Origin of the sequence: Collinsella sp. AF15-51 (assembly GCF_003462845.1) — a bacterium.
Classification (GTDB): Bacteria; Actinomycetota; Coriobacteriia; order Coriobacteriales; family Coriobacteriaceae; genus Collinsella.
The window spans coordinates 1-54,507 of the sequence record NZ_QRYG01000015.1; the positions used below are offsets into that span (position 1 = coordinate 1).

At 59.4% G+C, this 54,507-nt stretch carries 46 protein-coding genes; 24 read left to right on the forward strand and 22 right to left on the reverse strand.

Annotated elements, in window-relative coordinates; genetic code table 11:
• Positions 1–47: 47 nt before the first annotated feature.
• The 3 genes from DWW51_RS07565 to pdxS all read right to left on the reverse strand — a co-directional run bounded on the left by DWW51_RS07565 (position 48) and on the right by pdxS (position 2,244).
• Complete coding sequence (locus DWW51_RS07565) at positions 48–371, reverse strand: hypothetical protein (protein WP_117774070.1); 324 nt, start codon at positions 369–371, stop codon at positions 48–50.
• A gap of 374 nt (positions 372–745) precedes the next feature.
• Positions 746–1,333 (reverse strand): pyridoxal 5'-phosphate synthase glutaminase subunit PdxT, encoded by a 588-nt coding sequence (gene pdxT, locus DWW51_RS07570; protein WP_117736778.1) that lies wholly within the window; start codon positions 1,331–1,333, stop codon positions 746–748.
• 20 nt (positions 1,334–1,353) lie between these two features.
• Positions 1,354–2,244, reverse strand: a complete 891-nt coding sequence (pdxS, locus tag DWW51_RS07575; protein WP_022094325.1) for a pyridoxal 5'-phosphate synthase lyase subunit PdxS — start codon at positions 2,242–2,244, stop codon at positions 1,354–1,356.
• 145 nt (positions 2,245–2,389) lie between these two features.
• On the opposite strand from pdxS, the gene DWW51_RS07580 reads away from it, so the two are divergent.
• A complete protein-coding gene (locus tag DWW51_RS07580) occupies positions 2,390–3,826 on the forward strand; it encodes a PLP-dependent aminotransferase family protein (RefSeq protein WP_117774071.1) in 1,437 nt (478 codons plus the stop codon).
• 543 nt (positions 3,827–4,369) lie between these two features.
• Positions 4,370–5,251, forward strand: a complete 882-nt coding sequence (locus tag DWW51_RS07585) for a hypothetical protein (RefSeq protein ID WP_117774072.1) — start codon at positions 4,370–4,372, stop codon at positions 5,249–5,251.
• Between the two features lie 242 nt (positions 5,252–5,493).
• On the opposite strand, the gene DWW51_RS07590 is transcribed toward DWW51_RS07585, so the two are convergent.
• Positions 5,494–6,057 carry a ferritin family protein gene (locus tag DWW51_RS07590; RefSeq protein WP_070097113.1) on the reverse strand — a complete coding sequence of 188 codons (564 nt, stop codon included), beginning with the start codon at positions 6,055–6,057 and terminating at the stop codon, positions 5,494–5,496.
• A 254-nt stretch (positions 6,058–6,311) separates the two neighbouring features.
• Between DWW51_RS07590 and DWW51_RS07595 the strand changes: the two genes are divergently transcribed.
• The 8 genes from DWW51_RS07595 (at position 6,312) to DWW51_RS07630 (ending at position 15,415) form a co-directional block, all read left to right on the forward strand.
• Entirely contained in the window at positions 6,312–7,532 is a 1,221-nt protein-coding gene (locus DWW51_RS07595) for an iron-containing alcohol dehydrogenase (protein WP_117774073.1), read from the forward strand.
• Between the two features lie 9 nt (positions 7,533–7,541).
• Positions 7,542–8,921, forward strand: a complete 1,380-nt coding sequence (locus DWW51_RS07600; RefSeq protein ID WP_117774074.1) for an aldehyde dehydrogenase — start codon at positions 7,542–7,544, stop codon at positions 8,919–8,921.
• Positions 8,922–9,185: 264 nt separating this feature from the next.
• Positions 9,186–9,365, forward strand: coding sequence for a hypothetical protein (locus DWW51_RS07605; RefSeq protein ID WP_117563521.1), 180 nt, complete (start codon positions 9,186–9,188; stop codon positions 9,363–9,365).
• Positions 9,366–9,431: 66 nt separating this feature from the next.
• Positions 9,432–9,977 carry a metallophosphoesterase gene (locus DWW51_RS07610; RefSeq protein WP_231500841.1) on the forward strand — a complete coding sequence of 182 codons (546 nt, stop codon included), beginning with the start codon at positions 9,432–9,434 and terminating at the stop codon, positions 9,975–9,977.
• 73 nt (positions 9,978–10,050) lie between these two features.
• On the forward strand, positions 10,051–10,887 hold the full coding sequence (locus DWW51_RS07615) for a PRD domain-containing protein (RefSeq protein ID WP_158548887.1): 837 nt from the start codon (positions 10,051–10,053) through the stop codon (positions 10,885–10,887).
• A 340-nt stretch (positions 10,888–11,227) separates the two neighbouring features.
• Positions 11,228–12,676, forward strand: a complete 1,449-nt coding sequence (locus tag DWW51_RS07620; protein ID WP_117774075.1) for a PTS transporter subunit EIIC — start codon at positions 11,228–11,230, stop codon at positions 12,674–12,676.
• A 77-nt stretch (positions 12,677–12,753) separates the two neighbouring features.
• Positions 12,754–13,518: a ChbG/HpnK family deacetylase gene (locus tag DWW51_RS07625; RefSeq protein WP_117563517.1), complete on the forward strand. Its 765-nt coding sequence runs from the start codon at positions 12,754–12,756 to the stop codon at positions 13,516–13,518.
• Between the two features lie 139 nt (positions 13,519–13,657).
• Positions 13,658–15,415, forward strand: coding sequence for a DUF2130 domain-containing protein (locus DWW51_RS07630; protein ID WP_117774076.1), 1,758 nt, complete (start codon positions 13,658–13,660; stop codon positions 15,413–15,415).
• Positions 15,416–15,495: 80 nt separating this feature from the next.
• Here DWW51_RS07630 and DWW51_RS07635 read toward each other — a convergent pair whose 3' ends face one another.
• The 3 genes from DWW51_RS07635 to DWW51_RS07645 all read right to left on the reverse strand — a co-directional run bounded on the left by DWW51_RS07635 (position 15,496) and on the right by DWW51_RS07645 (position 20,317).
• Positions 15,496–18,177 carry an RNA helicase gene (locus DWW51_RS07635; protein ID WP_117774077.1) on the reverse strand — a complete coding sequence of 894 codons (2,682 nt, stop codon included), beginning with the start codon at positions 18,175–18,177 and terminating at the stop codon, positions 15,496–15,498.
• 309 nt (positions 18,178–18,486) lie between these two features.
• Positions 18,487–19,326: a tRNA (guanosine(46)-N(7))-methyltransferase TrmB gene (locus DWW51_RS07640; protein ID WP_117647468.1), complete on the reverse strand. Its 840-nt coding sequence runs from the start codon at positions 19,324–19,326 to the stop codon at positions 18,487–18,489.
• A 118-nt stretch (positions 19,327–19,444) separates the two neighbouring features.
• Positions 19,445–20,317 (reverse strand): hypothetical protein, encoded by an 873-nt coding sequence (locus tag DWW51_RS07645; RefSeq protein WP_117563514.1) that lies wholly within the window; start codon positions 20,315–20,317, stop codon positions 19,445–19,447.
• Positions 20,318–20,584: 267 nt separating this feature from the next.
• Here DWW51_RS07645 and DWW51_RS07650 point away from each other — a divergent pair, with 267 nt between their 5' ends.
• The 4 genes from DWW51_RS07650 (at position 20,585) to DWW51_RS07665 (ending at position 25,075) form a co-directional block, all read left to right on the forward strand.
• Positions 20,585–21,298 carry a helix-turn-helix domain-containing protein gene (locus DWW51_RS07650; RefSeq protein WP_117774078.1) on the forward strand — a complete coding sequence of 238 codons (714 nt, stop codon included), beginning with the start codon at positions 20,585–20,587 and terminating at the stop codon, positions 21,296–21,298.
• Positions 21,298–22,194 carry a DUF4097 family beta strand repeat-containing protein gene (locus tag DWW51_RS07655; protein WP_197032215.1) on the forward strand — a complete coding sequence of 299 codons (897 nt, stop codon included), beginning with the start codon at positions 21,298–21,300 and terminating at the stop codon, positions 22,192–22,194. The genes DWW51_RS07650 and DWW51_RS07655 overlap by 1 nt, the downstream gene beginning before the upstream one ends.
• 97 nt (positions 22,195–22,291) lie before the next feature.
• A complete protein-coding gene (locus DWW51_RS07660; protein WP_117774080.1) occupies positions 22,292–24,199 on the forward strand; it encodes an elongator complex protein 3 in 1,908 nt (635 codons plus the stop codon).
• Entirely contained in the window at positions 24,200–25,075 is an 876-nt protein-coding gene (locus tag DWW51_RS07665; RefSeq protein WP_117774081.1) for a spermidine synthase, read from the forward strand.
• A gap of 100 nt (positions 25,076–25,175) precedes the next feature.
• Here the strand turns inward: DWW51_RS07665 and DWW51_RS07670 are convergent, their stop codons facing one another.
• From DWW51_RS07670 to DWW51_RS07710, 9 genes are all read right to left on the reverse strand, one after another.
• The gene (locus DWW51_RS07670; protein ID WP_117774082.1) at positions 25,176–27,620 is read right to left on the reverse strand and encodes a DEAD/DEAH box helicase; all 2,445 of its coding nucleotides are present in this window, start codon (positions 27,618–27,620) and stop codon (positions 25,176–25,178) included.
• 116 nt (positions 27,621–27,736) lie between these two features.
• Positions 27,737–29,041, reverse strand: coding sequence for an ATP-binding protein (locus DWW51_RS07675; RefSeq protein ID WP_117774083.1), 1,305 nt, complete (start codon positions 29,039–29,041; stop codon positions 27,737–27,739).
• Positions 29,034–30,779 (reverse strand): TerB N-terminal domain-containing protein, encoded by a 1,746-nt coding sequence (locus tag DWW51_RS07680; protein WP_231501607.1) that lies wholly within the window; start codon positions 30,777–30,779, stop codon positions 29,034–29,036. Before DWW51_RS07680 ends, DWW51_RS07675 begins: the two co-directional genes overlap by 8 nt.
• An 87-nt stretch (positions 30,780–30,866) precedes the next feature.
• Entirely contained in the window at positions 30,867–31,583 is a 717-nt protein-coding gene (locus DWW51_RS07685) for a DUF554 domain-containing protein (RefSeq protein WP_197032216.1), read from the reverse strand.
• 118 nt (positions 31,584–31,701) lie between these two features.
• Positions 31,702–33,132: a hypothetical protein gene (locus DWW51_RS07690; protein ID WP_117774084.1), complete on the reverse strand. Its 1,431-nt coding sequence runs from the start codon at positions 33,130–33,132 to the stop codon at positions 31,702–31,704.
• Positions 33,133–33,150: 18 nt separating this feature from the next.
• Positions 33,151–33,432 (reverse strand): hypothetical protein, encoded by a 282-nt coding sequence (locus DWW51_RS07695; RefSeq protein ID WP_117774085.1) that lies wholly within the window; start codon positions 33,430–33,432, stop codon positions 33,151–33,153.
• Positions 33,416–34,015 (reverse strand): hypothetical protein, encoded by a 600-nt coding sequence (locus DWW51_RS07700; protein WP_117774086.1) that lies wholly within the window; start codon positions 34,013–34,015, stop codon positions 33,416–33,418. The genes DWW51_RS07695 and DWW51_RS07700 overlap by 17 nt, the downstream gene beginning before the upstream one ends.
• A 90-nt stretch (positions 34,016–34,105) precedes the next feature.
• Positions 34,106–34,615 (reverse strand): hypothetical protein, encoded by a 510-nt coding sequence (locus DWW51_RS07705; protein WP_117582898.1) that lies wholly within the window; start codon positions 34,613–34,615, stop codon positions 34,106–34,108.
• Positions 34,612–34,908 carry a hypothetical protein gene (locus tag DWW51_RS07710; protein WP_089573322.1) on the reverse strand — a complete coding sequence of 99 codons (297 nt, stop codon included), beginning with the start codon at positions 34,906–34,908 and terminating at the stop codon, positions 34,612–34,614. The genes DWW51_RS07705 and DWW51_RS07710 overlap by 4 nt, the downstream gene beginning before the upstream one ends.
• Before the next feature lie 345 nt (positions 34,909–35,253).
• On the opposite strand from DWW51_RS07710, the gene DWW51_RS07715 reads away from it, so the two are divergent.
• The 3 genes from DWW51_RS07715 to DWW51_RS07725 are packed head-to-tail and all read left to right on the forward strand — an operon-like array spanning position 35,254 to position 38,879.
• Complete coding sequence (locus DWW51_RS07715; RefSeq protein ID WP_117774087.1) at positions 35,254–36,855, forward strand: FAD-binding oxidoreductase; 1,602 nt, start codon at positions 35,254–35,256, stop codon at positions 36,853–36,855.
• Between the two features lie 2 nt (positions 36,856–36,857).
• The gene (locus tag DWW51_RS07720; protein ID WP_117774088.1) at positions 36,858–37,673 is read left to right on the forward strand and encodes an electron transfer flavoprotein subunit beta/FixA family protein; all 816 of its coding nucleotides are present in this window, start codon (positions 36,858–36,860) and stop codon (positions 37,671–37,673) included.
• Entirely contained in the window at positions 37,674–38,879 is a 1,206-nt protein-coding gene (locus tag DWW51_RS07725) for an electron transfer flavoprotein subunit alpha (RefSeq protein WP_117774089.1), read from the forward strand.
• On the opposite strand, the gene DWW51_RS07730 is transcribed toward DWW51_RS07725, so the two are convergent.
• Complete coding sequence (locus tag DWW51_RS07730; RefSeq protein ID WP_117774090.1) at positions 38,876–39,688, reverse strand: HD domain-containing protein; 813 nt, start codon at positions 39,686–39,688, stop codon at positions 38,876–38,878. The genes DWW51_RS07725 and DWW51_RS07730 overlap by 4 nt on opposite strands.
• 162 nt (positions 39,689–39,850) lie before the next feature.
• On the opposite strand from DWW51_RS07730, the gene DWW51_RS07735 reads away from it, so the two are divergent.
• From DWW51_RS07735 to DWW51_RS07750, 5 genes are all read left to right on the forward strand, one after another.
• Positions 39,851–40,507 (forward strand): AzlC family ABC transporter permease, encoded by a 657-nt coding sequence (locus tag DWW51_RS07735; protein WP_255413090.1) that lies wholly within the window; start codon positions 39,851–39,853, stop codon positions 40,505–40,507.
• Complete coding sequence (locus DWW51_RS07740; protein WP_035137063.1) at positions 40,497–40,820, forward strand: AzlD domain-containing protein; 324 nt, start codon at positions 40,497–40,499, stop codon at positions 40,818–40,820. The genes DWW51_RS07735 and DWW51_RS07740 overlap by 11 nt, the downstream gene beginning before the upstream one ends.
• Positions 40,821–40,970: 150 nt before the next feature.
• On the forward strand, positions 40,971–41,285 hold the full coding sequence (locus tag DWW51_RS10435; protein WP_255413088.1) for a 2-keto-3-deoxygluconate permease: 315 nt from the start codon (positions 40,971–40,973) through the stop codon (positions 41,283–41,285).
• Entirely contained in the window at positions 41,269–41,994 is a 726-nt protein-coding gene (locus DWW51_RS07745; protein ID WP_255413089.1) for a 2-keto-3-deoxygluconate permease, read from the forward strand. The genes DWW51_RS10435 and DWW51_RS07745 overlap by 17 nt, the downstream gene beginning before the upstream one ends.
• 189 nt (positions 41,995–42,183) lie before the next feature.
• Complete coding sequence (locus DWW51_RS07750) at positions 42,184–43,326, forward strand: GGDEF domain-containing protein (RefSeq protein WP_117774092.1); 1,143 nt, start codon at positions 42,184–42,186, stop codon at positions 43,324–43,326.
• 98 nt (positions 43,327–43,424) lie between these two features.
• Here DWW51_RS07750 and DWW51_RS07755 read toward each other — a convergent pair whose 3' ends face one another.
• Together DWW51_RS07755 and DWW51_RS07760 are read right to left on the reverse strand one after the other, a co-directional pair.
• Positions 43,425–44,360: a DMT family transporter gene (locus DWW51_RS07755; protein WP_117774093.1), complete on the reverse strand. Its 936-nt coding sequence runs from the start codon at positions 44,358–44,360 to the stop codon at positions 43,425–43,427.
• Between the two features lie 99 nt (positions 44,361–44,459).
• On the reverse strand, positions 44,460–48,206 hold the full coding sequence (locus tag DWW51_RS07760) for a phosphoribosylformylglycinamidine synthase (RefSeq protein WP_117774094.1): 3,747 nt from the start codon (positions 48,204–48,206) through the stop codon (positions 44,460–44,462).
• Positions 48,207–48,390: 184 nt separating this feature from the next.
• Here DWW51_RS07760 and DWW51_RS07765 point away from each other — a divergent pair, with 184 nt between their 5' ends.
• Complete coding sequence (locus DWW51_RS07765; RefSeq protein ID WP_006234446.1) at positions 48,391–49,953, forward strand: cation:proton antiporter; 1,563 nt, start codon at positions 48,391–48,393, stop codon at positions 49,951–49,953.
• A gap of 420 nt (positions 49,954–50,373) precedes the next feature.
• Positions 50,374–51,615: a Fic family protein gene (locus DWW51_RS07770; RefSeq protein ID WP_117774095.1), complete on the forward strand. Its 1,242-nt coding sequence runs from the start codon at positions 50,374–50,376 to the stop codon at positions 51,613–51,615.
• Positions 51,616–51,742: 127 nt separating this feature from the next.
• Here DWW51_RS07770 and DWW51_RS07775 read toward each other — a convergent pair whose 3' ends face one another.
• The 3 genes from DWW51_RS07775 to DWW51_RS10305 all read right to left on the reverse strand — a co-directional run.
• Positions 51,743–53,143 (reverse strand): hypothetical protein, encoded by a 1,401-nt coding sequence (locus DWW51_RS07775; RefSeq protein WP_124786402.1) that lies wholly within the window; start codon positions 53,141–53,143, stop codon positions 51,743–51,745.
• 77 nt (positions 53,144–53,220) lie between these two features.
• On the reverse strand, positions 53,221–53,880 hold the full coding sequence (locus tag DWW51_RS07780) for a TIR domain-containing protein (protein ID WP_117774097.1): 660 nt from the start codon (positions 53,878–53,880) through the stop codon (positions 53,221–53,223).
• Positions 53,880–54,507: hypothetical protein (locus DWW51_RS10305; RefSeq protein WP_197032217.1), on the reverse strand; the 628-nt coding region annotated here is incomplete at its 5' end. The genes DWW51_RS10305 and DWW51_RS07780, both read right to left, overlap by 1 nt.

Genomic DNA, 54,507 nt, shown 5'->3' on the forward strand with positions numbered 1-54,507 from the left:
TGATTGGTTATTGAGCGTTGGTCAAAATGGTTGTTTTTACAGTAGCGCTAACACTTGGCCATCCTGGCGGCGTCGTTCCTGTCGTTCTTGGAGGCCGAGTCGGCGGCCGACCTGGGGATCTTCGAGACCGCGGCGACGACACACTCGACGCCGAGCCCGGCGAGCTCCCTCTGCGGGGCGAAGCCGGGGTAGCCGCTCTCGTAGGCCGCGAGCGACGGCCCGGGGAACCCACCCATCCACCCGGCGATCTCGCCCCAGGGGTTGCCGGGGAACCTCCTCGTCACGGCCTCGCCGGTGTCCGCGTCGAGGGCGTAGACGGTGGTCGACCTCAGGTGGACGTCCATCCCGAACGCGGTAGAATACTTTGGCATGGGAGCCTCCCAACCTCGTTGCGGCGCGGCTGCGCCTATGGCACTTCAACATCATTGTCGCAGCCCCGACCCGCGGTCACGAGCGGGGGCTCCTATCTTTTTAGTGCCCTCGGATTGGGTCATAGTGTCTGTCGGTACCAAGGCATCGGCGTTGCCTTGATCCAAACCTACCAAAAGGGGACAGGTTTATTTGGTCGGTTTTATCTGGACAAACGTGGTCGTCTATCGCAATATGGTCGTTGGGGACGTTCTTGTTTGACTAGTCGTTTAAGAACGTCCCCAACGACTACATAGCATGAGAGTGGATAATCTCCCGGTTTGAGTCTGCATTCAAGCTCAAAGTGGGAGATTATCCACTCTCGTTTTTGTTCTACCTACATTTGTAGGAACAGTTCGTGGAGGCGGGTGTCTTCATCGAGTTCGGGGTGGAAGGTTACGCCGAGCTGGTTGCCCTGGCGGGCGGCGACGATGCGGCCATCGACCTCTGCCAAGGCCTTGGCGTCGCCGTGGACCTCGACGATGCGGGGCGCGCGGATAAATGTCAGCGGCACTTCACCGTCGATGCCGTCTACCTGTCCCTTGGTGCGAAAACTGCCGAGCTGTCTGCCATAGGCATTGCGCTCAACGAGCACATCCATGGTTGCCAAACGCGGCGTGCCCTTATCGTCATGAGCGGCAAGGTCGTGAGCCAGCAGAATCAGGCCGGCGCAGGTGCCCAGGACGGGCATGCCTTCAGCGATACGGGTACGAAGCTCCTCGAGCATGCCCAACTCATCAAGCAGTTTCCCTTGAACGGTAGACTCGCCGCCGGGAAGTACCAGACGGTCAAAGTTCTGCTTCAAATCAGCCGCCTGCCTCAGCTCAATACAGCGTGCGCCCAGCTCAGATAGCCTTGCCTCATGCTCGGCAAAAGCGCCTTGGACCGCCAGCACGGCAACCGTTTGGTGTGCATAATCGCTCATGTGCGATCCTTTCTGCTGGACTAGCGCCCGCGCTCCTCCATGATGATCTCGATCTCGTCGGCGTTGATGCCCACCATGGCCTCGCCCAGGTCCTCCGAAAGCTCGGCGATGAGCTTGGCGTCGGTGAAGTTTGCCACGGCCTTGACGATGGCGGCGGCGCGCTTGGCGGGGTCGCCGCTCTTAAAGATGCCCGAGCCAACAAAGACGCCCTCGGCGCCCAGCTGCATCATCAGCGCGGCGTCGGCGGGGGTCGCGACTCCGCCGGCGGCAAAGTTTACGACGGGGAGCTTGCCCGTGGCATGGACCTCGCGCACCAGCTCGACCGGAACCTGCAGCTGCTTGGCTGCCTCAAAGAGCTCGTCGTCGCGCAGGGCAACAACGTCGCGGATCTGCTTTTGGATCTTGCGCATGTGGCGCACGGCCTGGACGACGTCGCCCGTGCCCGGCTCGCCCTTGGTGCGAATCATCGTGGCGCCCTCGGCAACACGGCGCAGCGCCTCGCCCAGATCGCGGGCGCCGCAGACAAATGGCACGTCAAACTGGGTCTTGTCGATGTGATAGACGTCATCGGCAGGGGAGAGGACCTCGGACTCATCGATGTAATCGATCTCGATGGCCTGCAGGACCTGCGCCTCGACAATGTGACCGATGCGACACTTGGCCATAACGGGGATGGAGACGGCCTCCTGGATGCCCTTGATCATCTTGGGATCACTCATGCGCGAGACGCCGCCTGCGGCGCGGATGTCGGCCGGGATACGCTCGAGCGCCATGACGGCGCAGGCGCCCGCCTCCTCGGCGATGCGTGCTTGCTCGGGCGTGGTGACGTCCATGATGACGCCGCCCTTGAGCATCTGCGCGAGTTCGCGATTGAGTTTGACGCGATCGGCCTTGCTGGTCTGTTCTGCCATGGTTGCTCCCTTGGTTGGCATGTACATTGCTTGACGGAACATCCTATCGGGGAGCTGGGTATGGCGAAATACTCAGTTTTCGAGATAATAACAAGGTCAGACTAATGCCAGATTGAATGATTCGATAAGGTCAGGTGATAGACCCATGCTTGACTACAATTTGGAAAATCGCGGCGAAGCATCGCTTTATGAGTATGTTTACCAGCAAATTCGCGATGATATTGTTGCTGGCCGTATTGCGGCGGGGGAGCATCTGCCGTCTAAGCGCGCCTTTGCGAGTCATTTGGGTATCAGTGTCATTACCATCGAGAATGCATATAGCCAGTTGCTTGCCGAGGGCTATATTTGCTCGATGCCGCGTCGTGGCTACTACGCGTGCGAGCTTCCGGATGCGCCGGTTTTGGCTTTTGCTGCGGGGGATATCGACCGAGATGCTGTCCCTGTTGGTCCCAGCGCGCATGATGCCATGGGGCAGGCAGAGCGATTCGACGCACTTTCTCCTTCCGCTTTGGAGGCGGCGCGGCTTTGGCAAAGTGCGCTACGGGCGACGCTGACGTCCGAAGACGAACGTGAAATCTTTTCGCCCGCACCGGCGCAGGGCACCGCTCGACTGCGACGTGCGATTGCGCACCATCTGCGCGGGGCAAGGGGCATGAATGTCGACCCCGACAACATCGTTATCGGTGCGGGCGCCCAGCTGCTCGATACCATGTTGGTTCAGTTGCTTGGCGCGGACAAGGTGTATGCCGTCGAGGATCCAGGCTATTTGCGCTTGACGCGCATCTATCAGGCCATGGGTTGCGAAGTGCGGCATATCCCGTTGGATGCTGAGGGCGTGGACTTGAGCGCGCTGCAGAAAACCGGGACCGATGTCCTTCACCTGATGCCGTCTCATCAGTATCCGACCGGTCTTGTGACGAGCATTGCACGTCGCTATGCGTTGCTGAGCTGGGCCGCCGAGCGGCCAGGTCGGTATCTCATCGAAGACGACTTTGATTGTGAGTTTCGCCTTGCCGGCAAGCCGATTCCCGCGCTCGCGTCGATCGATGCCGCCCAGTCGGTTATCTACACCAACACGTTTTCGAAGAGTCTTTCATCGGCGTTGCGTTTGGCGTACATGGTGCTGCCCGATGAACTAATGGAGAGGTTTAAACGCAACCTTGGTTTCTACGCCTCGTCGGTAAGTTCTGTTGATCAGGTTGCCTTGGCGCGTTTGCTGGAATCGGGTGATTACGAGCGACATGTGAACCGCGTGCGCGCTCGTGCTCGTGGGGCGCGTGATGGCCTGGCGGCGCTTGTACGGAAAACGTTTCCGGCAGGGGAAGTCTCGATCGAGTACGCGGACGCCGGCCTTTACTGCGTCGTGGCCGTGGAGTGTGACGCGGGCGGAAGCTCTTTTGCACGGGCCCTCACGCGCTCGAGCATCCCTTTTATCGATATCGGTGACTGTTTTTGGTGTGCCGATGGCGCATCTGTCCCTGAAAACTCAACTCAAATTCTTGTTCAGTATGACGATCTGAGTCCAAAAGTACTAACTACCTTGGAATTGCAGCTAATGGGGAGCACTCTGCAACCTAAGTGAGTAGACTTTTAGCACTTTGGCGACCAGACAGTTTTGTAACAAGCTATCTACCTGCGGTTTTGAAAAGCAGGATGACCGGCCTGCTCGGGATGTTCAAAAAAGTCTACTCACTTGCCGCGCAAAGCTCCTGCATGAGAAAAAAAATGGGGTTTTCAACAGGGCTCCGTCCAGCTCTCGGCAAGCTTTTGGCCAGTTGGGGAGGGCTGTTGAAAACTTGGCAGTCCGTTCGGCGCCATTTTTGGTGCGTTCGCGCCAATGCGTGACTGACTGGGTTGAAATTCGTGTTTTCCTGTGCCTATGAAGGATCTACTTTGTGACATATCAGCTTTTAGGTACTGGCGTTTGCCTCCTCAAGTCCGCGCTTTGTGTCCGCCGCTTCCACGACCGGAAGAAGACCGGCAGCGATATGATCTCGCCCGCAACCCGACGGCTGCGGTCGCGCTCGGTTTTCCGTTGTATACATTGGTTCGGACGAGAAACAAACGGACTTGTCCTGCCAGCATTAGGCAGCGGCTGTTTCTTGGTGAGCTTCCCAGGGAATCCGTGCTGGAAACGGAGCATGGGGTTTTGATTACGTCTCCTCTACTGACGGCATTCATCATGTTGCGGCATCTGACGGATCTTCAGCTTCTTTTGGTATTGGCGGAGATGTGTGGCTTGTTTGCGGTGTGTGCCCTGCCGGCGGCACTTGAGGCGGAGCTTTCGCGTGCAATTGATTCGGGCGCGATTTCGACAACGTTCGGTTGGGTGCGCTGCCCGTCCGAGGACGGCACCGCCTCAAATTTATGGCGTCGAGACGCTTTGGTTTTGGGCGGAGACCTTGACCGTTTTTGTTCAGATGTTTGTGGGATGCGTTACGGCAAGCGATTTGTCGCGGTATCGCATCTCGTTCCACTGGGTGCCGCATCGCCTTTTGAGGTTGAGACGTATTTGTTGCTTGGGTTGCCACGATCATTGGGAGGCGAAGGTTTTTGCGGCATAGAGCTCAATGTCGAAGTGGCGCTAAGCGCAAGTGCTCGGGCGATTGTAGGCAAGTCCCGTGTATATATCGACCTACTTCTTTCTTCGCCGGACGGAGAGCGACAGGTGGCCATTGAATGCCAAGGAAAGGGCTCACACGGGCGAGCCGGGGATGGTTTGCGTGACGCCGACCGCATGACGGCGCTTCAGGCCATGGGCTACGATGTATTTCTCCTGACACACGGACAGATATCCGATGATGATAGATTCCATGCGATTGTTAAGGCCGTATGCAGGTTGCTCGATGTTGAATATCGCGATAAAAGCTTGGAGGAGCAAGGGGCCGAGGCATTGCTTCGGTCTGAGCTATTCGTTGACTGGTCAAAACTGGGAGAAATCGACAAAAAGATGCCCGTTAGACACAAAAAGGCCCGATCATGGACGGTTGCAAATCTAAGTGAGTAGACTTTTAGCGTGATGGCGACCAGATTGTTTTGCGGCAAGCTATCTACCTGCGGTTTTATAAAGCAATACGGGTGGTCTGCTCGACAAGTTCCCAAAAGGCTACTCACTTAGTTTTTGACGCGAAGCCGATGTCAAAGGTGGTCCTATTTTTGGGACGTTAACTGGTTTGCAAGACACGAAAAAGGCCCGAACCATGCGGTCCGGGCCTTATAAAGCTAGAGAATGTCTCTCAGGCGTTTGGCTTAGCCGAAGTAGCGCTTTAGCAGGCCGGCGAAAGCCTTGCCGTGGCGAGCCTCGTCGCGAGCCATCTCGTGCACGGTGTCGTGGATGGCATCGAGACCAGCGGCCTTGGCGCGCTTGGCGAGATCGGTCTTGCCGGCGGTGGCGCCGTTCTCGGCCTCAACGCGCATCTCGAGGTTCTTCTTGGTGGAGTCGGTCACGACCTCGCCCAGGAGCTCGGCGAACTTGGCGGCGTGCTCGGCCTCCTCGTGGGCAGCCTTCTCCCAGTACAGGCCGATCTCGGGATAGCCCTCGCGATGAGCGACGCGAGCCATGGCCAGGTACATACCGACCTCAGAGCACTCGCCCTCAAAGTTGGCGCGCAGGTCAGCAACGATGTCCTCGGAGACGCCCTCCATCTTGGCGACGCCCACGACGTGCTCGGCAGCCCACTCGAGCTGACCCTCCTCCTGCTTCAGGAAGCGAGAGCCGGGAACGCCGCACTGGGGGCACTTGAAATCCTCGGGCAGCTGGTCGCCGTCGAACTCTTCCACATAACCGCAAACGGGGCAAACAAACTTCATAATTCGATCCTTTCGATCGATGGCGATGGCGCGCTCGTCCGGTCCCGTAAGGGCCCTCTCCGGACGTGCGTCTTGACGAGTTCTATTATCCATAAATGCGACCGAATGTGAAGCCTATTAGGAATGATTTTTAATAAAACAATTTTGGGCATGTGAAGATGTTGATTGATTAACGATTGCTAGACCTCGTGCGACCTCCGATGAGTACAATCGGTCGAGCAAATGTTGACCTATCAACAAATGAAGGAGTTTCCTTTATGCATCTAGCCCGTCGTGCCTGGTGTCGAACATATCAGACGGTTTTTCGCATTGCATTGCCAATCCTGCCCTATACCGAGCCGCGCATTTTAGAGCATGCCGAGGATGTGCCCGCGGTGCTTCAAAAGCGCTCGATCCAGAAGGTCCTTATCGTGACGGATCCCGGCATTGCCCGTCTGGGGCTCACGGCACCGCTCGAGACAGCGCTCGCGTCCAAGGGAATTGGCGTTGCGGTCTATGCCGAAACACGTGCGAACCCCACGGTCTCAAACGTGGAGGAAGCGGCGTCCCTGTATCGCGCGAGCGCCTGCCAGGCCATTATCGGCTTTGGTGGCGGTTCGGCCATGGACTGCGCCAAGGGTGTGGGGGCGCGCATTGCGCAGCCATACAAGCCCATCAACAAGATGCGCGGCCTGCTGCGCGTTCATCGTCGCCTGCCGCTGCTCATCGCCGTTCCCACCACGGCAGGTACGGGTAGCGAGGTCACGCTCGCAGCGGTCATTACCGATGACGAGTCGCACTACAAGTACCCCATTAACGACTTTGTGCTTATCCCGCGCTTTGCGGTGCACGACCCCGAGTTTACGCGCGGCCTGCCCGCCTCCATTACGGGGCAGACGGGCATGGATGCTCTGACGCATGCCGTCGAGGCCTTTATCGGGCGCAGCACCACGCCCTATACGCGCAAGATGGCGCGTCAGGCGGTGCAACTCATCCGCGATAATTTGCTCGAGGCCTATGAGCATGGCGACAACATGCGTGCGCGCCGCAATATGCTTTCGGCGGCGTATAAAGCGGGTGTTGCCTTTACGCGCTCATACGTGGGCTACGTGCATGCCATTGCACACAGCCTGGGCGGACGATACGGGATTCCGCACGGCTTGGCCAACGCGATCATCCTGCCGCACATGCTTCGCGCTTATGGTGACGCCGCCGCCCCCAAGCTCGCCGATCTTGCTCGCATGGCGGGCATTGCGCCGGCTACCGCGCAGGACGGTCTTGCGGCCGAGGCCTTTATCGATTGGGTCGACCGCATGAACGTTGCCCTGGGTATCCCCAAATATGTGACAGGCATTCGCCGCTCCGACATTCCCGAAATGGCAACGCACGCCGATGCCGAGGCTAATCCGCTGTACCCCGTTCCGCTTTTAATGGACCGCTTGGAGCTCGAGCGTATGTACGAGGTCGTCGCGGGTGGTATGCTTGAGGACGAGAACTAGGAGGGCGCCATGAACACCGAGGAAATTGCGCGCATCGTCGGCGATCAGCGCGCCTACTTTAAGACGCACGCCACGTTTGATGTCGATGCTCGACGTCGTGCGCTCGTGAGTTTACGCGATGCGGTACGGGCCCACGAGGCCGATATTGCCCATGCGCTCAAGACCGATTTGGGAAAGTCGCATGACGAGGCCTATATGTGCGAAATCGGCACCTCGCTTTCCGAGATTCGTCATCAGATCGCGCATGTGGCTCGATGGAGTCGTTCGCGCCTGCGTCCGTGTGACCTTGCCAACGCCGTGAGTGTGTGCAAAACGCAAGCCGTGCCCTATGGCGTCACGCTCATCATGGCTCCATGGAACTATCCGTTTTTGTTGACGCTCGAGCCACTCGCCGGCGCCCTTGCCGCGGGCAATACTGTGGTCATCAAGCCGAGCGCCTATGCTCCTGCATCGAGCGCGGTGCTCAAGCAAATCTGCGAAGAGGCATTTGATCCGCGCCTGGTGACGGTTGTCGAGGGCGGGCGGGCCGAAAACGAAGCGCTACTCGATGAGTGCTGGGACAAGATCTTCTTTACCGGTAGCGTTCCGGTCGGCAAGCTCGTCATGGAGCGCGCAAGTAAAAACCTTACGCCCGTGACGCTTGAGCTGGGCGGAAAGAGTCCCTGCATCGTGGATGCGACGGCAAACTTGAAGGTTGCGGCACGGCGTATCGCCTTTGGTAAATGGCTCAACGTGGGGCAGACCTGCGTGGCGCCCGACTACCTGCTGGTCGATACGAGCGTGCACGACGAGCTGCTGGGCCTCATCAAGGAGGAGGTCCGCCGTATGTTTGGCGAGCATTCGCTCGATAACGAGGACTACGGACATATCGTCAACGCCAAGCATTTCGTGCGCGTGCGCGGGCTGATCGACTCCGATAAGGTTGTGCTGGGAGGCACGGCGCGCGAGTCGTCGCTCAAGATTGAGCCGACGATCCTAGACGGCGTGGCCCCCGATGACGCCGTGATGCAGGAGGAGATTTTCGGCCCCATCTTACCGGTGCTGACGTTTGAGAGCTTAGACGAGGCCGAAGCGTTTATTACGGATCGTCCGACGCCGCTGGCCCTGTATATCTTTAGCCAAGACCGTGAGGTTCAGCAGCGCTTTGTGCGTTACGTGCCCTTTGGTGGTGGCTGTGTTAATGACACCATTATGCATTTGGCCACGAGCCATATGGGCTTTGGCGGCATGGGGGCGAGCGGTATGGGACAGTACCATGGACGCGAGAGCTTCGATACGTTTAGCCACAAGAAGAGCATCGTGAACAAGGCAACGTGGCTGGACGTGCCGTTCCGCTATGCCCCTTACGCAAGCTGGAAGCGCAAGTTCGTGCGCATGTTTGTGCATTAGAATCAGATGACATAGGGATAAACAAAGTGGCCGCCCCCGCGTAAGCGAAGACGGCCATTTCTCACGATGAAAACGTGTATCGGAGTTGGCAAGACCCGCTGCCACGGGTGCCATCCGTGTTCCCATCTTATCTGCAAGCGTTCCGTTGCGCAAGCGTTGCGGCAAACGATTGAAAGACGCAGACAGGATGAATTTGTGTCCGCACGGGCCCGTAGACTTCTCAACTACGTTGTGGATGCTCGCTAATCGGTAATGGAGGCGCACGTGTTTGATGACGATGACCTGTTCGATCTGACAGACGATCCGTTTGAGTGGGATATGCTACTCGATGACGATGAGTTGGAGCAGGACCGTAAGAAGCGGCAGGGCAAGAAGACGCGGGATGACGCTTCGAAAAAGCAGGACAAGCGTCGCCGAGGTCTGTTCGGCGGGCTCTTTGGGTGACTGTCTCATCGCCGCGTCTGTATACTAAACAGGTCTTATACGCGTTGCGAAATGAGGACAGAGACGATGATGTGGTTTACCGCCGACCTGCACCTGGGCGATACGAATATCTTGCACGACATGGATCGACCGTTTGATTCGGTCGAGGAGATGAACCGCAAGGTCATCGATGCCATCAATGAGTGCGTGGCTGTGGACGACCGCCTCTATATCTTGGGAGACTTTACCTATCGTTTGCCCCTGGCGGAGGCGGTGCGCCTGCGCGAGCGCATCGAATGTCAGAACGTAACGCTCATCCGCGGTAACCATGACGGCGACTGGGAAGATCCAGACGCGCCGCACATTTGGGATGAGGTGCGCGATTATCTGGAGGTCGCCCCCGGTTACGCGAAGGGCCATCGCCTGGTAATGAGCCATTACCCCATGCTCAGCTGGAACGGCAAGGCGCGTGGCGCCATCATGTTGCACGGGCATATCCACAGCAGGGGAGACCGCACCAACGCGCGCAACCGCGATCGCGAGCGCCCGGTTCTGCGCTACGACGTTGGCCTCGATGCCAACAACTACAAGCCCGTAAGCCGTGACCAAATCCTAGGCTTCTTTGGACTGTAGCTGTAAGTGCAGGTAGAATGAACGCGCCGCGCGGATGGTCTGTGCGGCGCGTTTCAGTAGGAGCGATGAATCCATGAGGGCTATCCAGCGCATTAACCATAACGCTGCCATCTGCGAAGACGGCGCGGGGCGTCAGCTTATCGCGCTGGGTCGCGGTATCGGCTTTGGCGATATGCCGCATGAGGTCGACCTGGATGTCATCACGCGTACCTTTTACGGCATTGATTCAAAGTACCTGGCGTTTATTGATGAGGTCGACCCCGAGGTGCTGGAGTTTTCTGCTCAGCTGGCTGATATCGCAACCGGACAGCTTTCGTACGAATTGAGCCCTAACCTCCCCATTACACTGGCGGACCATATCCAGTTTGCCATTAAGCGCGCCCGCGAACACATGGTGGTGTCGTTGCCGCTCGAGCGCGATCTGGAGCAGCTGCATCCCATCGAATACCGCTTGGGCGAGCTGGCTGTTCGCGGCATCCAGAAAAGCTTCCGTGTGCGTATGCCCCGAAGCGAGGCCGCGGGCATTGCCATGTCGATTGTCAACGCATCGGTTAAGCCGAGCGAGCGGCGCGTGCTTGCCGAGCAGCACGAGGAGCGACTGCTCGATATGACGGTCGCGATTATTCAAGAAGAGTTGGGTGTGACGGTCGATCGCTCGTCGTTCGCCTTTGCCCGCTTTGCCACTCATGTGCGCTATCTGCTCGACCGCGTGGCAAAGAAAGAGCCGATCGATACCGAGAACTCCGGTCTTTACGACGTGCTCGTGGAGCAGTATCCGGCGGCATCGCGTTGCGCTCACCGTGTCGACGATCTGATTCAAGAGACCTTTGGCGAGCCATTGGCCCAAGAGGAGCTCGTCTATCTGATCATGCATGTGAATCGCGTGGCTTCTGTCCACTCGGATAAATAGGCTCTCTGGTATTTCCTTTCCGTCATGGCGACCGTTCGCGGGTCGTTTGCTACCGTTCGTCGGTAATCTGAGCCGCAACGAACGCATCTGCCGCATATACTCGCCGTGTGTTGGGTGTTACTCACGGCGCAGCTCCGAGAGGCACTACCGATTCTGCCAAGACCATAATTGGGTCTCTGTCGGTTGTGCGCGGGGCTTTTTTCATGTCGATCCACCCGGGAATCACATGCAAATCAATCTCTTGCCAACTGGTATCGCGCGCTGCGCAGGCGCGAGCGGAATCGTGCGTCTTGGTGCCGTGAAGTCCCACGGCCTTTAGTTGGAAGAGAAGGGATTCGACATGGCTGTCGATAACAAGAAGATTGCCGAGGACGTGCTCGCTGCCGTCGGCGGCGCCTCCAATGTGACGAACGCGACGCACTGCATGACCCGCTTGCGTCTGAACCTCAAAGATCAGTCCATTCCCAATGATAATGAAGTTAAGAAGATCAAGGGTGTGCTGGGCGCACAGTGGTCTGGCGGCCAGTATCAGGTCATCATTGGCCAGAACGTGCCGAAGGTCTATGACGCCGCCATTGCGCTGGGCGTCAAGGGCGAAGGCTCCATTGACGAGAACCTCGATGACGGCACCAAGGAGCCACTGACGGTCAAGACTGCGGGCAAGAAGGCCCTTAACTACCTGTCCAAGACAATGTGCATGACGATCCCCATTATCATGGGCGCCGCCATGTTCCGCACACTTGCCGTACTTTGCGGCGACGGCATGCTCGGTATCTGGTCTGCCGATTCTGACATCTACAACTTCTTCTACAACTGGATTTACAACGCCGGCTATTATTTCTTCCCTGTCTATCTGGGTTGGGCTGCCGCAAAGCAGCTCGGCTGCAGCCAGCCGCTCGGCATGATGCTCGGCGGCGTGCTCATTGCCCCCGAGTTCATGACGTTGGTCAACGCCGCTGCGGATTCTGGTGCTACGACCACGATGGTTTACGGCGTGCTCCCGGCTCAGCTGAACAACTATTCTGCGACCGTGCTCCCCATGCTGCTGTCTATGCCGGTGCTGATGGTCGTCGAGAAGTTCATGAAGAAGATCATCCCCGACATGCTCTCCACGGTGTTTGTGCCCGTGTGCACCATGGCTGTGATGACCCCCGTTTCCCTGTGCGCCCTAGCTCCGATTGGTTCCATTCTGGGCGACCTGGTCGGCAACTTTATGTTCGGCCTCGGAAACGCTGGCGGCATCGTCACAATCCTCTCCCTCGTCGCCATTGCCGCGCTTTGGGAGTTCCTGGTTATGACCGGTATGCACCAGGTTCTGATTGCCCTCGGCATTGTACAGGTGCTCACCTCAGGGTCTGACTCCTGCGTTATGGTCGCGGGTGCTATCGCTCAGTTCGCCACGTGGGGCATGGCCTTCGGTGCCTTCCTGCGCCTTAAGGAGGTCGACGAAAAGGGCGCTATGCTTGGTTTCTCGCTCTCCGGCATTGTCGGTGGCGTGACGGAGCCCGCGCTGTATGGCTGCGGCTTTAAGTATACTCGCTGCCTGGGTGCCATGGTCGCGGGCGGCGCTATCGGCGGCCTGATCGCGGCTCTCACTAATGTGACCACGTATGTTTTGGGCGCAACTAATATCCTTGGTATTACAGGTTATGTTGCAGGCGGAACTGCTAATCTCGTATGGGGCTGCGTTGCATCGGGCACTGCATTTGTTGCCGCCGCTGCCATCGCCTACTTCTTTGGCTTTACCAAGGAGCAGCTCGACGAAGACGCTGCTGCCGCCAAAGCCTAAAGCATCCGTTCGGTAGGACAATTATCTGGGGCACTTGGCTGCGCTTCAAGTGTCCCTTTCCGTAGATGGGGGTCAATATGAAGCAATTGCTCATTCGTGCCGATGATATCGGTTATTCGTATGCCGTTAACCTGGGGATTGCCCGCAGTATCAATGAGGGCCTGGTGCGCTCGGCGGGACTTATGCCCAATATGCCCGAGGCCGAGCGTGGCTGGTCGCTCGTGGCGGATGCCGGCATTGCGGTGGGTCAGCATACCAACGTGTGCCTGGGCAAGCCGTGTGCCGACCCGGCGCTCATTCCGAGCATGCTCAACGAGAATGATGAGTTCCATAGCAGCCGTACCTTCCGCGATCATTTTAAGCGCGGCGAGGAGTTGATAGACTTCGACGAGGCCTGCATCGAGATCCGCGCGCAGCATGACCGCTTTGTCGAGATCGTGGGCCGCGAGCCCGATTACTTTGAGGCCCATGCCGTCATGAGCAAAAACCTTAACCGAGCGATCTCGGCGGTTGCTCAGGAGCTGGGCCTTAAGGAGCAAAAGGCGAGCTTCGACCCCGCGGCTGTGGTGCATTGCGGAGATACTGATCTGCGCATGGTGATGCGCTCGATGGAGCCGGGCTACGAGCCCAAAGAGGCAATCATGCAGACGGTTCGCGGGATGGTGGACGGCGAGACGGTCGTCTTTGTGTGCCATCCGGGTTATCTCGATCGTTTTATCCTGGAGAACAGCTCGCTCACGACCGATCGTACCAAGGAAGTCGATGCACTGATCGACCCCGAGCTTCGCGCTTGGCTCGAGTCTCAATCCGATCTTCGCCTGATCGACTACCGCGACCTGTAAGGACCCAAGTCACCACAAAGGGGACAGTCGCCTTTGTGGTGGTTCTGGCGCCGTTGCCATTATGGCAGCGGCGCCTTTTTTGTCCGTGCGGCGCGGTAGAGTGTAGGCGGTTGAAATTTGCGTCCATCGAGGAGCTGCTATGAACGAGATCAAGTGCCCGCATTGTGGCGAAGTTTTTAAGGTCGATGCGTCCGGCTATGCGGATATCGTCAAGCAGGTGCGCGATGCCGAGTTCTCGCGCGACCTGGATGAGCGCGTGAAGGCGGTCCAGCGCGAGGGCGAGCAGGCACTGGAGCTTGAGCGCTCGCGCTCGACGGCTGCTTTGCAAAAGGCAGAGTCTCAGCGCGACGCTCAGCTTGTCGAGCAGAAGAACGCTGCAGCTCAGCAGCTGGCACAAGAGGTTGCCAAGCGCGACGCTGAGCTTGCCGAGCTGCGCGCCAAGCTCGAAGGCGCTGCCGCAGAGCGCGAGAGTGCAAGTCAGCGCGCGGCGGTTGAGGCTCGTTCCGATGCTCAAAAGGAGAATGCCGAGCTTCAGCGCGAGATCGACAATTTACGTGCGCAGTTGGAGCGCAAAGATGATGAAGCCAGGCTTGCCGAGGCGGCGGCACGCAATGCTGCTCAAAACGACCTGTCCGCGCGCGACGCTCAGATTGCCGAGCTGCAGGCCAGGATCGCCGCGGCGGACAAGGCCCAGGAGATGGCGCTTGCCGCTGCCGCGGCAGAGTCGCAGCGTGAGCTCGATGCCGCTCGCAGCGAGGCCGAGCGCGCGCTTACTGACTATCGCGCGAAGGTGCAAGAGAAGTTTTCCGCCGCAAAGGCTCAGTCCGAGCAAGAGGCCGAGGGCCTGCGTGCCCAGCTGCGCGAGCAGGAACTGATGGCAAAAATGAACCTGTCGGAGGCGGTCGCCGCGGCGGAGCGAGAGCGCGATGAGGCGCGTGCCAAGCTGACGAGTGAGCTGGCGGTGCGCGATTCGCGTGAGGAACAGGCCAAGGCTGCCCACGAGCTTGAGCTTGCGCAGGCCAAGCGCGTGAGCGACGAGTTGATTCGCTACAAGGATGAAGAGATCGAGCGCCTTAAGGACATGAAGGTGCGTCTGTCTACCAAGATGGTGGGCGAATCGCTAGAACAGCACTGCGAGACCGAGTTCAATCGCCTGCGCATGACGGCGTTTCCCAATGCGTACTTCGAGAAAGACAACGATGCGTCCGAGGGTACCAAGGGCGACTTTATCTTCCGCGAGTGCGACGCGAGCGGCAACGAGGTCATTTCGATTATGTTAGAGATGAAAAACGAGAACGATGAGACCGCGACCAAGCATAAAAACGAGGACTTCTTTAAGAAGCTCGATCACGATCGTCGCCAGAAAGGCTGTGAGTACGCGGTGCTTTGCACGCTGCTCGAGCCCGAGAGCGAGCTTTACAACGCGGGAATTGTGGACGTGAGCTATCGCTACGAGAAGATGTACGTGATCCGCCCGCAGTTCTTCATTCCCATGATCACGCTTCTTCGCAACGCCGCCATGGGTTCGCTGCGCTATAAGCAGGAGCTGGCGGAGTACAAACAGCAGAACATCGACGTCACGAACTTCGAGGCCAAGATGGAGAAGTTCAAGGATGGCTTCTCGCGCAACTACAACCTGGCGAGCAAGCAATTCGAATCGGCGATCAAGGAGATCGATGCCGCCATCAAGCAGCTCGAGAAGACCAAGGACGATCTGCGCCGCAGCACCGAGAACCTGCGCCTGGCCCACAACAAGGCCGATGAGCTTACCATTCGCAAGCTCACGTGGGGAAACAAGACCATGAAGGCCGCCTTTGACGAGGCGCGCGAGGCTGCGCCAGAGACAAACGATGAGCCAGCCGAGGCGGATTCGTATGAGGTCGAGGATGTCGAGTAGGGGATAGCGTATCGCGCAAAAAGCGGGGCCGCTGGCAATGTTGCCAGCGGCCCCGCTTCGTTCCATTCCATTGTGCCCGGCTAGTCCTCGAGCAGGTCCTCGATAAAGCCGACGCGGTAGTTCTTGAAGATGACCTCGCCGCCGTCTTGCGTGGCGTCCAGATCGACATCGCCCGTGATGCCAAAGTCGTGGTCGCCGTCCTCGTCGGCAAAGATCTGGTGCACGTGCCATACGTGCGCGGTCTTCTCGTCGGACTCGTCGATGGAAAACATCGCGGCGCTGCGGGCATCTCCGTCGGTGAGGATTTCCTCGTGCTGCTCATGGTAGGCATCGAGCGCCTTTTGCCAGCGTATTTCGCTCATGCCCCAGTCGTCGTCGAGTTCGCCCAGGTCGCGAACGTGCTCGCGGGCGGCAAGGGTCACGCGGCGGAAGAGCGCGTTGCGCACCAACAACGTGCAGCCGCGACGGTCCGCAACGACCTCGTCGATGCCCTGCGGCGGCGCGGCGTTGAGGGCTGCCGGGTTGCCGGCGTTCTCCCACTCGTCCACCAGGCTCGAGTCCACCGAACGCACCACAAAGCCCAGCCACGAGATAATGTCGCGCAGGCGCTCGTCGCGCTTCTCGATGGGTACGGTGCGGTCGAGAGAACGGTAGGCCTCTGCCAGGTAGCGCAGCAAAATGCCCTCTGAGCGGGCGATGCCGAGCTTTTGAATGTAGCCCTTAAAATCGCTCGCGCTTTCCAGCATATCGCGCAGAACGCTCTTGGGAGAGAGCTGGTAGTCGTTTGCCCAGGGTACTTCCTGGCAGTACTTGTCAAAAGCGGCGTCGAGCAAATCCTCGAGCGGTTTTTCGTACGTGACGTCCTGAATACGCTCCAGACGCTCCTCATATTCGATGCCGTCGGCCTTCATCTCGGCCATAGCCCGATCGCGTGCGGCGCGCTCCTGTGCGCGCAGCACCTGCTTGGGGTTCTCGAGCGTAGCCTCGACCATCGAGATGAGGTCCATGGTATAGGTCTCGCTCTCGGGGTCGAGCAGCTCCAGCGCGGCAAGCAAAAACGGCGAGAGCGGCTGATCGAGCGCAAAGTCCTCGGGCAGGTCGACCGTCAGCGCGTAGTCGATGTCCGGCGCGGCGTCAGCCGGAGCGTCGGGTGCGGGCGGCACCTCGGTGCGCACGACGACGCCGGAATCGATGAGCGTGGCGAAGATCTCGTCGGCGCGAACCTCGAGCTTTGCCTTTTCCTCGGGGGTCTGCAGGCTCGTCTCGATGAGGTCGTGTACGCGGGCTCGGGCATCGCCACCCTGCTCGACCACGCTAATCACCATGGAGTGCGTGATGCGCAGGCGCGGCTTGAGTGTCTCGGGCTGCGTCTCGATCAGGCGCTCGAACGTCTGCTTGTTCCAGGTGACAAAGCCCTCGGGGGCCTTCTTTTTTTTAATCTTGCGGAGCTTTTTGGGGTCGTCGCCCGCCTTGGCCATAAGCTTGGCATTCTCGATCTCGTGCTCGGGTGCCTCGGCGATGACCATGCCCTCGGTATCGAAGCCCGAGCGGCCGGCACGACCGGCAATCTGATGGAACTCGCGGGCGCGCAGACGACGCATCTTATAGCCATCGAACTTGGTGAGCGCGGTGAGCACCACGGTGTGGATGGGCACGTTGATACCGACGCCGAGCGTATCGGTGCCGCAGATGACGGGTAGCAGGCCCTGCTGCGCCAAGCGCTCGACCAGCAGGCGGTAGCGCGGCAACATGCCAGCATGGTGCACGCCGACGCCGCATCCGAGCAAGCGCTTGAGGATTTTGCCGAAGGCCGTCGAGAAGCTCGTGCCCTTGGCCGCCTCCTTGATGGCCTCGCGCTGCTCCTTGTTGGCAATGCCAAAATTGGCGAGCGACTGTGCCGTCGCAAGTGCGGCATCCTGGCTAAAGTGCACGATATAGAGTGGGGCCTCGTCGCGGCGCATGGCGAGCTCGACCGTGCCCTCGAGGGAGGTCGTCACATAGTCGTAACTCAGCGGAACAGGACGCGGGGCGTCGACGACCAAGTCGCAAGCAGCGCCGGTGTGCTCCTCGAGTGAGGCGGCGATGGCAGTGACATCGCCGAGCGTGGCGCTCATGAGCATGAATTGCGTGTGAGGCAGGGTGAGCAGCGGCACCTGCCAGGCCCAACCGCGATCGGGGTCGGCAAAGTAGTGGAACTCGTCCATGGCGACGCAGCCAACATCGGCATCTTCGCCCTCGCGTAGTGCGTCGTTGGCGAGGATTTCTGCCGTACAGCAGATGACGGGCGCCTTGGTGTTGATATGCGTGTCGCCGGTGATCATACCGACGTTATCGCGGCCGAGCACCTGCACAAGGTCGAAAAACTTCTCGCTGACCAGAGCCTTGATGGGGGCCGTGTAATAGCAGCGTTTGCCCTGTGCCATGCCCATAAAGAGCATGCCCAGCGCGACAAGCGACTTGCCCGATCCGGTCGGCGTGCCCAGAATGACGTGATCGCCGGCGGCTAGATCCATGAGGGCCTCTTCCTGGTGGTCCCACAGCTCAATACCGCGATCGCTCGTCCATTCAAAGAAGCGCTCGAAGGCCTGGTCGGGCGTGAGCCACGGTTCGGGCTCGCTGCCGTCCTCGGGCTCCCACCAGGTGGGGGAGAGCGCACCGAGTGAGCCGAATTCGGCTTCGGTTCCCGTGCCGCCCGAGAATGAACTGGCGGCTCCGGCACCGGGGACGGTGCTGGCGGCGATATCTGTCGTGGTCTGTGCCATGTGTTTGCTTTCTCTCGCGATTGTCCGCCAACTATTATGGCGTAGCGTCGCATCGATGCGTTCGCAGGCAAGAAAATGCAGGAAATGGGCGTTCTGCCCAGCCGTTTAGTGTAGTCGCTAGCCAAGTGAGTAGACTTTTTGCGATATTGCGAGCACATGTCTTTTGCGCAAGGGTTCTACCTGCGGTTTTATGTTTCGCTATGCGGGCTGTGCCTGGCTATTGCAAAAAAGTCTACTCACTTAGGTTTGAGGGCCGTTCGCTGGCGCCAATTTGCGCTTGTTTGCCGACGCCGCGACCATCAGAAGCCCCTAGGACTCTTGCGGCAGGCGCTTCTTGCCTTTGCGGGCGCGGTTTCTAAAGTTCTCGACGGCCTCTTCCATGCCCAGAGGTACATAGGTGAGCTCATCGAGGTTTTCGGGCAGGTAGCAGGCAAGGCTTTGCTCCTGCGCGCGGCCCGCCGCGAGCTGTTCATTGCTGGGCTGCGCGCCGGGTGTGGCGCAAATGCCATAGACGACGGCACCCATCTCGCGCGTGCGGCATTCGTACTCGGTCTCGGGATGCTCGGGATGGTCGCGGCGGACGTCGTCGCTTACCCAAAGCGTGTCGTAGCCGGCCGCGGCAAACTGCCCCAGGGCGTAGTCGCGCAATGGCTTACTGTCGGTTCGCAGTGTGACGGTGGCGCCGGCTGAAAAGAGCGGGCGGTAGAGCATCAGATGGTCGACATGGACGAGTCGTTTTTTGGCGTACTTGGCCTTGGGCTGCGGCGTGGGAAAGTTAATGGTAATGGCATCGAGCTCGCCTGCGGCAAACAGCTGCGGCAGCGATGCGGCGCCTCGGGGCAGGACGAGTGCGTTGGACAGCTCCTGCTCGCAGATTTTCTGTGCGGCATAGGCGATGCAGATGGGCTCCTGGTCCATACCGATAAAGAGGGTGTTTGGCTCGTGGGCCGCGCGCTCTACAAGGTACGTTCCCTTGCCACAGCCAAGATCCAGGTGAAGGTGTTCGAAGGGCTTGCTGCCAACTGGCGCGCAAGCCTCGCGCCAATCTCCGGCATAGGCCTCGGGGTTCGTCTCAATCGCATCGGCGTAGCGCTCCAGGCGCTCCTCGAGCACAAAGTTCTTAGGCGTGCGAACGTGGACGGCTCCCATGAGGCTCCTTGATCATGAGTATGGAACGCATGGCAGCACGTTCCATCAATGGGTTGAAAAGGGTGGGGCATAGCTTGCCCGAAAGTTGCGGTGCGGCTCGGCGGCAAGTCGCCGATGCCTACAGGCGCTTGAGAATCACGTAACGGTTGAGCTCGCCGCTGCGACCGTCGGCATGGAAGCGCTCAAGCTCGCGCACGGGGACCTCGCCGCTCTTGTAGAATGTGCGCACGCCGCGCACCAGGTCGGTGATCTGCTGATCGTCAAAGTGATGGCAATAGCGGTAGGCGTGGCGGTCGTTTTGCCAGCCAATGAGGTGGTCGCCGGCTTCAAACTGCGCGGAATCGTAACTTTCAAACGGCGGGGTGAGCTCGGCGCGGGCTTCGGCGCGAACGGCCTTGCGCGCCATGCGCTCGTCGTTCATAAACTCCCAAAAGCTGATGGCGATGATGCCGCCTGGGCGCGTCTGGCGCACCAGGGCGTCGAGCACGCGTACGCGGTACTCGCACGACGGCACGTGGTGCATAAAGCCAAAGCAGACCGAGATGTCGGCGAGCGGGGCGTCGAAAAGCACGTCGGGTGTCTCGGCGGGGTTGAGCTTCATGAGGGCATCGAGTACGTCGAGTTCCTGGAAGTGCAGGTTGGGAATGCGCAGGGCGTGACCGTGCGCATCGATAGCCAAATCCTGACACGAGTCAACACCATAGAACTCAAACGGGCAACTGGCGTCTGCCGAGGGGTTTGCGCCGTCGACGCCCTTGGCGGAAAGTGCGCCGCCGGCGGCAAAGTTCTCGAATCGCATGTTGCCGCAGGCAAGATCGAAGACGCGGACGGGATGCTCGATCGTGGCGACGTCGAGCTGCTCGAGCGCTATGTCCATGGTGCGTACCCAGCCGGGCCACGGTGCCTGGCGCGTATCGGAGAAGGAGGCGGAGTGCTCGCGATAGAACGTATTGTTGAGCTGAATGAGCGATGAGGCGAAATCGCGGTTCACGGCGCGGAACTCCCTCCGTTGGCGGTGCGGAATAAACAGTACGACCATACTACCGTTAACGCCGCAACGGGGACAACCGAGCTGCGGGTCATTGCTTTGTTTGGACACATTTCCGCAGCTCATATATGCCCGCAACCGCCGGTTGTCAAAAATCTCACTAGAATAGGTGGCATGCTTTTGGCGGTGGCGGATAGATTTTTAACTGAGCAAGGCGCCTTAAGAACAAAAACGGTCCGGCGGCACGGCTGGCATCGCATAGGAGGAACCATGAATGTAGAAACTGCGCAGCGGCTCGCCGACCTTCGTCGCAGCAAGGGTTTTAGCCAAGAAGGGCTGGCGCGAAAGCTGGGGCTGTCGCGCCAGGCGGTCAGTAAATGGGAGCGTGCGGAGAGCTCGCCCGATACCGAGAACCTGATCTCGCTCGCAAAACTCTATGGCGTGAGTTTGGATGAGCTCCTTAATCCGAGCGATGAGATCGAGGACGATATCGAGTTTGAGAACGAGGACCGCGCCCGTCAGCGCGAGGCCGAGGCAGCGGAGCGCGCCCGTACCCATGAGGCAGCGGCACGTGCTACCGAGGCGGCAACACAGGCGAGTGATGCCGCCGCCAAGGCGGCGCAAGCGGCAAGCTGGAGCGCGCAGGCCGCCAATGCCGCTACGGCGCAGGTGACGAGTGGCGGCGCAGCTGGCTCGACTCCGGTGAAAGGTCCGTTCCAGTCGTTTCCGTATTGGGCCGTGTGCTCGCTGCTGTTCTTTTTGCTGATGTTCCTGTTTGGTGGCTCCTTTGCCGCGCTGATCTTCTTTACAATCCCCATCTATCACTGGGTGGCGCGTGCGCTCGATGGCGATTGGGCACGCGGGGATATTCAGGTTGGTCCGGCGCCGGAGGCGGCTAAGGCTCAGGATGTTTCCGCTGCGGTTGATACTGACGTGGCTTCCTCGACCGCCGCTGAGCCGAGCGCCAAAGAAGGTGATGAATGATGAAGCTCTCGCATGAGTCCAAGGTCCGCCTGGGCGTCGGTATCGGAGCGTTCGTGCTCATCATCGGGCTTATCTTTGGCACTTCGCGGATATTGTTTCATTTTGATGGCCCGTGGGATCTCGGCGATATTGCATCCGGTTTGTCCGGTATGGACGATGTGGTTGACGGGGACGATTCTTTGGATGGCGGTAACTATTCCGCTCAGTCTCGGCAGCTTTCGAGCGAAACGTTTGATGCCGACTCATTCCAGTCCCTTGACCTGGATGTGACATCGGGTGAGGTTGAGATCAAGTGCGTTTCCGGCGGGCAGGTGCGTGTCATCGAGAGCGGTCGTGTTGCAAAGGGGGTAGCTACCTACGATGCTGCCACTCAGAATCTGGCCGAGGTTAAGGGTTCTGCGCTCAAGATTCGCCAGTTCGATTGCGATGACGAGCGCGCCATTGACCGCACGGTTACCGTCGAGCTGCCGCGCGAGCTTGCCGATAACATGATGGACATTTCGGCGAATGTGGGGTCGGGAGACCTGACGATCACGGACATTGCGTGCCACGACTTCGATTTGACGTTGGACTCGGGAGACGTCGAGTTTGCGGGTACCGTGACCGACACCCTGAATGCCGAGGTCGGTTCGGGCGATGTGACGTTCGAGCTCTACCAGGCCCCCGCGAAGTCGATGGATGTAAGCGTGGACTTGGGCGATGTGGAGATAACGGTTCCGAACTCTACGGGCTTTAAGGCGCGCCTCACCGTGGGCAGCGGTGACTTCGAGAGTGATTTCCTTCCGCTTGGCTACGATGGCGAGACCACTTTGAATCATGAATTCGACAACGGTGATAAGTCTGCCACGTATCGCTTTAAGGTCGGTTCGGGCGACATGTCGTTTGATTCGGAGTGATGGGCGGTTTTCGGAGATCGGTACATATAGGCATTCTCTTTGATGGAGGCGCCGGGGCCGTGGTCGGCTTCGGCGCCTTTGCCTTTACAATGGGGTCATGGAACAGATTATTTTGAGCATACTCGAGGCCCTGCGTCGCGGCGAGACTGTAGACGACAAGGCGCTCGTCAAACTGATACATGCCGAGGCACGCCGCGAGGGTGTCGACAAACGCGATTTGGCCAAGCGCCGCCTGCTGCCGTTTTACCAGCGGGTGAAGCGCGAGGAGCCGGCTCGTTGGGCTGGATGGAATGTCGATGCCGAACTGGAGCGTCAGCTGCTGCAGGTGCTGCGTATGAAGCCGCGCCGCACGGCTTCGGGCGTGGCGACCATTACCGTCATCACCAAGCCCTGGCCGTGCTCGGGCGATTGCCTGTTTTGCCCCAACGATCTGCGCATGCCTAAAAGCTATCTGCACGCCGAGCCGGCGTGCGCCCGTGCAGAGCAAAACTGCTTCGATCCATATCTGCAGGTGAGTGCCCGTTTGACGGCACTTTCGCAGATGGGTCATGCGACCGATAAGATCGAGCTCATCGTGCTCGGCGGTACCTGGAGCGACTATCCGCAAGGGTATCAGGCATGGTTTATGTCGGAACTTTTCCGTGCGCTCAATGACGATGCCGTCGCCGGCGTGGCGGCAAACCCCATGTTGGCGCGTCCGGGCATCAGCCGTGCCGAGGCAGGGCGCCTGCTCGATGACGCTCCCGCCGATGCCCTGCCGCCGGTGGTGGCGGAGCGTCGCGAGCGCTATCGGGCTGCCGGCATTGCGACTGATGAGGCCGAGCTTGCTGCCGGCGTTGCCGACGAGCAGGGGCGTGTGGATGCTGCCGTGGGCGGCTACAACCGTGCGGTGCGTCGACTGTACGGCTCCGGCACGCCGTGGGGCGAGGTCGCCGAGTGGCAGATGGCGACGATGGAAGAGCTTGAACGGCAGCAGCGCATCAACGAGACGGCGAAGCATCGCGTGGTGGGGCTCGTTATCGAGACGCGCCCCGATGCCGTAACGCCGCTGGCGCTCACGCTCATCCGTCGTCTGGGCTGCACCAAGATTCAGATGGGCATCCAGAGTCTCGACCAGCACCTGCTCGATATCAACGAGCGTCGCATTTCGGTGGCTCAGATTGAGCGTGCGTTTTCGCTGGCGCGCCTGTTTGGCTTTAAGATCCACGCGCATTTTATGCTCAACTTGCTGGGCGCTACGCCCGAGGGGGACAAGCGCGACTACGAGCGCTTTGTGACCGAGGGCGCCTTTATGCCCGACGAGGTCAAGGTCTACCCGTGCGCGCTCATCGAGGGCTCGCGCCTGGTGGGCTGTTATGAGCGTGGCGAGTGGCGCCCCTATACCGAGGACGAGCTGCTCGATGTGCTGGCAAACGACATCGTGGTGACGCCGGCGTTCTGCCGCATCAGCCGCATGATTCGCGACTTTAGCTCCGACGACATTATGGTGGGCAACAAGAAGCCCAACCTGCGTCAACTCGTCGAAAACCGCTTGGCGGCTCGTGGGGAAGGCGCGACGGTGCGCGAGATTCGCTATCGCGAGATCAGCACGGCGGGTGCCGACCTGGACGAGTTGACCCTTGACGAGGAAGTGGCGTACGAGACGCCGGTGACGCACGAACGCTTTTTGCATTGGGTGACGCCGCAGGGCAAGATCGCCGGCTTTTTGCGCCTGTCGCTACCCGACCGTTCGTTTGTTGCCGCGCACGCGGACGAGCTGCCGACGGGGCCGGAGGAGGCGATGATTCGCGAGGTGCACGTGTATGGCATGGCAGCGCGCGTGGGCGATCAAGGCCAGGCGGCTCAGCATCATGGACTGGGGCGCTCGTTGGTGGAGCGTGCGTGCGAGATTGCCCGGGATGCGGGTTATGCGCGTATCAACGTGATTAGCGCGATCGGTACGCGCGAGTACTATCGCCATTTGGGTTTCTACGACCACGGACTCTATCTGCAAAAGGAGCTCTAAATGAACAAGCCGAGTGTTTCTGCCGGCGTCGTTGCCGGCGTTGCTCTGGGAGCCGCGGCGCTTGGTGCGGCCGCTGTCGCTGTTCGTGCTGTCTGTCTGCAGGTTGCGCGAACCCGCAATGGGTTGGCGCGTGTGAAACGCGTGCACGATGAGGGCGGCGATGAGATTCGCGTGTTGGTGCAAGGCGGAGTCTACCAAAGCGCAAGCTACGTTGGCGAGCGTTGGGCAGAGCCCGTCTTTGCGTACTATCGTGCGTTTGACGACGTGTTTGAGGCCGAGCGCGCAATGCATGACGCCTATGGTCACGGTATCGACCGCATGCTCATGCTGGGCGGCGGCGGGTTTGCCTATCCCAAGTTTGCGCTGATGTCGCACGAGAGCTTGCGCATGGACGTCATTGAGTACGATGCCGAGATTACGCGCCTGGCGCGCCGTTGGTTCTACCTGGACGAGCTGGAGCGCACGGTGGGCGATCGCCTGCGAGTGATTACCGCTGAGGCTCGCTCGTATCTGGGCGTGACGAGCGTGGGTCATCGTCGCTACGATGTGGTCGTGAGCGATTGCTTTGGCGGTGCCGAGCCCGTACGCGAGCTGGCGACGGTTGAGGCATTGCGTTTAGTGCGGGGCAGCCTGAACCCCGGGGGTATCTACGTGGCCAATATCGTGAGCGCAAACGAGGGGAGCGATGTGACGTTCCTGCGCGATTGCGCTGCCACGGCACTCGAGGTATTCGCCCACGCCTGGGTGGTCCCATGTGGCGATGCGGAGTTTGGCGGCGAAGAGAATTACCTGCTCATCGCCAGCGACGGCGACTACGCCTTTGCCGAAGCCGTGCCTTTCAATGCCGACTTCCTCGGCACCGCTCTCCACGACTAGCGCGTCTCCCTGCGACCAATCTGTTTATGAAGGGGCTTCTTTAGCTACTTCTTGGTTATGCCAAAGTAGCTCAACAAGCCCCGTCCCAAAAAGACTGGTCTTATGCGTGGTCGCGCCAGCTGAGGACGCGCTGCTTCATACCCTCGATGTCGAGCACGCCTTTGGCGAAGCCTTTGCGCACAAGCTCCTCGGGAACGTACTCGTCGTAGCGATCAAAATAAGGCACCTCGCCGGGATAGACGAGCTCGATGGGGTCGAAGTCCTTCTCAGCCTCGGCGGCGAGCACCTCGAAGAACGTCTCCTCATCGGCCTTCATCTTAAACTGCATAAAGTATGGACGCGACGGATCGAGCCCGCGAAGGTCCAGCTCCGCGGCGCATTTAATCTTGAGCATGCGCTCGAGCGCCAAAAAGGCGTAGCTTCCCAACCAGGGGAAGAGCACCCAGGTGTCGCCGCCCAGGTTAATGAGCGGTTTAGTTCCCGCGCCCGAAATCTCGGCGGTATGACGAGCCTGTGCAAGGCGTGCCCGTGCGTTGCCCATGAGGTACGGATATGCCGCGTGCTCGTTGAGCGCCTTGCGCATGCGCTCGAGTACGTGTGTATTGATATCGCCGGGACAGTCGCCAAAGTAGGCCGGCACACGGCCCTTGACCTGCGTGGCAAAGACGGTATGACGCTTCCAGTCCACTTCCTCGACAATCCAGCAGTGTCCGGCGATGGCGATGCGCTCACCGGGCGGTGGGGGATTGACGATCGTGCCCAGCTCGGCCGATTCGCTGCGAACGGTAAACTCCTCGTTTTCCTGGAACACGGCGTAGAACTTAAAGTTGTTGATGATGCGCTCGCCAGCGAGGCCCACGATGAGCCCACCGCCCTCGGTGACCTGGATGTGGTCGATCTTGATGAGGTGGCGCAGCAGTACGCGATAGTCATCGGCCGAGACGCGGTGGAAATAGCTGAGCGTGAGCACGCGCTGAGCAAGCTCGGCCGGTGTGAGCTCGCCGGTGCTGGCGAGCGTCGACATGGTCTGGTGATAGAGCAAACTGTAGGGGAGTCGATCGAGCTCGGGCGGCTCGACCCACTTTTCCTCGCGATAGAGTTGTACGAGCGCGATGCCCTGGAGGAGCTTCCACGGAATGGTCTCGGGCATCATCGTGCGCGGCTCGGGTTCCTCCTCGCGCATGACAAACCACATCTCGGGCGGAAGATCGCGGCGTCCCGTGCGTCCCATGCGCTGCAAAAAGGAGCTGACGGTAAACGGTGCATCGATCTGGAACGCGCGCTCCAGGCGACCGATATCAATGCCGAGCTCCAGCGTGGAGGTGGTGACGGTTGTCTGCGCCTGTTCCTCATCGCGCATGAGCTCTTCTGCCGTCTCGCGTAGCGATGCCGAAAGATTGCCGTGGTGGATGAGAAAGCGGTCGGGCTCGTGTCGGCTCTCGCAGTAGCTGCGCAGCATGGAGCATACGGCCTCTGCCTCCTCGCGCGAGTTGGCAAAGACCAGGCACTTGCGGCCGCGCGTATGTTCAAAGATGTAGCCCATGCCGGGGTCGGCGTTTTCGGGCGCGGTGTCGGTGGGGTTGAGAAGTGCCTGTTCGGTTGCCCGTGGGATGTCGACTTCGCCCTCGGGGGCCGAGGAAGCGCGGCGATCCCTGGAAGTAGCCTTGTCCTGTGCCTGTTCGCGACGCTGGCGGCGCTCCTCCTGCGTGAGTTGTCCGCTGTGACGTCTGTCCTGGGTGCCGGTGGGTAGTGCCGTGGGCGTCGCCGCCTCGATGCGCTCGCACGCAAGCACCTCGGCCTCTTGGGGACCTGCGCTCTCGAATCCTCGCTGCTGTGCCTGGGGGCCCGAGTTGTAGAAGTGCTCCATGGAGATGCGCCATACGCGGCGCGGTTCCTCAAAACGGGGGATAACGCAGTCACGTCCCGTTCCCTGCGAGAGAAAAGCGCCCGTGCGCTCGGGGTCGCCGATGGTGGCCGAAAGGCCAATACGGCGGGGGTGTACGCCCGCCATGCGCGAAAGGCGCTCAATAAGGCAGAGCGTCTGCCCGCCACGGTCGCCGCGCATGAGCGAATGGACCTCGTCGATGACCACATAGCGCAGGTCGCAAAACATGCGCGGGATCGCCATGTGCTTATGGATCAGGAGCGCCTCGAGCGACTCGGGCGTAATCTGCAAGATGCCGCTCGGTTTTTTGATGAGCTTAGCCTTGTGCGATTGCGAGACGTCGCCATGCCAGTGCCAGACAGGGATATCGGCCTCTTCGCAGAGGTCGTTGAGGCGAACGAACTGGTCGTTGATGAGTGCTTTGAGGGGACCAATGTAGAGGGCGCCCACGCTCGCGGGCGGGTTCTCCCAAAACTCGGTCAGGATGGGAAAGAAGGCCGCCTCGGTTTTGCCGGAAGCCGTGGATGCCGTCAGGAGTACGTTGTCCTGCGTGTTAAAGATGGCGTCTGCCGCCGCAACCTGGATAGAGCGCAGACTCTCCCAATCGTGGGAGTAGATGAAGTCTTGGATAAACGGGGCATATCGGTCAAAGGCGTTCATGGGACCTCCTCTCAACAACGGGCTGATCAACACAACGGGCAACGGCTCGATATCTTGCAACATCGGCGTTTGCCCAGATAAAACCTACCAAAATAAACCTGTCCATTTTTGGCAGGTTAGATGGTGAACTCGGTGAAATTGCGGTCGCCGCCTGCGGTATCGGTGTCGCCTGTTGCGGTTGCCGGCGCCATCGCGTCGCCGCCGACGCTTTGCAGTAACTCGGCCACGTTGGCGTCGGGGTTCTGACACAGGATGTCGAGCAGCTCGATAAAGTCGCGGATGACCTCGCGGGGCGTCAGATGCGTGTCGGCTCCCACACGACCGAACTCGATCTTGAGGAAGTCAACCAAGTCGTTCTCGGTAAGCGTGGGCGTCCAGCCAAAGTAGCCGGCGTGAATTTGCATGAGCTTTTCGATGAGCACCAGCAGCTCCTCGTAGGTGAGCGGCTGCAGACGGATGATGGGCGCGAGCATGTCTTTGAGATCATCGCGCGCAAAACGACCCTGAGCGAGTCGGCTGCGCAGGGCCTCGTAGGAGAACACGCCGCGGCGACGGTCTTCGATGGAGGTTGGCGTGCCGCCCATGATCACGCCCAGGTACTGCGCTTTGCCCTGGAGCGTGTCGTTGTACATCGTTAGGATTTTCTCGTAGTTGTACTGTCGCGTGATCGCGTTGGGAATCTTGTACAGATTCACGAGCTCGTCGATGAGCACCAGCATGCCCTTGTAGCCGCTGCAGACCAAAAAGCGCGCAATGAGCTTAACGTAGTCGTACCAGTCGTCGTCGCTGATGATGGTCGAGGAGCCCAGCTCGGCGCGTGCCTCGCTCTTGGTGCGGTACTCGCCGCGAATCCATTTGGTCACGCGACTCATAGCTTCTTCGTCACCCTCCGAGACGGCCGTGCGATAACGGCGGAGCATGCGGGCAAAGTCAAAGCCGTGGACCATCTCCTCGAGCGGGGCCAGTTGGGCATTGACGGCAGACTCGTCGGCCTCGGCACACGAGGCGACCCAGCGGTCCAGGATAAGGTTGAGCGCGCCGCCCTCGGGGCGCGTCTTGGTCGATATGTTGCGGATGAGCTCGCGATAGGTGGCGAGGCCCTGGCCCTGGCCGCCCTGTAGGCGGCGCTCGGGGGAAAGGTCGGCATCGGCGACCACGAAGCCCTCGCCCATGGCATGCGTTCGGATGGTCTGGAGCAAAAAGCTCTTGCCGGCGCCGTAGCGACCGACTAGGAAACGGAAGCTTGCGCCGCCGTCGGCGATGAGACTCAGGTCGGTGAGCAGGGCGCGGATCTCGACCTCGCGTCCTACGGTGATGTAGGGAAGGCCAATGCGCGGGACAACGCCGCCCTTGAGCGAGTTGAGAATGACGGCGGCGACGCGCTTGGGCACACGGGGTGCTGCGGATGCGGTATCACTCATGGTCTAAGTATCCTCTCACGTCTGCTTCGTAGTCCTCGATAATTTGCGGTCCTGCTGATCCAAATTCAATAACGGTGTCGCCCACCAGGTCAAAGAGCGCTTCGTTGATGCTATCGACGAGCATGTCCTCACTCTTGCCCGACTGTTCCACCGCCGATGCCGTCTGTGCTGCGTTTTGCTCGAGTAGTGCTCGAAGATAGGCGTCTGCGGCGGGATCGAGTGCGGACGCGGTGTCGGCGGGCGCGGGCGTTGGCGCGAGGAGCGGGGCTACGACGCCAAACTGCTCGGTGGAGATGGTCGGCTCGCTAGCCTCGTCCTGCTGCATGGTCGTCGCGACTGGTTCGGCGATCGTGTCGGCCACGGGCTCGGCTTCCGGTCGTTCGGCAACTGCCACCTCGGCATCCGCAAGCGGGCCGTCCTCGCGCTCCTCGTCGATCAAAAGCGCCTCGCGCGTTTGCGCGGCGGCGCTCCGAATGTACCCCAGCTGACTCAGATCGATATCGATCTTGACGGGCTGGTGTGCGGCGTCCCACGAAAGCCATGCCACAATCTCGTCATCGATAATCTTGGCCAGATATTTGGGGACCTTCTCTTCCTTAAGGGGATGGGCGGGGTCCAGGGCCAGGCGTAGACGCTGGTCGCAGGCGCGCATCATCTCACCGAGCTTGCTACTTTTTTGTCTGCTGCCGTGAATGCGCATGCATTCCCAAAACCCGTTTTGGCAGCGGTAGACGTGAATGGGGTCCAGGCGATATTCGCAGTCCTCGTGGCGCTCGGGCGCAAAGAATACGGCCGACGCAAACATGGTGTAGGGCATGGCCGTCTCCTCCCCAAATAAACTCGCCACGATGCTGGTCTTTCGGTGCGTGTCATAGTAGCGCGCCATGCGGACATACGCGGCGCACGCCACGTGGCGCAGATCGCGGTGGTGGCTGCGGTCGAGCCGCGAGTTACTTAGGTTGTACGTGGAGAGGGCATTGATGGCGGCCATGAGTCGTTCCTCGCACGCCTCGTCGGGCGGAAGGGGGAGCGTGGGCTCAGAGGCCTTGCGACGCTTGGGCGCCTGGTCCGACGGTGCCGGTGCTGGTACAAGGTCTCGTGCCGCGCGCCGCAGCTCGATAAGGGCGTTATCGAACATGACGGTTTTAGAGTCACGAAGCAGCTTGGGGTCGAGCCCGTGGAACACGGCGTAGTCCTGCAGCCACACGCGCGCAAACCGGTCGATGCCGGGCTCGAAGGCGCGATAGACATCCCAAAAAGCCTTGATCTTGTTAAAACCATCGAGCGGATCATCTACGCCAATGCCGCAGATCAGCTCGTAGAGATACAAGAAGGCAAACGAGGTCGATGTCTCCTCGATATTCCCGCGGCGCACTTGGGCACGCCAGGTAAAGTAGCCGCGCAACTGCCGGTCGCTCATGGCGTTGTAGGTGGGAAAGTACGACTTAAAGGTGCCGTTGTAGGGACAGTCGTCCTCAAAGTCGGCCATCAGCAGGCCTTGGCGGTAGAAAAGTTCGGCTTCCGAAAGCCAACGGCCCGCGCCGCCCTTTGGGTCTTCTTGCCAACGCGATATCTCACGCATCTTGCGGTATTGGTCGGGGAGGAAATTCTGCATCTGTCGGCCGGTTTTGAGAATCGGCTCGTCTGCGTAGGTTTCGTTTGAGAAGCGGGCGGACTGATGGGTCCGGGCCTCGGCCATAATGCGCTCGATGAGCATCTTGATGTCCTGGTCGGCCACCGCTCCTCCTCTCGAACGCAGCTACGGTGACCTCATATCATAGCACAGCATCAAACAGATGTTCGAGATACCGATGCGTTGATAGATTTAGAACAGGAGGGCGTAGATGACGGCGATGACGACGGAGGGAAGCATATTGGCCGTGCGGAAGGTCTGAGGACGGATGAGGTTGACGCCGACACAGAAGATGAGCATGGAACCTACGAGCGAAAGGCTGTTGAGGGCAGCTGTGGTCATGATGGGGGAGAGCGCGCCGGCAAACAACGTGATCGTCCCCTGGAACACGGCGACGGGCAGGGCGGAGAAGATGCAGCCGCGGCCAAGCGAGGCCGTCATGGTGCAGACGATGATGCAGTCCAGTGCGCCCTTGAGGGCAAGCGTTGACCAGTCGCCGAGCAGGCCGTCCTGGATCGATCCCACAATGGCCATGGCGCCGATGCACACGGTGAGTGAAGTCGAGACAAAAGCGTTGGTGAACTTGTTATCGCCCTCACTGCCAGTCTTGCGCTTGAGCCATTCGCCAAGGTTCTCGATGGCGGCCTCCAAGTTGATGGCCTCGCCGATGAGCGAACCGAGCGCAAATGAGACGATGAGCATGGTGGTACCGGTGGTCGCTAGCGCCTTTCCATCGATGATGAGCATCTTTTGCATGGTGCCGCCCAGGCCGATAAACAGGACGCACAGCCCCGATGCTTTCATGAGCGTGTCTTGGATGTACGGTGTAATGAAGCGGCCGCCCGCTAATCCCAAAAGACCGCCCGCAACTAAAAGCTCAACGTTGATGATTGTTCCCAAGCCCGGCATGAGCCCCCCTGTATTGATGCCAACGTGGCAATCGTAGCAGAACGAAATGCGAGGCACATCGCGACTCATCTAATACGTTATATAAGTGGTATTAGGAATGATGCGCAGCATTTAAGCCTCAGGTGGTTGTCGGGACATAGGGGTAGTAGTCAAAGCGCAGTGTCATAAGCCGCTGCGGGGATTCAATAGCCGCGGCGATGATATTGGCATCGCGGGCACGATCAAACCCTTCGAGTTCGATCTGATACGAGACGTCTTGCATAATGTCCAGACGTCGCCAGGCTAGAAGTGTGTCGCCATCGAATTCCAAGGTCTTGCCTCCGTCTGGGGCAACGGCGTATAGACGCAGTTTAGCGGTGGTTGCAGGGTCGACAACCGTGACCTTTTTAATTTCGTTTCGAGTATTCTTGGCGCCCAACAAGGTGAGCAGCGTTGGGGCCACGACCTCGCCCGATGGCAAATAGACGACTTCGATGGATTCGGGAAATGCGATGATGGCCGACTTGCGGACGGGCTGATTGGCGGCGGCAACTTCGATGTTTGCAGCATCGATGACCTCTGTGTGGTCGAGGGCGGCAAGCACGCAGCAGTTACCTTCATCGATCTCCTGAGGATCAGCAAGCCCCAGACTGTCCGCGAGCTCGGGATCGTTTGGACCGGTAGCGGGCTCATTTGGTGCTTCGAAAGAAGCTGGGACGCTGTTTGTCGGCGACGGCGTGTCGCCCGCACCTGCTTCTTTGTCCGTGCTCTCTTCTTGTATGGTTGCGTTGATGGGTTCGTCGTTTGAGGGGAGCGTCTTGGCGTCAAGCGCGGAGGGGACAATCCCGACGGCTCCGGATCCGTTCCACTCCATCTCGAGAAGCGCCGGGTCGGCAAGAATGCGTTGCCTGCCTAGCGTGTGGGTATCGATCGCAATAGGGCCTGCCTCCGTCCCGCGCGTAAGGCTGAGCGATCCGGCCGGCTTCTCGAAATGAATGTCTGTGTCTTCGGTACTGGCGGCGTAGAACAGCAGGGATGCTTCTCCCGCCGCGATGGCATCGGTGCCCGCCTTGGTCAGCCGCAGCGATGCCGTGAATGAGAGGGTGGGCTGCACATCGTCTGCATTCGCGGCGGCGCAGCCCAGACATATACCGCCTCCTTTCTCGAAAAACGCACCGTCGAAGGCGACCTTCGCTCCGTTCGCCGAGTCATCGACCGAAGCGATATCGATGCGCAACCCCAAATCGCACGGATCGCCATCTGCATCGAGCACAATCGAGCGCCACGTGCAGACGGCGCACCCCGCCTGGGAGCCGTTTGCCTTGTTCGAACGATTGATATCCACGACTATCGAGCCGTCCGTATTACGACGAAGGCATCCCGAGGTTGAGATTGCGGCCTGTGCGAACGAAAAACGCTTGCACGCAATGGCGCTCGACGGATTTGGTGCGGAGCTTAGGGCTGCTGGTAAGGAGTCTGCCATGACGGGAGTCGCCCAAGCGGCGACAGGCGTTCCGGTTGCGAGCGCGCCGCAGAGTGCGACGACGGGCAAAAGGTTCTTCGATGCCATGGGGTCTCCTTAGCTAATTTAGTGCGGCCTGTCCGTGTTTCGTTTCTGGCTGCGTTTGATGTGCAGACCGAGGCCGGCGGTTCCCGCGCCTGCTGCCGTGGCGCCTGCTGCCAAGAGCCATCGTCTGTCGTCTGTCTGTGCCAACGGTTCCTTGCAGTTGCCGCGGTCGAGCTCCGAGAGGCCGACCGTCACCTGCGTGGCGGCCTGCGCCTGTTCTTGCTGGGCAAAGGCCATGGCTGGCCCAAACGCTAGGATACTGACGGCGGCGGCCAGGGCGACGGCCTTATGCCGTGTGCGCACCGGGCTCGACCGTCCAGGTGATCGTTGCAACCTGATCGCCTTCGCCGGTTACGCGGAAGATGTCGCGCGTGACGCGGGCGACGTTTCCGCTTGCCTTGAGCTTAATTTTGTCCGTGCCGCCGGCAATGCCCTGGTAGCCCATGTCGAAGGCTGCATTCTTGGAAAGATCGAGGCCCGTCTCCTGCATTGCGGCGCTGGCGTTCTGGAGTGCGCCGTCGGGGCCGACCTTAAAGTCGATGGAATTCTGCGCGGTTCCGGCCTTGGCGTCGGCGGCAATGGTCCAGGTGTTCATGGCGTCGATCTTCATGTTGGTGACATGGATGCCGTAGGCCGAATGATTGTCGATGGTGGTCGCGTCTTCTGAGGGGCCCTGAAGCGTGCCGTCGGCCTTGGCGACGAAGGGAATAACCGTCGGAACTTTGAACTCTACGTTGTCGATCTCGGTCCTGACCATTACTTTCGTGGTTCCAACGCGCCCGGCTGCCAGAGCTGGCGTCGGGGCGGCGCCCATTGCGAGCGCGAGCGCGAGCCCTGCGCCCACGACGAGCGCTCTGGCTCCGTTCATGTTCCTGGTGATGTCCATGGTCGTTCCTTTCTATTCGCCGCGGGCCGTCCCCGCGATGATTGGACGAATGCTGGTGAATTGCGTGCGGTGCCGCGTCGGCCGAAAAAGCTAGTTCTCGGTTTGCTCAACCCGTACCTTGACACGTGTCGGATTGCCGTGGCTGTCGAGGGTCTTGGCATCGAGTGCCTGGATCTCGATGTATGCCTCGCCTTCTTTGATGTCGCCGGCGGGGCACGTCTCGATTGTCTTGCCGGTCTCGACCACACCGGATTCGTACATGGTCTCGTCGTTTTGGATGACGCGGAATCGCTGGGGAAATTTATTGTCTTGGACGTTTTGCACGTTGACGCGCAGCTTGCCGTCCTCCTGTAGCTGAGCGACCGGCGCGACCGAAATCGTCATCATGTTGTCGCGGACGATGGCATCGAGCTCATCTTGGATTTCTTGTCGCGATTTACCCTCTGCCGTCGTGACTGAGGCACCCGCTTCGGGCACGGGCTGCGACTGCCAGGCGTATAGCCCTACGGCGATGAGGGCGCAGACGATAGCCAGACAGACAACGACGAGTTTCTTGCGACGCCCCAGTCCTGCGAGGCGGGGCGGCTTCTTCGCACTCATGCGGCGTCCTTGGTGGTGTAGACACGTGCGAACGTGGACGGGTCCGCTCCAAAGAGCATGTGAAGCATCAGGCGGCGCGAGTAGATGAGCTCGTCAAAGTCGTGAGGGAGCTCGATGTCGTGGATACGCGCGATGTGGTGGGCGAGCGCCGAGAACGACTCGGGGTCGCAGATAACATCGGTGGTGACGTGGTAGACCGCCGTATCGGGGAACGCCTCTTCGTCGAAAGGCAGGAGATAGGGATCGTCGTCGACCTCGATGGCGACGCCGTACTGGGGCCAGTAATATGCCATGGGAACCTCCCTGCTTCTGGGGCCAAACTTCTATCGGTTTTGGCTGTCGATGCCGACCGTATCAGCCGCTACTTGACCAATTTCTGACCAAATGCTTGACGGATTGACATCTCCGCAGGTAAAAGGTGGGAAAAATTACTTCAACTTTTTTCGAGCGACAATCGAGCGGTCGGCGACGGCGGGGCGATATGTGTCAAAAGCATCGTCTGCCGAGGAAGCCTTGCCGTTCGCCGAATTGCACGAACGTAAAAAACGCCAATTATGGAGACGGTCTCGAACACGTCGACGAAACGATGCGGTAACATCTCCCTGCAAACACTGTAGTTAGCTAAAGGGGGAGTTCGCGTGTCTGCAACCATCAAGCCCTTCACCGATGAGTTCGAAGAGTATAGCCGCGATGAGTCTCGCACGTCGGGCGAGGCCTCAAGCATCTCGTTTCCGACAACGGAGAACGAGGTCCGCGCCATTTTGAAAAAGCTCCATGCCGAGCGTGTCCCGGTAACGGTTCAGGGCGCCCGAACCGGCCTTGCCGCCGGTGCCGTGCCCCACGGTGGGCATATCCTCAATACTTCCCGTATGAATCGCTACTTGGGCCTTCGCCGCGATGAACAAGGCCAATTTCTGCTGCGCGTGGAGCCGGGCGTTGTGCTCTCGGAGCTGCGTAAGCAGCTGAGCAAGAAGGTACTGCCGACCGCTGGTTGGGACCAGGCATCGCTTGAGGCCCACGAGGAGTTCCAAGAGTCCCCCGAGCAGTTCTTTCCCACCGATCCCACCGAGGCATCTGCCTGTCTGGGCGGCATGGCGGCATGCAACGCCTCCGGCGCCCGCAGCTACGCTTACGGTCCCATGCGCCCGCATATCACGGGACTCCACGTCGCGCTGGCTGATGGCGATTTGCTTGAGCTTCAGCGCGGCGAGGCTTTTGCCCAGGGCCGCCACCTGTCGCTTGTGACGGCAGAGGGTCATACATTCGAGCTTGATCTTCCTGACTACACCATGCCCAAGACCAAAAATGCCTCGGGGTATTTTGTTGCGGACGATATGGACGCCATCGATCTTTTTATCGGTGCGTGCGGCACGCTCGGCGTCATTACCGAGCTCGAGATCGCCCTGCAGGCGGCACCTTCGGTCGTATGGGGTGTGAGTTGCTTTTTCGATAGCGAAGACAAGGCCGTGTCCTTTACCGATTCCGTGCGTCCCGTGCTGTCCCATGCCGCCGCTATTGAGTATTTCGATGCTGGCGCCCTGGATATCCTGCGTCGCCAGCGCGAGCAGTCGACAGCGTTTGCCTCGCTGCCGGCGCTCGACGACGAGGCAAAGGTCTGTGTCTACGTGGAGCTCGACTGCGATGACGAGGCGCAGGCGACCGAGGAGCTGTGCCACCTGGGATGGGTGCTGGAGCTTGCGGGCGGCCGCGACGATGCGACATGGGTCGCCCGCACCGAAGTCGATCGCGAGTGCCAGCGGTTCTTCCGCCACGCGGTCCCCGAGAGCGTCAATATGCTCATTGACGAGCGTCGCCGCATCGACCCCACCATTACCAAGCTGGGATCGGATATGTCGGTGCCCAATGCACGCCTTGCCGATGTCATGGCCCTCTATCGCCGCACGCTGGCCGAAAGCGGGCTTGAGTCTGCTGCCTGGGGACACATCGGGAATAACCATCTGCATGTGAACATCCTGCCGCGCGATGCGCAAGACTACCGTCGTGGTGGAGAACTCTTTGCCCAGTGGGCTTCCGAGGTCACGGCCATGGGCGGTGCCGTTTCTGCCGAGCACGGCGTCGGCAAGATCAAGGCGGGCTTCTTGGAGACGATGTACGGCCACGAGGCCATGGTCGAGTCGGCGCGCCTCAAACTCCAGCTCGATCCTGCCGGCCAGCTGGGTCGCGGCAACCTGTTTACGGAGAAGCTCTTGGATGAACTCGTCCAGAAAGGGGGCGCGTGAAGATGAGTGATTTCCATATGGTGGTGTGCGTCAAGGCGGTGCCCGGAAGCACCGAGGTCAAGATGGACCCCAAGACCAATACTATCGTGCGTGATGGCAAACAGGCGGTCATTAATCCCTTCGATGCAAGTGCCCTCGAATGTGCGCTAGCGCTGAAGGACGACTTTATCGGCTTTGGCATGGACGTGCGCGTAACGGTGGTGTCGATGGGCATCCCCGCGACCGAGTCGCTGCTGCGCGACTGCATCGCTCGAGGTGCCGACGACGCGCTGCTGCTGACCGATCGCGCCTTTGCAGGTGCCGATACACTGGCAACCACCTATGCCCTCAAATGCGGCATCGAGGCACTCGATGGGGACTTTGACCTGCTCATCTGCGGCAAGATGGCAGTGGACGGCGATACGGCCCAGATCGGCCCCGAGCTGGCCGGCGCCTTTGGGGTCCCCTGCGTGACCGACGTGAGCTGTGTGCAGAGCGCGGGATTTACGACGTGTGGCTCGCTGGCGCTCGTCCACGGCTGCGATGCCGGCGAGGAGACGGTGTACCTGGAGATGCCGTGTGCGATGACGACTGCCAAGGAGATTGGCCAGCTGCGCATGCCGAGTATTGCCGGTATTCGCGCGGCCGAGGATGCAGACGTGCGTGTGGCCAGCGCTGCCGACGTAAACGCCGATCCCTCGCGTTGCGGCCTTGCCGGATCACCGACGCAGGTCGTGCGCTCGTTTGTGCCCGACCGTGACCAAACGTGCGAGGCCGTTGAGGGAACGGCGTCCGAGCAGGCGGTAAAACTTGCCAAGATTATTGAGGGGATGGCATAGATGAGCGGGCTGATTATCGATAGCGAAGCCTGTATCGGCTGCGGTCGCTGCGTTCGCGCCTGCGCCTCGGACGGCATTGTGGTGGAGGGTGAGCGCCCCAATCGCTGTGCCCGCGTAACCGACGGCTGTATCCTGTGCGGTGGGTGCGTCGACGCCTGCCCCGTCAACGCCATCTCGATTGAGCGCGACGAGGCCGCCGGCGCGGCAGACCTTGACGCATATCGAGACATCTGGATCTTCGTGCAGACTGACGAGCACGATGCCGTTGCATCCGTGGCCTTCGAGCTCATGGGCAAGGGGCGCGAGCTTGCCGATGCCCGCGGCTGCCGTCTGGTGGCACTGGTCGGCATGAGCCCCGAGGGCTCACTCGGGGACCTGGAGCATCTGATTTGCGCCGGTGCGGACGAAGTTCTGGTCTGTCGTGACGAGCGCCTGCGTCAGAACGACGCGGAGGTCTACGCTCGCTTGATCTGCGATTTGGTAGCCGAGCGCAAGCCCGAGGCCATTCTGTACGGCGCGACCGCCTTTGGTCGCGAGCTGGCGCCCGGTGTGGCCGTGCGCTTGCAGACGGGTCTTACGGCTGATTGCACGGTGCTTTCGATGGATACGGAGACGGGTCTGCTGCAGCAGACGCGCCCGGCGTTTGGCGGCAACCTGATGGCCACCATTATCTGTCCCAACCACCGTCCTCAGATGGCAACGGTGCGCCCCGGCATCTTTAAGGCGCCCGAGTTTGACTATAGCCGCTCCGGCACGATTACCCAGGTAGTGCTTGCGGATGACGTTAAGGCCCGCGTCGAGATCTCGATTCCCGCCGAGGAGTGGGGACAGCAGGCCTCAATTGCCGATGCCGAGCGTCTGGTCGTGGTGGGCCGCGGCATCGGCTCCAAGAAGAATCTGCCCCTGATGCGAAAGCTCGCCGATGCCCTGGGTGCCGAGCTTGGTTGCACGCGTCCCATTGTGGAGGCAGGCTGGTTGGAGTATCGCCACCAAATTGGCCAGACGGGTGTATCGGTCTCGCCCAAGCTCCTCGTGAGCATCGGTGTCTCGGGTGCTATCCAGCATCTCGCCGGCATCGGTGGGGCGGAGTGCATTGTCGCCATCAATGAGGACCCGGATGCCCCCATCTTCGGTGCCGCCCAGTACAAGGTCGTCGGCGATGCCGTTGAGATCGTTGAGGAGCTCCTAGCTCAGCTTGAGCACTAGGCGCGCGCCAGCCAGGTGCGCATCTCGTTCTTTAGGCGCTCCCAGGTCGCTTGCGTGGCGGGGTCGCTAAAAGGCCGTGCAATGCCAAAGGGCGCGTCGAGCAGGCGGTGGATATCGCCCTGCTCGCGCGCCAGCGCGCGGCTTGCCGGATAGACGAGCTCAAACATAAAGCAGATGAGCCCCACCAGGTAGTCCGCCGGCTCGTTGCGCTCGTCACGCGCGACGCAGCGATGCTCGTCAAAGGCGGTAAGCGCCGGTGTCGAGAAGTGGCTGGCGAGAAACGTGTCCTCATCCACCTTGAGGATGGTGTCGACGGTGCTGTCGGCGATGGTGCGCATAATGTCAATCTTGTCGCCATCGCGCACGATCTCGCAGAAGCTCCGTGTACGGGTGTCGAGTTCCGTGGGCAGGCGAAAATCACTGTGGTGGGCGATGCTCGCGCGGATCAGTTCGTCCTCTGCCGGGTCATCGATAAAGTCGCGGATGCTCGTTACGGCGGGTGCATCGGCGGGATTCTCGCCAAAGAGGACCTCGATGCCCAGCGCTGCATGGCTCATGCTCTCGGCGTCCTTAAAGGTGTCCCAGCGCCGCAACTGCTCAAAGCGGCCCATATCGTGTAGCAGGCCGCAAAGCCATGCCAGGTCAATATCTTCTGACGACCAGCCCTGCTCGCGCGCTACGGCATCGCATGCCTCGGCCACGTGGTACGTATGCTCGATTTTGAGCGCGATGCGTGGGTTGGTGGCGTCGTAGGCATCGGTGTAGCTTTTGAAGGCCGCGCGCGCCCGGTCTCGATCGATAACTGTCATAATGACTTCCTAAAAAGTTGTGTCTTTCGATCCGGTGGCAATTGTAGGTGAACTTTATTGCCACCGGTTGATATTTCTGCTGCGTTGCAAGGCGCGCTGCAGACGACTTACCAGAATGGGAGTGGCATGGTCCTTAGGATCTTTAAAATCGTCTGGCCAGTGATGCTTACCTATGTTGCAATAGGCGCGCCGTGCGGAATGATCATGGGGCAGACGGGAATGGACCCCTGGATGGTCTTTGCTCTGAGCAGCACGTTTGTGACGGGCAGCGGCCAGTTTATGATCTGCAACCTGTGGCTGGCGGGCGTGCCTGCAGCATCGATCGTCGCGAGCGTCGCCGCCATCTCCTCGCGCTTTGCGCTTTACTCGGCATCGATCGCACCCCATCTGGCGGGCGCCTCGAAGCGTCAGACGCTGGCTGTTGCCGCGACACTTACCGAGGAGGCATATGGCATCTCGCTTGCCAAGTTGGTTGAAGGGGAGGATTGGGGCCCGCGCGAGTCCTTTGTGCTCAACGTGATCCTTATCGCAACATGGGGCGTATCGTGTACGACGGGCGCCATCGTCGGCGCCGTTGTCGATGTTCCCACCGCTATTGCGAGTTTCGTCTGCACGTCGCTCTTTATCTGTCTACTCTTTTCGCAGCGGTTGTCGCGCGGCAACGTTGTCGCGGCGGTTTCGGGCGCGGTGTCCGTCGCCGTATGCAAGTTCTTGGGCCTCATGAATATTACCGTGCCGGCAAGCGTCGTGGTCGGCATTGCCATTGCGCTGGCGTGCGATGCTGTATTTGACGGAAGAGGTGCCCGCGATGCCCGTTAACGAGTTCTTGGTTCTGTGGCTGTCGTCGTGGGCTGCTATCGCGTTCTTTCGCATCGCGCCGGCGTTCGCCTTGCGCGGGCGGACCCTGTCGCCCCGTATTACCGAGGCCCTGGGCTATATCCCGCCCGCTGCCTTTGCCGCGCTGGTCGCCAACGACTTGGTGAGTCCCGGCGCGTTCGACGCGGGGCTCTGGCCTGCCTTGGTTCCCTGGATTGCGGCCGCCGGCGTCGTGGTCGTGGCGGTCAAGACAAAATCGATGCTGTGGTGCTGCGTCTCGGGCATCGTACTCTATATCGTCTTGAGCCTTATATAGGGGTGGCGTCGCGGGCGCCGAATCTCGTTCCATCCCAACTTGTCGAGTTTTTCACCGAGCTGGTCTATTTCTTCTGGTACCATGGTCAAACTTTACTGTAGCAAAGCGTGACGTGGGCTTTTGTATCCCGTCAGCGGAAATGGGGGTTTCATGGCACAGGAAGCAACCACCAACGAGCAAAAGAAATTCAAGGTCCCGCGCATCCCGGGCGACATCATGATTTATCCGATGATCGTCGGTCTTTTGCTCAACACCTTCTGCCCGCAGGTTTTTGAGATCGGCGGATTCTTTACGGCTGCCTGCCGCGGTGGCTCCAATACCATTGTCGCCGCGATCCTGCTGTTTGTGGGCGCCGGCATCAGCTTTAAGTCCACGCCGGGTGCCATCAAGACCGGTATCGTCGTGCTGATCCCCAAGCTGGTCGTCGCAGCAGCTCGCGGGTCTGGGCGTGGCATATTTCTTTAACGACAACTTCCTGGGTCTGAGCTCCGTGTCTATCATCGGCGGCATCACGTTTTGCAACATGGCGCTCTATACGGGCATCATGGGCGAGTTCGGCGATGAGTCCGAGCAGGGCGCCGTCGGTATCCTGTTCTTTACGGCTGGCCCCGCCGTCACGATGATCATCCTCGGTGTTTCCGGCCTCGCCAACATTCCCATTGGCACCATTATCGGCTCCATCTTGCCACTCGTTATTGGCATGGTTCTGGGCAACCTGTTCCCGTTTATCAAGAACCTGCTGGTTCCCGGTGCCAATCCCGCGATTGCCGTCATCGGATTTCAGCTCGGTGCGTCCATGAGCCTGTCGAGCTTTATCACCGGCGGTATTTCCGGCATTCTGTTGGGCCTCATCACCCTCTTTATCGTTGGCCCCATCACCTTTGCCTTCGAGCGCTTGTGCGGCGGCAACGGCAAGGCCGCCGTTGCTTGCTCCACCATCGCCGGCACGGCTATGACCACGCCGGTTGCTCTTGCTGAGGTCGCGCCGCGCTATGCCGAGCTTGCGCCCACCGCGTATGCGCAGATCGCCACCGCCGTCATCATCACGGCCATCATGGCCCCGATTCTGACCGGCTGGGTCGATAAGAAGTTCTGCCACGGCGAAGAGGATCTGTCGGTCGAAGGCGTCGAGGCTATTGAGGAGGCCGTCGCGACCGACATCGACGGCGAGTAATCGTCGACGCGAGTCAATCAAGCCGGCGTGTGCAATTCGCGCCGTATGGGCGCCCGAACGAGAGCTGTCTTGCAGTGACGTTCGGGCGCTCTGCTATTATTCCCTATACCCCTGCGGAGTAGGGGTGTTTATTGCCCAGGCACGAATCGGGCGATTCTGACCACTTGGATATTGAAGGGATGGCGTCTAGTGGTTAAGGCACTCAAGATCGAGATATTCCTGCTATGCATGATTGTTCTTATCGGGCTTGCCGCGCGAAGTCGCCACTCCTTGTTCTCGAGTACCCAGCAGTTATTGTTTAGTACGCTCGGCTACACCTCTGCCGCGTACATGTTATTCGATATAATCTGGACGCTTTCGGACGGTGTGGGCGGCACGCTGGGCATTGCTGCCAACTGGATTTCCAACGCGGTTTCGTTTTCGCTCTTTGCCGCCGCGTGCCTTATTTGGTTTATCTATTCCGAGACGGTGCAGGGTTCTCGCCTTTTGACCGCGCGCTCTAGAGTGGCGCTTGTAACGCTGCCTGCGGCGCTGGTAGTCGTACTGGCGTTTTCGAGCTACTGGACGCATGCCCTGTTCTATATCGATGCGCAGGGCGCGTATCGTCGTGGTTTTGTCTATATGATCCAGCCCATCGTCAGCTACTGCTACGTTATATATACGTCCCTGCATGCGTTTATACAATCTTGCAAGGTCGAGAGCCTACAAAAGAAGGCCATCTATCAAACCTTGGCATTTTTCGCCATTCCGGCCCTGGTAGCTGGTGTCTTTCAGGTCTTTTATTCGGGTCCTTGCCTTAGTGTCGGCATCATGTTAAGTATGTTGCAGCTCTACATTGTTTGCCAGGAGCAGATGATCTCGACCGACCCGTTGACCGGTCTCAACAATCGCAACCGCTTTGAGACCTATATGCTGTCGCTCTTCTCGAATATGGATCAGGCCGAAGATGTGTATCTGCTCATGATGGACGCTGACGGCTTTAAGCAGATTAACGATCGCTATGGACATGTGGAGGGCGACCATGCCCTCCAGGTCGTATCTGCTACGCTCAAAGAGGTCTGCTCAGCGTCTGGTGGCTTTATCGCACGTTATGGCGGCGATGAGTTCGTGGTGCTTCAAAAGGCAGCGGCGGAGCAGGACATCATGGACCTGTGTTCGGCGATTAACGACGAGCTCGCTCGTGCCGAGGTGCCGTATGCATTGCGGATGTCCATTGGTTACGCGCGGGTCGGCGATAGTGTTGATACCTGGCAAGACTTACTTCGCGCTGCCGATGCGGAGCTCTACCGCGTCAAGGCCGAGAAAAAGAAAGCCGGCGTTCAGATACGCTAGAAAAAGGGGCGCACGCTTGCGTGCGTGGCGGCCCTCAGCTCACCGATGTACTCCAATAAGCTAAAGTGTGCGAACAACCTCTCAAAAAAGTGAGCTCGCTAGGCCTTTTTGGGTTTGTTGACGATGATGATGCCGCCGCAGACCAACAGCAGGGCAACGATGACGGTAACGGGGCTCGTGCCAGCGCCCTCGCCGAGCAGCAGCGCGCTCAGCAGCACGCCAAAGACTGGGTTCATAAAGCCAAAGACCGAAACGCGGCTTACGGGGTTGACGGCAAGCAGGCGCGACCACAGCGAGTACGCGACCGCGGAGATAAGCGCCATGTAGATGATGAGCGCGATGGCGGGGGCAATCGCTGTGGGGGAGAGCGTGCCGCCCATCAAAAAGCCGATGGCGGTGAGGACCAGGCCGCCGACCAAGAACTGCCACCCGGCAAGCAAGACGCCGTCGTGCTCGCGCGAGAAGATGCCGATCAGGCAGGTCGAAAGGGCACCCGCGACGGTGGAGGCCAGGATAAAGCCCTCGCCGTCGAGCGTAAAGCCAAAGGTACCGTCCGCGCCCGAAAGGTTGACGAGCGCGACGCCGGCAAAGCCCAGTACGCAGCCGAGCACCTTGGCCGCATCGAGCTTTTCGGTGTGAAACGCCAGGGCGGCAAAGAGGATGGCCAAGAAGTTGGCGCTGGCCTCGATGATGGAGATCGACATGGCGCTGGCGCGCGAGAGTCCCAGGTAGAAAAAGAAGTACTGCCCGATAGTCTGGAAGAGCGACAACGTGAGGATAGACTTGATATCGCGCGCTTGCGGAACGAGCGGGCGGCGCTGGGCCACGCTCATGCCGACAATGACCAGCATGCCGGCAAGGGTGAAGCGCAGACCCGCGAAGAGCAGCTGCGAGGCGCTGTCGTGCGCGGGAATGCCAAAGAGGCCGTAGCCGATCTTGATGCAGGGAAAAGCCGACCCCCAGAGCGCGCAGCAGACGAGGCAGCCCAGGATGAGCCCGGGCAGGGTGGCGAGATACGGCTTGCGGCTTTCCATGATGTCCTTCCTGTATGCGCGAAGCAAAAAAGAACCCGCCACCGGGCGTGCCGGTGGCGGGTGTTGTTACCCGAGGGGATTGTACCCGATGGGATAGCTTTAAGCGAAGTAGGCCACGCCGCTCTCAAAGATCGGCATGAACTTATCGCCGGGGACATGCTCGGGCACGTTGCGGTACAGGTTGTCGCCGCGGCGCTCGGCATGACCCATCTTGCCCAAGACGCGGCCGTCGGGGCTCGTGATGCCCTCGATGGCGAGTGCGGAGCCGTTGGGGTTGACGGAAAGGTCCATGCTGGGCTTGCCGTTCTCGCCCACGTACTGCGTGGCGACCTGGCCGTTGGCGATCAGCTGGGCGAGCACTTCGTCATTGGCGACAAAGCGGCCCTCGCCGTGGCTGATGGCGACGGTGTAGGGGTCGTCCAGGCTGCACTGCGACAGCCACGGGGACAAGTTGGACGAGATGCGGGTGCGCACCAGACGGCTCTGGTGGCGACCGATGGTGTTGAACGTCAACGTGGGCGCATCGGGCGTGGCGTCGACGATGTCGCCGTAGGGCACCAGACCGAGCTTGATCAGGGCCTGGAAGCCGTTGCAGATGCCCAGCATCAGGCCATCGCGGGCCTTGAGCAGGTCGCGGACTGCCTCGGTGACCTCGGGAGCGCGGAAGAACGCCGTGATGAACTTGGCGGAGCCGTCGGGCTCGTCGCCGCCCGAGAAGCCGCCGGGGATCATGACGATCTGGCTTGCACGGATGCGGCGGGCAAGCTCGTGGGTGCTCTCGGCGACGGCCTCGGGCGTGAGGTTGTTGATCACGAAGGTGTCGGCCTCGGCACCGGCGGCACGGAAGGCGCGGGCGCTGTCGTACTCGCAGTTGTTGCCGGGGAACACGGGGATGATCACGCGCGGGCGGGCGATCTTGGCGCCGCCGTACACGTGGATATCCTTGGCGCGGAAGTCGATGGTCTCGACCTCGGGGGTCTCGCCGGCGCTGCGGTAGGTGAAGACGCCCTCGATGCCGCTCTCCCAGGCCTCCTGGAGCTCGGAGAGCTCGATGACTTCGGAACCGGTGTCGATGACATAGCCCTCGACGGTGGTGCCCAGGGGCTCGACGACAACGCCGTCGGCGACCTCGGGCAGCTCGGCATCCTCGGCGAGCTCGACAATAAAGCTGCCGTAGAGCGGGGTGAAGAGGCTCTCCACGTCTACATCCTCGGCAAGCTCGATACCGATCTGGTTACCGACGCACATCTTAAAGAGGCTCTCGGCGCCGCAGCCGTAGCCGGGCGTGGAGATGGCCAGGGCGTTGCCGGTAGCAGTGAGCGCCTCGACGGCGTCAAACGCGGCGAGCAGCTGCTGAGCATCGGGGCGGTAGTCCTCGCCATAGGTGGCGGGGGCGATGCGGACGACGCGGTGCGTGAGGCCCTTGAACTCGGGCGAGACGGCGCGGGCGGCCTTGCCCACGGCGACGGCGAAGCTGATCAGGGTCGGCGGAACGTTGAGCTCGCCGGCCTCGTCCTCAAACGAACCGCTCATGGAGTCCTTGCCGCCGATGGCGCCGGCACCCAGGTCGACCTGGGCCATAAGGGCACCCAGGACGGCAGCCATGGGCTTGCCCCAGCGCTCGGCCTCGGTGCGCAGGCGCTCGAAGTACTCCTGGAAGGAGAGGTAGGTGCGCTTGTGCTCAAAGCCGGCGGCAACGAGCTTGGCGATGGACTCGACCACGGACAGGTAGGCGCCCGCAAACTGGTCGGCCTCCATCAGATAGGGGTTGAAGCCCCATGCCATGGCGCTCGCCGTGGTGGTCTCGCCGTCCACGGGGAACTTGGCGACCATGGCCGAGCTTGGGGTGAGCTGCGTCTTGCCGCCAAAGGGCATGAGCACGGTCGCGGCGCCGATGGTGGAGTCGAAGCGCTCGGAAAGGCCCTTGTTGGAAGCGACGTTGAGGTCGGTGACGAGCGAGGTCATGCGCTCGGCGAGCGTGGTACCGGCCCAGCTGGGCTGCCACACACTGCGGGCGCAGACGTGGACGACCTGGTGCTTGGGCGCACCGTTGGAGTTGAGGAACTCGCGGGACAGATCGACGATGGCGACGCCGTTCCAGGCCATGCGCATGCGCGGCTCGGCGGTAACCTCGGCGATAACGGTCGCCTCCAGGTTCTCCTCGGCGGCGTAGCCCATGAACTCCTCGACGTCACCGTCGGCGACGGCGCAGGCCATGCGCTCCTGGGATTCAGAGATGGCGAGCTCGGTGCCGTCAAGACCGTCGTACTTTTTGGTCACGGTATCAAGGTCGACATACAGGCCGTCGGCAAGCTCGCCTACGGCGACCGAGACACCGCCGGCGCCAAAGTCGTTGCAGCGCTTGATCAGACGGCAGGCATCGCCGCGGCGGAACAGGCGCTGCAGCTTGCGCTCGACCGGGGCGTTGCCCTTCTGGACCTCGGCGCCCGATGTCTCGATGGACTCGGTGTTCTGGGTCTTGGAGGAGCCGGTGGCACCGCCGATGCCGTCACGGCCGGTGCGGCCGCCCAACAGGATGATCTTGTCGGTGGGGGCGGGGCACTCGCGACGCACGTGGTTTGCCGGGGTAGCGCCCACGACGGCGCCGACCTCCATGCGCTTGGCGACGTAGCCGGGGTGATAGAGTTCGTTGACCTGACCGGTGGCAAGGCCGATCTGGTTGCCGTAGCTGGAGTAGCCGGCGGCAGCAGTGGTCACGAGCTTACGCTGCGGCAGCTTGCCCTCGAGCGTCTCGGACACGGGGACGGTGGGGTCGCCGGCGCCGGTGACACGCATGGCCTGGTACACGTAGCTGCGGCCCGACAGCGGGTCGCGGATGGCACCGCCCACGCAGGTGGCGGCACCGCCGAAGGGCTCGATCTCGGTCGGGTGGTTGTGGGTCTCGTTCTTAAAGAGGAACAGCCAGTCCTGGTCCTCGCCGTCGACATCGACCTTCACCTTGACGGTGCAGGCGTTAATCTCCTCGGACTCGTCGACATCGGTCATGACGCCGGTCTTCTTGAGGTACTTGGCGCCGATGGTGCCCATGTCCATGAGGCAGACGGGCTTGGTGTCGCGACCGAGTTCGTGGCGCATCTCCATGTAGCGGTCGAAGGCCTGCTGCACCACGGCGTCGTCGATCGTCACGTCGTCCAGGACGGTGCCGAAGGTGGTGTGGCGGCAGTGATCGGACCAGTAGGTGTCGATCACGCGGATCTCGGTGATGGTGGGGTCGCGATCCTCATCGCGGAAGTACTGCTGGCAGAAGGCGATGTCCGCCTCGTCCATGGCAAGGCCGCGCTCGGAAATAAAGGCGGCAAGGCCGGCCTCGTCGAGCTCGCGGAAGCCGTCGAGCACCTCGACGGGCGCAGGCTCGGGGGTCTCCATGTACAGTGTCTTGGGCAGGTCGAGCGAGGCGATGCGCGCCTCGACGGGGTTCACCACGTAGTGCTTGATAGCCTCGACGGCGGCTTCGTCCAGAGCGCCCGAGACCATATAGACCTTGGCGGAGCGCACGGCGGGGCGCTCGCCCTGGCTGATGAGCTGCACGCACTCGCTGGCGGAGTCGGCGCGCTGGTCAAACTGGCCAGGCAGGAATTCGACGGCAAAGACGGCGCCGTCGCTTGCGGGGAGCTCGTCGTAGGTCACATCGACCTGGGGCTCGCTAAAGACGGTCGGCACGCAGGACCGGAAAAGCTCCTTGTCGATGCCCTCGACGTCGTAGCGGTTGATAATCCTCAGGGCCTCGATGCCCTTGATGCCGAGAATTTCGGTCAGCTCGCCCTTGAGCTGCTGAGCCTCGACGTCGAACCCGGGTTTCTTCTCCACGTAGATACGAGAGACCATTGGTTCCTGCCTTCCTGATCGGTTGGGCGTACGGTACGGTATGCGGCAGCGGTCGGTTTGCGGGGTCTGCCCTGCGGTCGCCTTGAGCCACATGTTTGTAAACCTCACTATGATACGACAGCTCGCGGCGCGTTGAGGACGGCGAGGGTGCTACAGTGAAGCGCAAACAAGAGAAAGGCATCACATGGCATTCGTTTCGCTCGCCATCATCGCACTCGTGGCCTTTGCGAGTCCTTTTATCGCCTCGGCGATTCCCGGAAAACCCGTTCCCGAGACGGTCTTTTTGCTCGTGCTCGGCGCGGTACTGGGACCCCATATGCTCGGCGTCATCCATGTAGATGCTGAGGTCTCGCTTGTGTCCGAGCTGGGCCTGGCCTTTTTGTTCCTGCTTGCCGGCTTTGAGATCGACCCCAAGAGCATCACGGGCGTCGAGGGGCGCTACGGCTTGGCGACGTGGGTCGTCACGTTTGGTATCGCCTGGCTTGCCGTGCGCTTTACCCCGTGGTTCTCAGTCAGTCATTTCGACGGTATCGCTGTGACGCTTGCTCTTACCTCCACGGCGCTCGGCACGCTCGTGCCCATCATGCGTGAGCGCTCGCTTACCGGCACGCGCGTGGGCGACTCGATTCTCGCGTATGGCACTTGGGGCGAGCTCGGTCCCGTGCTCGCCATGTCGGTGCTGTTGTCTGCCCGCACTGGCATCCAAACGCTCGTTATCCTTGGCTTGTTTGCGGTGGTTTGCGTGTTGCTGGCCGTGGTCCCGAGCCGCTCCAAGCGCGTCGGCAGCCGCTTCTTTGCATTTGTTGAGGAGCGCGCCGATACCACGTCGCAGACCTTCGTGCGCCTGACGGTGCTCATCCTGGTCACGCTCGTGGCATTCTCGGCTGTCTTTGATCTCGACATCGTGTTGGGTTCTTTTGCCGCCGGCTTTGTCCTGCGCTATATCATCCCCGAGGGCAACCATACGCTCGAGACCAAGCTCGACGGTCTGGCCTACGGTTTTTTGATTCCGGTGTTCTTTACCGTATCGGGCGCAAAGATCGATCTGACGGCCGTGGCGTCGCGCCCGGGTCTGCTCGTGGGCTTTATCGTGGCGTTGTTGATTATTCGTGCCGTGCCCATTCTTATTTCCATGAGCATTTGTCCTGCGACGCGCGATGTGTCGGCGTATGGTCGCATTACCGTGGCCCTGTACTGCACCACGGCGCTGCCGATCATCGTTGCCGTTACGAGCGTTGCCGTCAACGCGGGCGCGCTGTCGCAAGATATTGCGTCGGTCATGGTTGCCGCCGGTGCCATCACGGTGTTCTTGATGCCATTGCTCGCGCAGCTCTTCTACCGCGTGGTGGATGCCGCACCGGTCGCCGCCGTGGCAGAGGTTGCCGAGCATCCATCCGATGCGCTCGACATCTTGCGCGCCCACCACGACCTAGCGAGCTTGCTCGCGCGCGAGCACGAGCTGCTGACCTCGCATGGCCATGGTCGCGTATTCGAGGGCCTGCCTACGCTCGATACGATTGCCGAGCGTCTTTCCGCCGAGGCGGCGAGCGGCCACATCGATGCCCGCATCGTGGACGCGGCGCACCTGCTTGCCGATAAGACCTATGGAGACGAGGTCGACCCGTCCGAGCTGACTCCGCGTGAGCGCCGCCGCCTGGAGCGCGCCAAGCTCGCTGTGCGCGAATACCGCCGCCGCATGCTGGAGCTCTATGCGCGCGAAGAAGCCGAAGACGACGACGGTAAGTAGTCGATACTTTCTCGGGGAAGCCGCGTCCCGCTTTGAAGGCTCGGAACGGGATGTGGTTTCCGAAACGGGGGCCGTTGGGAAGCTGTGTCCCGGAATGGGCGCTCAGAGTGGGATGCAGTTTCCGCGAGAGGCTCGTTAGGGAAAGCGCATCCCATTCTGAGCCGGAATTATGGGACGCAGTTTCCTTTTCGAATAGAAGGAGGTGCGCTGCCTGCGGTTGATGCAGACAGCGTGCCTTCTTGCATAAAGCTCTGCTGAGGTTTGAAATTAGCTCGCTATGTAAAAAAGAACCCTTAATTCCCAATACTTCAAATTCTGAAATTAGACAATGCATTTCTTGAGTCTTAATTGCAAATATCGGATATATTCGAAATAATGAAAGACGATTAAGCTATTTGATTTCAAAGGAGCGATGAAGCGATGGCGTACAAGACGCTCGAAAAACTCTTTTATGCAGATCCAAGCTCCGATCGTTATGCTTGCCATGACGAGCTGCTGCGCGAGCGCCTTACTGCCGACGGCACGGTGCGGACTGGAATTCACCTTGAGCATGGTGAACTGTTCGCTTGTGTTCCTTTGAACCTGTCCGTTGCTAGCGAGCGGATCCTCAGAAAAGAGCGAAAGATTTCCAACCTGTGGAACAGCTTGCCTTATGTGGCTTTGGGGGCCTCGATTCGTTCGCTGGTGCTTGAGGAGGTTGTTTTCAGCAACGAGATGGAGGGTGTGCACAGCACGCGGCGCCAGATTGAAGCGGCGCTGGAGTCTGCGGAGGATGCTGCGGCCGAACTTTGCGGTGCCGCCGAAAAGGAGCACACTCCTTTTATTGAATTCGCTCGCCTCTACCTTCAGCTGGTGGATGGTTCAAGTCGTCCCGGCAAACCCGAGGATATTCGCGAGATTTTCGATGCCGTCACTAAGGGCGTGCTTGACCCGAAGGACCGTCCGGATGGCAAGATGTTCCGTTTGGGTCCCGTTGTGATTGAGAACAGTCGGGGCAAGATTCTCCATCAGGGTGTTTCCTCGGAGCCCGAAATCATTGACCTCCTTGGCAAGATGATAGAGTTGGGCAATCGCGAAGATGTCCCAAGCCTCTATGCAGCCTCAATCTGCCATTTTCTCTTTGAGTATATTCACCCCTTCTATGACGGTAACGGGAGAACGGGGAGGTATCTTCTCGCGTTGAGCCTGAACGAGACGTTGTCGCAGCCTACGGTGTTGTCGCTCTCTAGGACGATTGCTGAGAATAAAACCGCATATTACAAGGCGTTTGACGTGGTGGAGAGGCCCCTTAACGGTAGCGAGGCTACTCCGTTTGTTGCAATGATGCTTGATTTGGTCGAGCAAGCGCAAGATGCCGTTCTGAGCGATTTGGCCGAAAAGCGCGTACAACTCGATGATCTCAAGCGGGCGATCGATGAACTCGACGATACGTTTACCGAAAGGGCAAAAGATATTCTGTTTTATGCGGCACAGATGCATATCTTCGGTGCCTTTGGTGAATCTACGCTTGATGGTGTGTCGGGCTATCTCGATGTGACAAAGCCGACAGCGAGTAGGTCATTGTCGAGCCTAATCGCTGCCGGATATTTAGAAAAGGTGTCCGCAAGGCCGCTCGTGTGCAAGATGACGGTGGCGGGACTTAATCTGCTCGGGCTAGAGTGAACATCGGTTATCAGACAAATGAACACTCCGAGCGTTTGCCCGCCATTCCTCCATGGTGTGAAATCGCTCTTATCCCATTGAGGCGCCTTTGAGGTCGCCAATGGACTGTTGCGGCAAGCGGTGAAAGCTATGATTCAATTTCGTTCGACACGTACGCCATGAGTTCATCGTCTAAGGCCTTCAAAGAGTCTTTGATTTCCCGCCTGCGCGCGCGGGCCTGTTCTATTTTTGTGTCACATTCTCGTTTCGCTTTGAATTCGAATGGACTGAAGAAAGAACGTCTGCTCTTAAGCTCTCGAAGTTCGTTCCCCAAACGGTCAAATTCATCTTCGAGCGCTTGTTTTTGCGACTTTTTAACAGGATTATCTAACCAATATTTGGCTTGGAGCTCTGCTTCTTTTTCAGCGCGCTCACGTTCCTTCTTCTTCTCGGGGTCGTATTCGTCACGCTTTGCCATGTCCTTTTCTAACTGTTCTCTCCGAAGCTGCTTTGCCTCATCGCTAAGGAAAAAGCCGTCGTTTGTTATTTGTTCGCTGGAGTGTCCGTAGTATCCGTAGTATCGGCGATTTGTTCGAACTTTGATACATAGCTCCTCGAGACTGCACAATATGCCCCAGCATCTTAAGAGCATCTCGTCTGTGGCAGTACCTTGTTTAGTGACTTTATTGTCAAAGAGGTCGATAGCTAAGCGAGCCGCTTTTATGCAACTATCGTACGCATCTATGCATAGATCAAAAGCTTCTTTTTCGTTGTCATAGTCGAAATCATCTGTCGCGTAGTAATCAAATACACGGACCTTGTTCCACCGTTCCGACCATGTGGAGCAGCCGTTGACCGCAGACTTTAGGATCGTGATTGCAGCATTGTAATACATTGATGAAATGTTGCGCGCTGCAAGACCGGAAAGGTCTTCGGTAAGGGCGCCGAGGAGATCTTCGATATTCTCGGGTATCTTGGCACTCTCCCCCTGCTCTTTGCTGAGCCTCTTTACGGCAGCCGTTTGTAATTCGCACACGGCCTCTATATTTTTCCATTGGAGTTCACGCGACTGTAGGTGACGAATGAGCCCCGATTGAATTAACTCTAGATTCTTCGCATTCGGTAGATTTGCAAGTTCCTGGCAGAAATAGTCTATCTCAGAGTTTGCGATAGCTCGCAAATGCTCAATGAAACCTATCGCTATGTTTAGCGCGGTGTTTATCTCATCAAAATCTGATGGGGCTCGATTTAGCAGCTTTAGCATATTAATGCATGCTGCATTTGATTCCGACAAGCGATCGTTGTCAAACGTGAGCTGCCAGTCTATCGCTTTTGCCTTTATTGACCATGCCTCGGCGTTCTTAAGATCAATCTCGAGGGCCATGGAGGCATATTTCTCAGCATCAGCGTTGTTACCGGCTTTTTGAGCGGTTCTGGCCAAGGCGAGATATCGATCGACATCTTCAGTGCGGTCTGTTTTCACTGTGCCTTCGACTTGGACAACACCTTCGACCATCATTTTCTTTGCGGTTTCAAGCGTATATTTCATTCCACAGCTTTGACAGACGAAAAAGTCTCCATCCTTGATAATCTCTGTGCTACCGCAGAGCTCGCATTGTAGCGCTTTCATTTCGATTGCTCCATTTCATACCCCTTGCTGTTCATTTCCCGTATTAGTTTCTGCTTTATCTCAAAAACGTCTTCCTTGTAAGGGAGATATAAGATGCCGTTTATATCGGACGGTTTTTCTATTGGTGGGTCGGCTTCTTTGAGAAGGATCGCGGTCCTAGACCTGCCGAATTTCATCAGTAGCATCCCAAGCTCCAAAACTACGTTCTGGCGAGCTCTTGGCTGCGGTCGATCCTGTTTATTCTTTGGATAGCCTATGTCGTCCGGGGTCATAAGTACTATCCCGAAATTAGCGCAAGGGATGTATTCCATTAGTTGTTCGATTACTGTTCGGCCCCCTATAGGCTGATTATCGAGAAAAATAGGCTCGAGATTTAACTCTTCGAGAAGACGTTGGAGTTGGTTTCGTGCGGTTTTATCGTGGCCGTAAACAACGAAAACTTTGTTGTTTGGTTCATCAATGATTTCATCTTCGATGGCTTTTCGGACCTGATCAGCGTTATTTCCTTGACAAAAGAAGCCGCCGCTGTCGTAGACATATACGGCTGTTCCACTCTCGAGCTTTATTCGATAGCCAATAGTTTTGTATCTCCGGGTCGTTTTTACTGGAATTTCTTTTGAAATAAGAAGCGAGATTAATTTATCCTTATCGATCATTAGCTGTCCTTGCTTGCTTTAACCAGTGCTGCTCTTTGCCTTATCAATGAAGTCATGCGCAATATTTTCGAGTTCGCGCCTTCGATATCGTTTGATTCGATTGATTGCGATAGATCACGAAGTGCGCTCGATATTTCGTCTTCAACTTGAGCGCTTGCTTCACAACTGGCGGGGTCGGCAAGGCTTGAAGTTTCCAAGAAGCTGGTCATTGATGCGCGCAACTCTGAAGGTGATTCATCTAGAAGCAGTCTTAGCTGAAGTTCAAGGTTCTGCATGGATTGCGATTTGCTTGAAATTTGGTTTTCAATGGTAGATGCGTGAGATTCGGAAGCGCCTGTTGCGAAGAGCGTGGCTGTCGCAGCGCTTGCTAGCAGAAAACTGAGAATTGGAATTGCTGGAAGCGCCTCTGTTTTTAACGCGGACCCTAGTATGCCTAGCAACAATTGGACTGCAAACGATACGCCAATAACAAGTATCTTTGAGATACCAAATATCTTAAGATTCTTTTGGGGTCCAAATAACAAGGTTGAAACCACCAGGGCGAGCATGACCAAAGAGAATGCGCTCTCAATCCAAAAGGCTCTGTTAGACCAAGGTTGACATAAAAACGATGTCACCGCGAGGCGG

Coding starts and splice junctions, on each gene's coding strand:
- DWW51_RS07565 (WP_117774070.1), bottom strand. CDS start 371: ATGCCAAAGTATTCTACCGCGTTCGGGATGGACGTCCACCTGAGGTCG.
- pdxT (WP_117736778.1), bottom strand. CDS start 1,333: ATGAGCGATTATGCACACCAAACGGTTGCCGTGCTGGCGGTCCAAGGC.
- pdxS (WP_022094325.1), bottom strand. CDS start 2,244: ATGGCAGAACAGACCAGCAAGGCCGATCGCGTCAAACTCAATCGCGAA.
- DWW51_RS07580 (WP_117774071.1), top strand. CDS start 2,390: ATGCTTGACTACAATTTGGAAAATCGCGGCGAAGCATCGCTTTATGAG.
- DWW51_RS07595 (WP_117774073.1), top strand. CDS start 6,312: ATGCATCTAGCCCGTCGTGCCTGGTGTCGAACATATCAGACGGTTTTT.
- DWW51_RS07600 (WP_117774074.1), top strand. CDS start 7,542: ATGAACACCGAGGAAATTGCGCGCATCGTCGGCGATCAGCGCGCCTAC.
- DWW51_RS07610 (WP_231500841.1), top strand. CDS start 9,432: ATGATGTGGTTTACCGCCGACCTGCACCTGGGCGATACGAATATCTTG.
- DWW51_RS07615 (WP_158548887.1), top strand. CDS start 10,051: ATGAGGGCTATCCAGCGCATTAACCATAACGCTGCCATCTGCGAAGAC.
- DWW51_RS07620 (WP_117774075.1), top strand. CDS start 11,228: ATGGCTGTCGATAACAAGAAGATTGCCGAGGACGTGCTCGCTGCCGTC.
- DWW51_RS07625 (WP_117563517.1), top strand. CDS start 12,754: ATGAAGCAATTGCTCATTCGTGCCGATGATATCGGTTATTCGTATGCC.
- DWW51_RS07630 (WP_117774076.1), top strand. CDS start 13,658: ATGAACGAGATCAAGTGCCCGCATTGTGGCGAAGTTTTTAAGGTCGAT.
- DWW51_RS07635 (WP_117774077.1), bottom strand. CDS start 18,177: ATGGCACAGACCACGACAGATATCGCCGCCAGCACCGTCCCCGGTGCC.
- DWW51_RS07640 (WP_117647468.1), bottom strand. CDS start 19,326: ATGGGAGCCGTCCACGTTCGCACGCCTAAGAACTTTGTGCTCGAGGAG.
- DWW51_RS07650 (WP_117774078.1), top strand. CDS start 20,585: ATGAATGTAGAAACTGCGCAGCGGCTCGCCGACCTTCGTCGCAGCAAG.
- DWW51_RS07655 (WP_197032215.1), top strand. CDS start 21,298: ATGAAGCTCTCGCATGAGTCCAAGGTCCGCCTGGGCGTCGGTATCGGA.
- DWW51_RS07660 (WP_117774080.1), top strand. CDS start 22,292: ATGGAACAGATTATTTTGAGCATACTCGAGGCCCTGCGTCGCGGCGAG.
- DWW51_RS07665 (WP_117774081.1), top strand. CDS start 24,200: ATGAACAAGCCGAGTGTTTCTGCCGGCGTCGTTGCCGGCGTTGCTCTG.
- DWW51_RS07670 (WP_117774082.1), bottom strand. CDS start 27,620: ATGAACGCCTTTGACCGATATGCCCCGTTTATCCAAGACTTCATCTAC.
- DWW51_RS07675 (WP_117774083.1), bottom strand. CDS start 29,041: ATGAGTGATACCGCATCCGCAGCACCCCGTGTGCCCAAGCGCGTCGCC.
- DWW51_RS07685 (WP_197032216.1), bottom strand. CDS start 31,583: ATGCCGGGCTTGGGAACAATCATCAACGTTGAGCTTTTAGTTGCGGGC.
- DWW51_RS07690 (WP_117774084.1), bottom strand. CDS start 33,132: ATGGCATCGAAGAACCTTTTGCCCGTCGTCGCACTCTGCGGCGCGCTC.
- DWW51_RS07700 (WP_117774086.1), bottom strand. CDS start 34,015: ATGGACATCACCAGGAACATGAACGGAGCCAGAGCGCTCGTCGTGGGC.
- DWW51_RS07705 (WP_117582898.1), bottom strand. CDS start 34,615: ATGAGTGCGAAGAAGCCGCCCCGCCTCGCAGGACTGGGGCGTCGCAAG.
- DWW51_RS07710 (WP_089573322.1), bottom strand. CDS start 34,908: ATGGCATATTACTGGCCCCAGTACGGCGTCGCCATCGAGGTCGACGAC.
- DWW51_RS07720 (WP_117774088.1), top strand. CDS start 36,858: ATGAGTGATTTCCATATGGTGGTGTGCGTCAAGGCGGTGCCCGGAAGC.
- DWW51_RS07725 (WP_117774089.1), top strand. CDS start 37,674: ATGAGCGGGCTGATTATCGATAGCGAAGCCTGTATCGGCTGCGGTCGC.
- DWW51_RS07730 (WP_117774090.1), bottom strand. CDS start 39,688: ATGACAGTTATCGATCGAGACCGGGCGCGCGCGGCCTTCAAAAGCTAC.
- DWW51_RS07735 (WP_255413090.1), top strand. CDS start 39,851: ATGCTTACCTATGTTGCAATAGGCGCGCCGTGCGGAATGATCATGGGG.
- DWW51_RS07740 (WP_035137063.1), top strand. CDS start 40,497: ATGCCCGTTAACGAGTTCTTGGTTCTGTGGCTGTCGTCGTGGGCTGCT.
- DWW51_RS10435 (WP_255413088.1), top strand. CDS start 40,971: ATGGCACAGGAAGCAACCACCAACGAGCAAAAGAAATTCAAGGTCCCG.
- DWW51_RS07755 (WP_117774093.1), bottom strand. CDS start 44,360: ATGGAAAGCCGCAAGCCGTATCTCGCCACCCTGCCCGGGCTCATCCTG.
- DWW51_RS07760 (WP_117774094.1), bottom strand. CDS start 48,206: ATGGTCTCTCGTATCTACGTGGAGAAGAAACCCGGGTTCGACGTCGAG.
- DWW51_RS07765 (WP_006234446.1), top strand. CDS start 48,391: ATGGCATTCGTTTCGCTCGCCATCATCGCACTCGTGGCCTTTGCGAGT.
- DWW51_RS07770 (WP_117774095.1), top strand. CDS start 50,374: ATGGCGTACAAGACGCTCGAAAAACTCTTTTATGCAGATCCAAGCTCC.
- DWW51_RS07775 (WP_124786402.1), bottom strand. CDS start 53,143: ATGAAATATACGCTTGAAACCGCAAAGAAAATGATGGTCGAAGGTGTT.
- DWW51_RS07780 (WP_117774097.1), bottom strand. CDS start 53,880: ATGATCGATAAGGATAAATTAATCTCGCTTCTTATTTCAAAAGAAATT.